51 protein-coding genes and 2 tRNA genes (1 of these 53 running past the window's edge) are annotated in these 57,671 nt (G+C 41.3%); 31 read left to right on the top strand and 22 right to left on the bottom strand.

The window, feature by feature from the left end; all coding sequences use genetic code 11:
* Nucleotides 1-177 precede the first annotated feature (177 nt).
* From JFU56_RS20170 to lolB, 7 genes are all read right to left on the bottom strand, one after another.
* Nucleotides 178-252: transfer RNA gene (locus JFU56_RS20170), tRNA-Gln, on the bottom strand.
* Between the two features lie 16 nt (nt 253-268).
* Nucleotides 269-345 (bottom strand) — tRNA-Met (locus JFU56_RS20175).
* A gap of 424 nt (nt 346-769) precedes the next feature.
* Nucleotides 770-1,861, bottom strand: a complete 1,092-nt coding sequence (ychF, locus tag JFU56_RS20180; RefSeq protein WP_198439048.1) for a redox-regulated ATPase YchF — start codon at nt 1,859-1,861, stop codon at nt 770-772.
* An 83-nt stretch (nt 1,862-1,944) separates the two neighbouring features.
* Nucleotides 1,945-2,535: an aminoacyl-tRNA hydrolase gene (pth, locus tag JFU56_RS20185; RefSeq protein ID WP_019442048.1), complete on the bottom strand. Its 591-nt coding sequence runs from the start codon at nt 2,533-2,535 to the stop codon at nt 1,945-1,947.
* A 243-nt stretch (nt 2,536-2,778) separates the two neighbouring features.
* Nucleotides 2,779-3,726, bottom strand: a complete 948-nt coding sequence (locus tag JFU56_RS20190) for a ribose-phosphate pyrophosphokinase (RefSeq protein WP_198439049.1) — start codon at nt 3,724-3,726, stop codon at nt 2,779-2,781.
* A gap of 149 nt (nt 3,727-3,875) precedes the next feature.
* On the bottom strand, nt 3,876-4,727 hold the full coding sequence (ispE, locus tag JFU56_RS20195) for a 4-(cytidine 5'-diphospho)-2-C-methyl-D-erythritol kinase (protein ID WP_198439050.1): 852 nt from the start codon (nt 4,725-4,727) through the stop codon (nt 3,876-3,878).
* Nucleotides 4,717-5,322: a lipoprotein insertase outer membrane protein LolB gene (gene lolB / locus JFU56_RS20200; RefSeq protein WP_198439051.1), complete on the bottom strand. Its 606-nt coding sequence runs from the start codon at nt 5,320-5,322 to the stop codon at nt 4,717-4,719. Before lolB ends, ispE begins: the two co-directional genes overlap by 11 nt.
* Nucleotides 5,323-5,472: 150 nt before the next feature.
* Here lolB and hemA point away from each other — a divergent pair, with 150 nt between their 5' ends.
* The 8 genes from hemA to rlmM all read left to right on the top strand — a co-directional run bounded on the left by hemA (nt 5,473) and on the right by rlmM (nt 13,668).
* A complete protein-coding gene (hemA, locus tag JFU56_RS20205) occupies nt 5,473-6,726 on the top strand; it encodes a glutamyl-tRNA reductase (RefSeq protein ID WP_198439052.1) in 1,254 nt (417 codons plus the stop codon).
* Nucleotides 6,727-6,967: 241 nt separating this feature from the next.
* The gene (prfA, locus tag JFU56_RS20210; protein WP_198439053.1) at nt 6,968-8,056 is read left to right on the top strand and encodes a peptide chain release factor 1; all 1,089 of its coding nucleotides are present in this window, start codon (nt 6,968-6,970) and stop codon (nt 8,054-8,056) included.
* Nucleotides 8,057-8,070: 14 nt separating this feature from the next.
* Nucleotides 8,071-8,910, top strand: a complete 840-nt coding sequence (gene prmC, locus JFU56_RS20215; protein WP_198439054.1) for a peptide chain release factor N(5)-glutamine methyltransferase — start codon at nt 8,071-8,073, stop codon at nt 8,908-8,910.
* 2 nt (nt 8,911-8,912) lie between these two features.
* A complete protein-coding gene (locus JFU56_RS20220; protein WP_198439055.1) occupies nt 8,913-9,287 on the top strand; it encodes a SirB2 family protein in 375 nt (124 codons plus the stop codon).
* Nucleotides 9,288-9,289: 2 nt separating this feature from the next.
* Complete coding sequence (locus JFU56_RS20225; protein WP_198439056.1) at nt 9,290-10,204, top strand: SirB1 family protein; 915 nt, start codon at nt 9,290-9,292, stop codon at nt 10,202-10,204.
* A 39-nt stretch (nt 10,205-10,243) separates the two neighbouring features.
* The gene (gene kdsA, locus JFU56_RS20230) at nt 10,244-11,098 is read left to right on the top strand and encodes a 3-deoxy-8-phosphooctulonate synthase (protein WP_198439057.1); all 855 of its coding nucleotides are present in this window, start codon (nt 10,244-10,246) and stop codon (nt 11,096-11,098) included.
* 326 nt (nt 11,099-11,424) lie between these two features.
* A complete protein-coding gene (locus tag JFU56_RS20235; protein ID WP_198439058.1) occupies nt 11,425-12,333 on the top strand; it encodes a transcriptional regulator GcvA in 909 nt (302 codons plus the stop codon).
* Between the two features lie 198 nt (nt 12,334-12,531).
* The gene (rlmM, locus tag JFU56_RS20240; RefSeq protein WP_198439059.1) at nt 12,532-13,668 is read left to right on the top strand and encodes a 23S rRNA (cytidine(2498)-2'-O)-methyltransferase RlmM; all 1,137 of its coding nucleotides are present in this window, start codon (nt 12,532-12,534) and stop codon (nt 13,666-13,668) included.
* Nucleotides 13,669-13,797: 129 nt separating this feature from the next.
* Here rlmM and JFU56_RS20245 read toward each other — a convergent pair whose 3' ends face one another.
* The 7 genes from JFU56_RS20245 to queF form a co-directional block, all read right to left on the bottom strand.
* Entirely contained in the window at nt 13,798-14,301 is a 504-nt protein-coding gene (locus JFU56_RS20245; RefSeq protein WP_198439060.1) for a hypothetical protein, read from the bottom strand.
* A gap of 240 nt (nt 14,302-14,541) precedes the next feature.
* Complete coding sequence (locus JFU56_RS20250; protein WP_198439061.1) at nt 14,542-15,549, bottom strand: isocitrate dehydrogenase; 1,008 nt, start codon at nt 15,547-15,549, stop codon at nt 14,542-14,544.
* Between the two features lie 264 nt (nt 15,550-15,813).
* Nucleotides 15,814-16,593: a flap endonuclease Xni gene (gene xni, locus JFU56_RS20255; RefSeq protein WP_198439062.1), complete on the bottom strand. Its 780-nt coding sequence runs from the start codon at nt 16,591-16,593 to the stop codon at nt 15,814-15,816.
* An 18-nt stretch (nt 16,594-16,611) separates the two neighbouring features.
* A complete protein-coding gene (gene ppnN, locus JFU56_RS20260) occupies nt 16,612-17,973 on the bottom strand; it encodes a nucleotide 5'-monophosphate nucleosidase PpnN (protein ID WP_198439063.1) in 1,362 nt (453 codons plus the stop codon).
* Between the two features lie 97 nt (nt 17,974-18,070).
* A complete protein-coding gene (locus tag JFU56_RS20265; RefSeq protein WP_198439064.1) occupies nt 18,071-19,600 on the bottom strand; it encodes a diguanylate cyclase in 1,530 nt (509 codons plus the stop codon).
* Between the two features lie 90 nt (nt 19,601-19,690).
* Nucleotides 19,691-21,910 (bottom strand): lipopolysaccharide assembly protein LapB, encoded by a 2,220-nt coding sequence (locus JFU56_RS20270; protein WP_242066039.1) that lies wholly within the window; start codon nt 21,908-21,910, stop codon nt 19,691-19,693.
* A gap of 228 nt (nt 21,911-22,138) precedes the next feature.
* Entirely contained in the window at nt 22,139-22,993 is an 855-nt protein-coding gene (gene queF, locus JFU56_RS20275) for an NADPH-dependent 7-cyano-7-deazaguanine reductase QueF (RefSeq protein WP_198439065.1), read from the bottom strand.
* 110 nt (nt 22,994-23,103) lie between these two features.
* Between queF and syd the strand changes: the two genes are divergently transcribed.
* A complete protein-coding gene (syd, locus tag JFU56_RS20280; RefSeq protein ID WP_198439066.1) occupies nt 23,104-23,673 on the top strand; it encodes a SecY-interacting protein in 570 nt (189 codons plus the stop codon).
* A 95-nt stretch (nt 23,674-23,768) separates the two neighbouring features.
* On the opposite strand, the gene JFU56_RS20285 is transcribed toward syd, so the two are convergent.
* The 5 genes from JFU56_RS20285 to JFU56_RS20305 all read right to left on the bottom strand — a co-directional run bounded on the left by JFU56_RS20285 (nt 23,769) and on the right by JFU56_RS20305 (nt 26,822).
* Complete coding sequence (locus JFU56_RS20285; protein WP_198439067.1) at nt 23,769-24,530, bottom strand: Zn-ribbon-containing protein; 762 nt, start codon at nt 24,528-24,530, stop codon at nt 23,769-23,771.
* Nucleotides 24,531-24,664: 134 nt separating this feature from the next.
* Nucleotides 24,665-24,994 (bottom strand): hypothetical protein, encoded by a 330-nt coding sequence (locus JFU56_RS20290; RefSeq protein ID WP_198439068.1) that lies wholly within the window; start codon nt 24,992-24,994, stop codon nt 24,665-24,667.
* A 67-nt stretch (nt 24,995-25,061) separates the two neighbouring features.
* On the bottom strand, nt 25,062-25,289 hold the full coding sequence (locus JFU56_RS20295) for a DUF2789 domain-containing protein (RefSeq protein WP_374221061.1): 228 nt from the start codon (nt 25,287-25,289) through the stop codon (nt 25,062-25,064).
* A gap of 64 nt (nt 25,290-25,353) precedes the next feature.
* Entirely contained in the window at nt 25,354-25,650 is a 297-nt protein-coding gene (locus JFU56_RS20300) for a DUF3301 domain-containing protein (RefSeq protein WP_198439070.1), read from the bottom strand.
* A gap of 116 nt (nt 25,651-25,766) precedes the next feature.
* Entirely contained in the window at nt 25,767-26,822 is a 1,056-nt protein-coding gene (locus JFU56_RS20305; RefSeq protein ID WP_198439071.1) for a DUF3549 family protein, read from the bottom strand.
* Nucleotides 26,823-27,016: 194 nt separating this feature from the next.
* Between JFU56_RS20305 and JFU56_RS20310 the strand changes: the two genes are divergently transcribed.
* From JFU56_RS20310 to JFU56_RS20325, 4 genes are all read left to right on the top strand, one after another.
* A complete protein-coding gene (locus tag JFU56_RS20310; protein ID WP_198439072.1) occupies nt 27,017-27,343 on the top strand; it encodes a YqcC family protein in 327 nt (108 codons plus the stop codon).
* A 36-nt stretch (nt 27,344-27,379) separates the two neighbouring features.
* Nucleotides 27,380-28,126: a tRNA pseudouridine(65) synthase TruC gene (gene truC, locus JFU56_RS20315; RefSeq protein WP_198439073.1), complete on the top strand. Its 747-nt coding sequence runs from the start codon at nt 27,380-27,382 to the stop codon at nt 28,124-28,126.
* Nucleotides 28,127-28,582: 456 nt separating this feature from the next.
* The gene (gene ptsG / locus JFU56_RS20320; protein WP_198439074.1) at nt 28,583-30,043 is read left to right on the top strand and encodes a PTS glucose transporter subunit IIBC; all 1,461 of its coding nucleotides are present in this window, start codon (nt 28,583-28,585) and stop codon (nt 30,041-30,043) included.
* Between the two features lie 176 nt (nt 30,044-30,219).
* Nucleotides 30,220-32,103 carry a methyl-accepting chemotaxis protein gene (locus tag JFU56_RS20325; protein ID WP_198439075.1) on the top strand — a complete coding sequence of 628 codons (1,884 nt, stop codon included), beginning with the start codon at nt 30,220-30,222 and terminating at the stop codon, nt 32,101-32,103.
* Nucleotides 32,104-32,256: 153 nt separating this feature from the next.
* Here JFU56_RS20325 and dapD read toward each other — a convergent pair whose 3' ends face one another.
* From dapD to map, 3 genes are all read right to left on the bottom strand, one after another.
* Complete coding sequence (gene dapD / locus JFU56_RS20330; protein WP_198439076.1) at nt 32,257-33,288, bottom strand: 2,3,4,5-tetrahydropyridine-2,6-dicarboxylate N-succinyltransferase; 1,032 nt, start codon at nt 33,286-33,288, stop codon at nt 32,257-32,259.
* Between the two features lie 165 nt (nt 33,289-33,453).
* A complete protein-coding gene (gene glnD, locus JFU56_RS20335) occupies nt 33,454-36,069 on the bottom strand; it encodes a bifunctional uridylyltransferase/uridylyl-removing protein GlnD (protein ID WP_198439077.1) in 2,616 nt (871 codons plus the stop codon).
* 130 nt (nt 36,070-36,199) lie between these two features.
* A complete protein-coding gene (map, locus tag JFU56_RS20340) occupies nt 36,200-37,039 on the bottom strand; it encodes a type I methionyl aminopeptidase (RefSeq protein WP_198439078.1) in 840 nt (279 codons plus the stop codon).
* A 491-nt stretch (nt 37,040-37,530) separates the two neighbouring features.
* Between map and rpsB the strand changes: the two genes are divergently transcribed.
* The 18 genes from rpsB to tilS form a co-directional block, all read left to right on the top strand.
* Entirely contained in the window at nt 37,531-38,259 is a 729-nt protein-coding gene (gene rpsB / locus JFU56_RS20345; RefSeq protein WP_019442080.1) for a 30S ribosomal protein S2, read from the top strand.
* 106 nt (nt 38,260-38,365) lie between these two features.
* Nucleotides 38,366-39,244, top strand: coding sequence for a translation elongation factor Ts (gene tsf / locus JFU56_RS20350; protein ID WP_198439079.1), 879 nt, complete (start codon nt 38,366-38,368; stop codon nt 39,242-39,244).
* A gap of 77 nt (nt 39,245-39,321) precedes the next feature.
* On the top strand, nt 39,322-40,059 hold the full coding sequence (gene pyrH, locus JFU56_RS20355) for a UMP kinase (RefSeq protein ID WP_198439113.1): 738 nt from the start codon (nt 39,322-39,324) through the stop codon (nt 40,057-40,059).
* Nucleotides 40,060-40,210: 151 nt separating this feature from the next.
* Entirely contained in the window at nt 40,211-40,768 is a 558-nt protein-coding gene (gene frr, locus JFU56_RS20360) for a ribosome recycling factor (protein ID WP_198439080.1), read from the top strand.
* Nucleotides 40,769-40,858: 90 nt separating this feature from the next.
* On the top strand, nt 40,859-41,629 hold the full coding sequence (gene uppS, locus JFU56_RS20365) for a polyprenyl diphosphate synthase (protein WP_198439081.1): 771 nt from the start codon (nt 40,859-40,861) through the stop codon (nt 41,627-41,629).
* A gap of 57 nt (nt 41,630-41,686) precedes the next feature.
* Complete coding sequence (locus JFU56_RS20370) at nt 41,687-42,583, top strand: CDP-archaeol synthase (RefSeq protein ID WP_198439082.1); 897 nt, start codon at nt 41,687-41,689, stop codon at nt 42,581-42,583.
* A gap of 12 nt (nt 42,584-42,595) precedes the next feature.
* Nucleotides 42,596-43,792, top strand: a complete 1,197-nt coding sequence (ispC, locus tag JFU56_RS20375) for a 1-deoxy-D-xylulose-5-phosphate reductoisomerase (RefSeq protein ID WP_198439083.1) — start codon at nt 42,596-42,598, stop codon at nt 43,790-43,792.
* A complete protein-coding gene (rseP, locus tag JFU56_RS20380) occupies nt 43,789-45,144 on the top strand; it encodes a sigma E protease regulator RseP (RefSeq protein ID WP_198439084.1) in 1,356 nt (451 codons plus the stop codon). The genes ispC and rseP overlap by 4 nt, the downstream gene beginning before the upstream one ends.
* Before the next feature lie 36 nt (nt 45,145-45,180).
* Nucleotides 45,181-47,628 carry an outer membrane protein assembly factor BamA gene (gene bamA, locus JFU56_RS20385; RefSeq protein WP_198439085.1) on the top strand — a complete coding sequence of 816 codons (2,448 nt, stop codon included), beginning with the start codon at nt 45,181-45,183 and terminating at the stop codon, nt 47,626-47,628.
* Between the two features lie 87 nt (nt 47,629-47,715).
* Nucleotides 47,716-48,213 carry an OmpH family outer membrane protein gene (locus JFU56_RS20390; RefSeq protein ID WP_019442089.1) on the top strand — a complete coding sequence of 166 codons (498 nt, stop codon included), beginning with the start codon at nt 47,716-47,718 and terminating at the stop codon, nt 48,211-48,213.
* Between the two features lie 136 nt (nt 48,214-48,349).
* Nucleotides 48,350-49,360 carry a UDP-3-O-(3-hydroxymyristoyl)glucosamine N-acyltransferase gene (gene lpxD / locus JFU56_RS20395; RefSeq protein WP_198439086.1) on the top strand — a complete coding sequence of 337 codons (1,011 nt, stop codon included), beginning with the start codon at nt 48,350-48,352 and terminating at the stop codon, nt 49,358-49,360.
* A gap of 43 nt (nt 49,361-49,403) precedes the next feature.
* The gene (gene fabZ, locus JFU56_RS20400) at nt 49,404-49,859 is read left to right on the top strand and encodes a 3-hydroxyacyl-ACP dehydratase FabZ (protein WP_198439087.1); all 456 of its coding nucleotides are present in this window, start codon (nt 49,404-49,406) and stop codon (nt 49,857-49,859) included.
* Nucleotides 49,859-50,629 carry an acyl-ACP--UDP-N-acetylglucosamine O-acyltransferase gene (gene lpxA, locus JFU56_RS20405; RefSeq protein WP_198439088.1) on the top strand — a complete coding sequence of 257 codons (771 nt, stop codon included), beginning with the start codon at nt 49,859-49,861 and terminating at the stop codon, nt 50,627-50,629. Before fabZ ends, lpxA begins: the two co-directional genes overlap by 1 nt.
* 25 nt (nt 50,630-50,654) lie before the next feature.
* Nucleotides 50,655-51,839 carry a lipid-A-disaccharide synthase gene (lpxB, locus tag JFU56_RS20410; RefSeq protein WP_198439089.1) on the top strand — a complete coding sequence of 395 codons (1,185 nt, stop codon included), beginning with the start codon at nt 50,655-50,657 and terminating at the stop codon, nt 51,837-51,839.
* Complete coding sequence (gene rnhB / locus JFU56_RS20415; RefSeq protein WP_198439090.1) at nt 51,832-52,431, top strand: ribonuclease HII; 600 nt, start codon at nt 51,832-51,834, stop codon at nt 52,429-52,431. Before lpxB ends, rnhB begins: the two co-directional genes overlap by 8 nt.
* An 80-nt stretch (nt 52,432-52,511) precedes the next feature.
* Entirely contained in the window at nt 52,512-55,991 is a 3,480-nt protein-coding gene (dnaE, locus tag JFU56_RS20420; RefSeq protein ID WP_198439091.1) for a DNA polymerase III subunit alpha, read from the top strand.
* 66 nt (nt 55,992-56,057) lie between these two features.
* Nucleotides 56,058-57,008 carry an acetyl-CoA carboxylase carboxyl transferase subunit alpha gene (accA, locus tag JFU56_RS20425; protein WP_198439092.1) on the top strand — a complete coding sequence of 317 codons (951 nt, stop codon included), beginning with the start codon at nt 56,058-56,060 and terminating at the stop codon, nt 57,006-57,008.
* 127 nt (nt 57,009-57,135) lie between these two features.
* Nucleotides 57,136-57,671 carry the beginning of a tRNA lysidine(34) synthetase TilS gene (tilS, locus tag JFU56_RS20430; RefSeq protein ID WP_242066040.1) on the top strand. Its footprint extends 844 nt past the window's final position, so the window shows 536 of its 1,380 coding nt (coding positions 1-536); the start codon lies at nt 57,136-57,138; its stop codon lies off the right edge, out of view.

Genomic DNA, 57,671 nt, shown 5'->3' on the forward strand with positions numbered 1-57,671 from the left:
AGAGACTTGAACTCTCACACCTTGCGATACTAGAACCTAAATCTAGCGCGTCTACCAATTCCGCCACTTCCGCACAATATTCTTTATATTTATAAACTTGGTAGTGTCAGACAAATTAATGAGTAACAGTGTTTATAAATTTAACAACTCGCTACAAGTAGCCAATCATTTATATAATGGCAGGGATATGAGGATTTGAACCTCAGAATCCCGAGATCAAAACCCGGTGCCTTACCGCTTGGCGATATCCCTACAATTAGAATTAAGATGGTGGCCATGACGGGACTTGAACCTGTGACCCCAGCATTATGAATGCTGTGCTCTAACCAGCTGAGCTACATGGCCATCTTAAATCTCATTCCGACTAGCAATTGCTTGTTTCGTTGGAACGGGGCGCATTATGCTAATTACAGCGAAGTTCGTCAACTATTTTTTAGTTAAAAAACATTTTTATCTGCGCCTGTTGAAATTCTGTACGAATCCTGTTGTCACTCTATGCTATTTGTATTAAAACTGCAATCGTTGATCATTTAAAGCTGCCGTGGCCTGCTTTTATTCATCGTACTGAAACAGGCTCGTTTCATGATTATTTGCTAGTTAAATTGATATCACGTGGTTTTATTTACATTGACTCAATTGAGGTCGCCTAGAAACAACAAACGCCGGCAATTGCCAGCGTTTTATTGTGCTTACTTTAGCGTAAAGCGACTACTTGAGCGTAAATAGCTTAATTCCAGTCTATTAATTTAGGCTATTAACTTAAACTCAATTATACGTTGAAACGGAAATGTACAACATCACCATCTTTAACGATGTAATCTTTACCTTCTAGACGCCATTGACCTGCAGTCTTAGCGCCTGCTTCACCTTTGTTCTCGATGAACGCAGCGTAAGGAACAACTTCTGCACGAATAAAGCCTTTTTCGAAGTCGGTGTGGATCTTACCTGCAGCTTGTGGCGCTGTTGCGTTTACAGGGATAGTCCATGCTCGCACTTCTTTAACACCAGCAGTGAAATAAGTTTGCAGTGTTAGTAGTTCGTAACCTGCACGAATTACACGGTTAAGACCAGGTTCTTCGATACCCATGTCTTCCATGAATTCTGCACGCTCTTCATCTTCAAGTTCAGCAATGTCTGCTTCCATTGACGCACAGATAGCTACTACAACAGCATTTTCTGTTGCTGCAAGTGCACGTACTGAATCTAAATGTGCGTTATCTTCAAAGCCATCTTCAGCAACGTTTGCAATATACATTGTTGGTTTTAGCGTTAAGAAGTTCATGTATTCAATCGCTGCAACTTCTTCTTTAGATAATTCTAAAGAACGGATCATTTCGCCTTCAGCAAGGTGAGCCATGATCTTTTCAACTACAGGCACTTCAAATTTAGCGTCTTTATCGCCGCCTTTGGCTTTTTTAGCTAAACGCAATAATGCGCGTTCACAGCTGTCTAGATCGGCTAGTGCAAGTTCAGTGTTGATGATTTCGATGTCATCTAGTGGTGAAATCTTGTTGTTCACGTGGATGATGTTGTCATCTTCAAAACAACGTACCACGTGGCCAATTGCGTCTGTTTCACGGATATTAGCTAGGAATTTGTTACCTAGGCCTTCACCTTTCGATGCGCCAGCTACTAAGCCTGCAATATCAACAAATTCCATTGTAGTTGGTAATACACGCTCAGGGTTTACAATTGCAGATAGTGCATCTAAACGCTTATCTGGCACTGGAACAACACCAGTATTCGGTTCGATTGTGCAGAACGGGAAGTTGGCAGCTTCGATACCAGCTTGTGTTAGTGCATTAAATAGTGTTGATTTACCTACGTTTGGTAAGCCTACGATACCGCATTTAAAACCCATGATTTTTACCTTATTTGCTATGTACTAAAATTGGTTCACACAGTTAATGATTTATCTGTATGTGTTTAATGATTTTTTATTAATTATTGCGCTTTAAACGTATGTAAACGACTCATCGCTTTGACCATACCGTCTTTAGCTAAAATATCAATACAGCGCACTGCTTCATCAACGGCTGCATCCATTTGTTCTTGTTCTATCTTTTGTGCTTTACCAAGTACATAACCGGTTACTTTTTCTTTGCTACCGGGATGACCTATGCCTATACGTAAACGGAAAAATTCTTTGCTATTTGCCATTCTACTAATAATGTCTTTCAGACCATTATGACCACCGTGGCTGCCGCCTTGTTTAAATTTAGCGACGCCGGGTGGTAAGTCTAATTCATCATGAACGACTAAAATCTCGGTCACATCAATCTGGTAAAACTTGGCGATCGCCGCAACAGATTTACCGCTTAAATTCATGAACGTCGTCGGTACTAGCAAGCGAACATCTTTGCCAGCTACATTGATACGGGCTGTATAACCAAAATACTTAGATTCTTCACGTAACTGCGTATTATGCCATTTTGCTAATTCGTTAATAAACCAGGCACCGGCATTGTGACGAGTGCGGCTGTATTCTTGTCCTGGATTAGCCAGGCCGACAATTAAACGAATGTCGTTGCTCATGGTATACCTATAATTGCTGTAATGATGGCTTAATGAGTGTTCGAGACTGTTGCTCACTTACTCATTGAATAAAAAACGCGCTATTTTACCCTGTGTCAGGGTAAACCTCAACTGGCGTATGGGCCAAAGGTCTGTTGTGAGGGGTTTTGCGGTTATTTTTGGACGTTATAAAATGAAAAAACCGAGCCAGGTTTATCCTGACTCGGTTATTCGTGCGTTGTTAAATCTTAATTATGGAATTAATTAAGATTTAAACATTGCAGAAATTGATTCTTCGTTGCTAACGCGACGAATTGATTCAGCAAGCATAGGGCTTAAGCTTAATACGCGTACGTTTGGTAGTGCTGCAACTTCAGGAGACAGTGGGATTGAATCCGTTACGATGATCTCATCAATGCAAGAATCACGTAGATTTTCTACTGCGTTACCTGAGAATACTGGGTGAGTCGCGTAAGCAAATACACGTTTCGCGCCATTCTTCTTCAGTGCTACAGCTGCTGCACATAAAGTACCGCCAGTATCGATCATGTCATCAACTAGGATACAATCACGGTCTTTAACGTCACCAATAATGTGCATTACTTGTGCTACGTTTGCTTTTGGACGACGTTTGTCGATAATCGCAAGGTCAGCTTCGTCAAGTAATTTAGCGTTAGCACGTGCACGTACTACACCACCGATATCTGGAGATACGATCACTGGGTTTTCAAGATTCTTTTCTTGCATGTCTTCTAATAATACTGGCGTACCAAATACATTATCAACAGGCACATCGAAGAAGCCCTGGATTTGTTCAGCGTGTAGATCAACCGTTAATACACGGTCAACACCAACACTTGAAAGGAAATCAGCTACAACTTTTGCTGTAATTGGCACACGAGAAGAGCGTACACGACGATCCTGACGAGCATAACCAAAGTAAGGGATTACAGCAGTAATACGACCTGCAGATGCACGACGCATTGCATCAACCATAACGATCAGTTCCATTAGGTTGTCGTTTGTTGGCGAACAAGTAGATTGGAGGATGAAGATATCTCCACCACGTACATTTTCTTCAATTTCAACGCTAATTTCGCCATCGCTAAAGCGGCCAACTTTGGCTTTACCAAGTTGAATAAATAAACGTTCAGCAACTTTTTGAGCTAGTTCTGGTGTAGCGTTACCAGCAAAGAGTTTCATGTCGGGCACGGTGTAACCTCAGGTAATCGATGTATTTGGCTGGGATATAATTATACTCCTAAACAGCGAACTGCTTAGTAGAGATCCCCAGCATTAATCTCTTAGAATTTGGTAACAACTTATTTAACATATGTTCGGTACTGAACTAAAATTTAAATCTAAATTTGTCTTTCTAAGTCATGCAATAGTGGCGATTTATTTAAGCCCTTCGCAAGATAAATTTGCATGTTTGTAGGCGCCTTAGCTAATACGGCTAATGCGTCAGACTTAGTTTTAAATTCAGAGAAAACACAGCAACCGGAACCTGTCAGTCGAGATGGCGCATATTTTAGCAACCACTCTAATGCTTTTGCAACCTCGGGATGACGTTTTTTTACAGTTGGTTCAAAGTCATTTTTCCATTCGTCTCGTAACAACTGATTCAGCGGGCGTTTTGGGGTGTCGCGGATTAACTCTGGATCGGAAAATAATTTTGCGGTGTTGACCTGCGTGTCAGGTATGGCAATAAGATAATAGTTTTCATCCACCTCTATCGGGGTAAGCTGTTCGCCAATACCTTCAGCAAAGGCAGCATGACCACGAACAAACACGGGTACATCAGCTCCTAATGTAACGCCAATCTCAGCAAGTTGCTCTTCACTGAGGTGTAATTGCCAAAGCTGATTGAGTGCGACGAGTGTTGTTGCAGCATCCGAAGAACCACCACCTAACCCGCCCCCCATAGGTAGGTTTTTGGTTAAGGTAATATCGGCTCCTAGCGGTAATGAGGAATGCGTTTTCAATGCCATTGCTGCTTGGTAAATAATATTGTCGGTCAGTGCGACACCTGGTATGGCGGGTGTAATGGTGATGTTGTTAGTGTGATTGGGGCTGATAGCTAAATCGTCACCTATATTAATAAACTGGAATAAAGTTTGTAGTTCATGGTAACCATCATCGCGACGACCATTGATGTATAGAAAAAGGTTGAGCTTTGCAGGCGCTGACCAATGGCTAATATTATTTTGCATTTAATTTCCAGTTTCGAGTGGTGATTTTGATACGCATGTCGTCTTGTTTAATGACGATATTTTTCGGTAACCAAATAGTATCGACTAATTGATAGCTAGTATAACTGATGTGCCATCCGAGTGGATGATTCGCCTGGGTCACACGGCCGTAATTGTCGAGTTGGACGTCGTCAGTTAACGGATCGCCGATGATCCAAGCGCGTAATTCATCGACTGGGATTGGGATCGGACTGAGCTGATTAATTAAAGTTTGGGTATTTCGACCTTGGTATTGGCGATCATCATCGAGAATAAGGGTTGAAATGTTATCGCTGCGCTTGATCGTGAGCACGTGAATACCAAAGGGACCTGTTAAATTAATATTAAAGTCTTGGGCTAATTGCTGCCAGTTTAAAGTCGCTGAATTACGGTCGTCTGGCGTGATAAAGGCTATTTGCCCCTGCAGTTGCCAACTGTTTATTGATTGCAATTGTGCTTGATGCTGTTGCCATAATTGCGGCGGACTACCAACGGGGGGAGGCAATTGTGTCTTGCTACTACAAGCAGATAACAACATGCTGATAATGATAACGTAAATTGAACGCTGAAATGTCATAAGATACTCAAAAAAATAAAGTAATGATGATAAAGAGCAAGCATGGACTTATAAAAACAGATATGCATGGTTTTGTCACTTTAAAAATTCATACTTTTTGCGTAGAATAGCCCTCCTATTCATTTTACAATTATTCACTGTAAGTAATACATGACTCTGTTAGCACTTGGTATAAATCATAATACGGCACCTGTATCACTGCGTGAAAAGGTTGCTTTTTCACCTGACAATATTGACGCAGCCTTTACCAGTATCATCGCTGATGGCGTAGCGTCTGAAGCGGTGATCGTTTCAACTTGTAATCGCACTGAAATTTATTGCAAAATTGAGCAAGGCTTACCTGAACGTGTTACGCAGTGGTTAGTTGATTTCCACCATGTCGCAGCTGATGAATTGGCGACTTGTACTTACCGTCATTATGATGCCGACGCTGTGCATCATTTGATGCGTGTTGCGGGTGGTTTAGATTCACTAGTATTAGGTGAACCCCAAATCTTAGGGCAGATAAAACAAGCCTTTGCCAAAGCTAAACAGCTGAACAGTGTTTCTCAAGTACTCGATAAGTTATTTCAGAAAACTTTCACTGCCGCTAAACGAGTGCGCACTGAAACAGAAATTGGTGCCAATGCCGTCTCTGTTGCTTTTGCAGCGGTAAGTCTTAGCAAGCATATCTTTGATGATTTATCGAAAACCCGTGTATTGTTGATTGGTGCCGGTGAGACGATTGATTTGGTTGCTACGCATCTCGCAGAACAAAATGTGAAAGAGATGATGGTTGCTAACCGAACGGTCTCACGTGCGCAAATATTAGGTGAAAAGTTTGGTGCAACCACCTTCACACTAGAAGAAATTCCACAGCATTTGCACAATGCTGATATTGTTATTAGCTCAACAGCCAGTCCTTTACCGATTATTGGTAAAGGAATGATTGAGAGTGCGCTAAAACAACGTAAGCAAAAACCGATTTTCTTGGTTGATATTGCCGTACCACGGGATATTGAAGAAGAGGTGGGTGAGTTAGGTAATGCTTATCTTTATACCGTCGATGATCTACAAGGTATCATTGAGCAGAATAAAGAAGCCCGCCAAGACGCGGCGCAACAAGCCGAACATATAATAACGGAAGAAACACAGCTGTTTTCAGAATGGATCGCGTCATTATCCAGTGTCGATTCGATTAAAGAATACCGCACCGCAGCAATGGCAGAAAAAGAAATATTACTCCAACGCGCAATCTTGGCAATGCAAAATGGGACTGACGGCGAGCGTGTACTGACTGAGCTGGCGAATAAGTTAACCAATAAGCTCATCCACGCACCGACCCAAGCGCTGGTGAGTGCTGGTAAGCGTAACCAAGATGACGAGCTATTATTAGTCCGTCGTGTTGTTGGTTTAGAGTTATAGTCACGTCTTCAAAATAAGCTGTTGTTGCTAATTTTTCTTATCGGTTAACAACAGCTCATGCTATTTCAATTTTTTGAGCATATATTCACTATATCCAAGGTAAATATTCGGAAAGCAATCGACTATTTCCTTACATATAGGTATCCTTGCCGATCACAACAAAGAAATAATTCATATTCAGTTGCTGAAGCAGCCTATGTCAGACTTCTGCAATCTATTTAACGGTAATACGAGAGTAAAGATGAAAGCATCGATCATTACAAAATTAGAAGCCTTAATCGAACGTCACGAAGAAGTTCAAGCACTACTAGGTGAACCAACGATCATCAGTGATCAGGACCGTTACCGTGCCTTAACTAAAGAATACGCGCAATTAGAAGAGTTAGTTTCTTGCTTTAAAGAATATCAAGAAGCAAAAGAAGATTTCGAATCTGCAGAAGAAATGCTCAAGGATGATGATCCTGATATGCGTGAAATGGCTGTTGAAGAATATAAAGAAAGCAAAGCGACTGTAGCCCGTATTAGTGACGAGTTAGAGGTTTTATTGTTACCACGTGATCCAAATGACAGTAATAACTGTTTCTTAGAGATCCGTGCTGGTGCTGGTGGTGATGAAGCGGCAATCTTTGCAGGTGATTTGTACCGTATGTATAGCCGTTATGCTGAGAAAAAAGGCTGGCGCTTATCTATCATGAACCTAAGTGATAGTGATCAAGGCGGTTACAAAGAAGTTATCGTTAAGATGGAAGGTGAAGCTGTATTCGGCACGATGAAGTTTGAATCAGGTGGTCACCGTGTACAACGTGTACCAGAAACGGAATCACAAGGTCGTATCCATACATCTGCTTGTACAGTTGTGGTTATGCCTGAAGTACCTGAGTCTGAAGCGATTAGCATTAATACAGCGGACCTTAAAGTTGATACTTTCCGTGCATCTGGCGCGGGTGGTCAGCACGTAAATAAAACTGATTCAGCGATCCGTATTACCCACATCCCAACGGGTACTGTGGTTGAGTGCCAAGATGAACGTTCGCAGCATAAAAACCGTGCGCGTGCGATGTCTATTCTACAAGCGCGAATTCAAGCTGCTGCAGATGAAGTTGTGCGTCTTGAAGAAGAAAGTACTCGTCGTAGTTTGGTAGCAAGTGGCGATCGTTCTGAACGTATTCGTACTTATAACTATCCGCAAGGCCGTGTGAGTGATCACCGCATCAACTTAACGCTTTACCGTCTAAATGAAGTGATGGAAGGTGAATTAGATGTATTGATCCAACCTATTATTCAAGAACATCAAGCTGATCTGTTAGCGGCACTTGCTGAAGCAGACTAGGTATATTGCGTACTGTGAAAACAATTGCACAAATACTGCAGTGGGCTGTCAAGCAGCTCACTGACAGTGAAAGCCCAAAACTTGATGCTGAAGTCATTCTTTGTTTCCTATTAGAAAAAGATCGCAGTTATCTTTTCGCTTGGGATGATAAAGTACTCGATGATGACATTATCAGCCGTTTCTCTGCACTTATTACTCGCCGTCAGGCTGGTGAGCCCGTCGCGCATATTCTTGGTTACCGTGAATTTTGGTCATTAGAACTAGAGGTCTCTGCTGATACCTTAATCCCCAGACCGGATACGGAAGTATTAGTCGAACAAGCGCTTGCTTGTATGCCGACGCAAACTTGCCAAGTACTAGATTTGGGCACAGGTACTGGTGCAATCGCATTGGCCCTTGCATCGGAATCTCCGCAGGCTACGGTTACCGCTATTGAGTATAATCCAGGTGCTGCAGCATTAGCACGACGCAATACCAAGCGCTGTGGTCTTGATGTCGAAGTGTTGCAAGGTAGCTGGTTTGAACCTTTGCAATCCGAGCAACGCTTTGATGTGATAGTCAGTAACCCGCCTTATATCGAAGAACATGATCCTCATCTGGCGATGGGTGATGTGCGCTTTGAGCCGTTAACGGCATTAGTCGCTGACGAAGATGGTTTTGCTGATCTCAAGCATATAATTAGCCACGGTTATGCATTCTTAAATGCGGGTGGTTGGTTACTCGTCGAACATGGCTTTGAACAAGGTACTGCGGTACGGGATTTATTTATCGCTGCGGATTACCACCAGGTTATTACTTATAAAGATTATGGTAATAACGATCGTATTACTGTCGGACAACGGAAAGAAATCTAATTATGGATATTGTTCTCCCGCTACACATCGCAACACTGTTATTAAGTATCGCGATGTATTTTATAAATTTTGCCTTCACAGTGAAGCAATCACCGTATCTTGAACATGCTGGTTTTCTTAAATCACGTAAAGTAATCGATATGATCACAGTGATGATGATTGCCTTAGTGTGTATGGTGTCGGGACGAGCGCCGTTTGCAGATACGGTGATGACCGAAAAATTAATATCAACACTGGCCATCACTTTTATGATGTTTATGTCATTACAGCAAGGTAAGAATTTATTTTTCCGCTGTTTTGCATTTGCAGGTAGTATTGGTTGGTTATTTTATGTCTATTCACTCGCCGTTAACGGCGAAGCATATTTGCTGAGGTAGTTATGGAATTTGATGCAAATGAAGCGCTGACAGAAACAGAATCGACAGAAACAGAACAACTAGAATCGCTAGATAATAACGATATCGATAGTGAAGAACTTGGCGAGTACGATGATGAGCTCGCGGAAGAAGTGTTAATGATTGATAACGTCATGCTTGCGACACTATCTGCCATCGAAATGATAACGGAAAAACCGTTACTCGAAGAAGCTATTATCGAATTAGATGGGCTCATTGAGCTTATCGAAGTGGATATGCAAGGCTTTACTTGTGAAATTGAAAAACGTGATCAGTTATTATATTTGTTTTATCAGCAATTGGGTTTTGCAGGTAATTGGCGTAAGTGGCTAGAGCTTGATAGCGTATTATTGCATAAAGTGATAAGCAGCCGTAATGGTGTGCCACTGTCACTTGGCACTGTATTTATATACTTTGCTGAACACTTTGAAGTTGATGTAAAAGGGATCCTGTTTCCGGGGCAATTTGTGTTGCGCTTTGGGAGTGAAAAAGAGGCAGTTTATGTCGACCCTGCAGATGGTAAAATATTAACGCAGCATAAATTACAAGTATTGTTACGTGGTATCGAAGGCAACCATGCCTTGTTAACCGATGATGATCTGTTAGAAGTTAACAATGAAATGCATTATCTGCGCTTATTGCAGGTATTAAAAGCAGCGTTAATTCGTGATGAACATTTTTCGTATGCATTACGTTGTATTGATTTAATTTTAGAACTTGAACCTGATGAACCGTATGAGATCCGTGATCGTGGCTTTTTATTGCAACAACTTGATTGTAAAAAATTAGCGAGCGAAGATTTTGCTTATTTTATTGAGCAGTGTCCAGATGATCCGATCACGCGAGTATTAAAAGCACAAGTTGAAGAACTTTCTGTCGCCAATGATACGATTCATTAATATTAATTGATTTGCAATAGACTCTTTAAGGTAACAATTATGAATGCAAAAATAGTAAAAATTGGTAATGATATTATTTGTGCCAACGATCTACCATTTGTGTTATTTGGTGGTATCAATGTATTAGAAGACGAACTGTCAACGTTACGCGCTGTAGAAGCGTATAAGACGGTAACTGATAAACTGGGTATCCCTTTTGTATTTAAAGCGTCTTTTGATAAAGCTAACCGTTCAAGTATCCACTCTTTTCGTGGTGTGGGCATGGAAAAAGGCTTAAACATCTTTAAACGTGTTAAAGAAGAATTCAATGTGCCAATCATCACTGATATTCATACTGAAGCACAGTGCCAACCGGTTGCAGATGTTGTTGATGTGATCCAATTACCGGCTTTCCTTGCTCGTCAAACTGATTTAGTACAAGCAATGGCGGCAACAGGTGCTGTGATTAATATTAAAAAACCACAGTTTATGTCGCCACATCAAGTGGGTAATATCGTCGATAAGTTCGCCGAATGTGGCAATGAGCATGTGATTATCTGTGAGCGTGGTCATTGCCATGGTTACGATAACCTGATTGTTGATCCATTAGCATTTGGTGTAATGAAAGAGCTTACTCAAGGTACGCCAATCATTTTAGACAGTACGCATGCAACGCAACAGCGTGATGCGGGTAGTGCTGCATCTGGTGGCCGTCGTAAGCAAGTGCCTGAGTTAAGCTATGCAGGTTTAGCGACTGGTATTGCGGGTCTATTCATTGAAGCACATGAAAACCCAGCACAAGCGCGTTGTGATGGACCATCGGCATTACCATTTGCTAAGTTAGAAGCCTTTTTAACACAGGCAAAAGCGATTGATGATGTAGTGAAGAGCTTTACTGCGATAGATATCGATTAATTTAGGCATAAAAAAAGCGCTGTAAGAATACAGCGCTAAACAACCTTTGACCGATAATACAAATGTATTAAGAATATTATCAAAGGTTTAAAAATAAGTAGTTTCTACTTAAAGGCCTAAACCAAAAAGTTTAAGCAAACAAACACAACATTACATAACAAAGACTAACTAATATAAATAATACTAATTAACGAAAATATCGGGAATAAGTAAAATAAGTATTAAGTCCTATATACATACGCGCACTATAGTTATGTTCTGGCAATCTGACAATTGACAAATTATAATGTTTCGCATTAGTTTTTCTCATCTAACTGGACACCGTTATGTCACGTAGACTTCCGCCTTTAAATTCGTTACGTGTTTTCGAAGCCGCCGCTAGACATTCTAGCTTTACACGCGCATCTGAAGAACTTTATGTGACGCAAGCCGCTGTTAGCCATCAAATTAAAGCACTTGAAGAGTATCTGGGCATTAAATTATTTCGTCGTCAAAACCGCGCGCTATTTTTAACGGAAGAAGGTCAGAGTTATTTTCTTGATATTAAAGATACGTTTTCTTCATTAGTGGATGCGACTGAGCGTTTATTAGCCAGAGGGGCAAAGGGATCGTTGACGGTGAGTTTACAACCGAGTTTTGCTATTCAATGGTTAGTGCCACGGTTATCTTTATTTTCTGAACTGTATCCTGATATTGATGTGCGCATTAAAGCTGTTGATATGGACGATGGTTCACTGACCGATGATGTCGATGTGGCGATTTATTATGGTCGCGGCAAATGGAAAGATATACACGCGCAGAAACTGCATACTGAGTATTTAGTACCAGTTTGTTCTCCACGATTATTGAATGGACCTAAACCATTAAAAACCCCTGGTGATTTAAAGTTACACACCTTATTACATGATACATCACGTCGTGATTGGACTGCTTGGTTTAAGCAAACCAAGATTACTGATATCAATGTTAACCAAGGTCCTATTTTTAGTCACACATCAATGGTATTACAAGCGGCTGTACACGGCCAAGGTGTTGCATTAGGGCACAGTGTACTTGCACAACCTGAAATCGATGCCGGTCGTTTGGTTCGTCCTTTTAACGAGGTATTAGTGAGCAAGAATGCTTATTACGTTGTTTGCCGAGAAGAGCAGGATGAACTTGGTAAAATAGTGGCATTTCGTGATTGGATGATGTCCTTGGTAGAGGTAGAGCAACAAGCGTTTGTGGAGAATTAATTCATCACGAACTCACTAAATCCTTGGTGTTATATCGTCAAGGGTTTAGACTGTGCGACTTTTGTATGCAAACCAATTCAAAATCCCAGTATGCTGCACTGGTTTGTGTATATGTTATGAATTTTTAATCTCGGTATTGTACCTATACTGAGTATATATCGTCAGCGATGTTGATGATGAAAATGAGGTTATTAGAAAATGAATGGTGTTTTATTATATTGCCGTCCTGGTTATGAAAAAGAATGTGCTGCTGAGATCCAAGCACGAGCGACAGCCATGGAGGCGTATGGTTTTGCTAAAGTAACGCCGAATTCGGGTTATGTTGTGTTTGAATGTCACTCTGCTGACGATGTCGATACACTAGCGAAAAAATTACCACTTTCATCATTGATCTTTGCTCGTCAAATGATTGCACTGCATGCACGTGTTGATGACATGCCACTTTACGACCGTGTTAACCCTGTGGTTGCTGCTTGTGAAGGCATTGAAGGCATGGGTGAGTTACGTGTAGAAATGCCTGATACCAATGAAGGTAAAGAGCTATCTAAATTCTGCCGTAAATACACAGTGCCACTACGTCAATCATTGCGTAAAAATGATCACTTATTAGCAAAAGAAAATAAAAACCGTCCAGTGCTGCACGTATTCTTCATTGATAACGTGAGTGTGTATATCGGTTACTCATATAGCTTTAACAATTCGTCACTACCTATGGGTATTATGCGTCTTAAATTCCCATCGAAAGCGCCAAGTCGTTCGACGCTAAAGCTGGAAGAGGCATTCCACACATTTATTCCAGCAGATCAGTGGGACCGACGTATCGGTGGTGCTATGCGTGCGGTTGATTTAGGCGCTTGTCCTGGTGGTTGGACGTATCAGTTAGTACAACGCAGTATGTTTGTTGTGGCAATTGATAACGGTGCAATGGCTGAAAGCTTGATGGAAACAGGTCAAGTTAAGCATTTTGAAGAAGATGGTTTTAAATATGAACCAGCTAAAACAACAATTGCTTGGACTAACCGTAAATTAAACGGTAACAAGGTTAAGGTTCCTGAGAATCCACCAGTAGACATGCTGGTATGTGACATGATTGAGAAACCTGAACGTGTTGCACGTCTAATGTGTAAGTGGTTATTGAATGCATGGTGTAAAGAAGCCATCTTTAACCTTAAATTACCATTGAAGCGTCGTTACCATACACTGGAAGATTGCTTAGAGATTTTAGATAAGCAATTAGATGACCGTTTTGTTATTCAAGCTAAACACCTTTATCATGATCGTGATGAAGTGACTGTACATGTTGCTTGGACACACTTCATCCCTGAAGATAAATAAGCAACTTGTTGATAAGGTAAGTTGATAAGGCATAGCGCCTGAATATTGCGTTAACGCTTCAATAAAGCCATTAAACATCACTGCGGTGAACTGTTTAATGGTTTTTTGCTTTATGAGCTATCCCTATTCTTATTTAAAGCGATATCTAAAGTAGAGTAGTGGATCTTCACCACGCACTCTAATCCCTATGATAGCCCCTTCAATGCCCATATTATAATAAGCCTCGTGTTGTATCATGCCGTTAGATTTAACTTTCGTCTTGATCGTCAAACGCTCGTAATCGAGTAACAGATATGGACTACGTTTGAGGCTGTAATGCAGATTTAAACTCAATCGGCCGATGTCTTTAAGTCTGGGGATAAATAGCCGGGTAATATCGGGATCAACCCACATATTTAGCAGTTGCAGTTGTGCAGTTCGTTTACGTTTGTTACTGCTTTTTTTTACCACAAGCAAAGGTTGTTTTAATTCGAATTGTGGTGTGGTATCTGCTGTAAAAGGTGGCTGATTTGGCGGTTGATAACTCGCATAATATGGCGTTGAAAAAGCTGTCCCTAGGTTATTCTCCGCACCCAAACTCGATCTACTTAATAGACCTATTAAGAGTAAAACAAAGAGGCAGTTAGTTACCATATATCACCAATACGGCTGATGAAAACTTAACTATAGCTCGGTATGGATAAATTACTAGGTGAGAATATGATTACAATTACAGGGGTCATGAGAGTGACTGCAGGATGAAGAAGTAGGGGGAATTAATTGGAGTAGCAGTTACTCAGCATATCGAATGCTAAGTAACTGAATCATAAAACGAGTAACGCTAATAATTAAGGATTCTTATTACAAGTCGAACTCATTTACACTCACAAGCTGTTACAGGCGTTCTAAGATAGCTTGGGTAAAGTCTGTTGTTCCGTGAGTACCACCTAAGTCATGTGTTGTTCTGTCGCCAGATTCAATCACATCACGTACCGCGTTACGAATGTTGTCCGCTTGCGTTTTCATCTCTAGGTATTCTAGCATTTGAATCGCCGCTAAAATCACAGATGTTGGGTTCGCTAGATTTTTACCAGCAATATCAGGTGCGCTACCGTGTACCGCTTCAAAGATAGCCGTGTCTTCACCGATATTTGCGCCCGGAGCCATCCCCAGACCGCCCACTAAACCTGCGCATAAGTCAGATAAGATATCACCGAATAAGTTAGTCGTCACAATCACGTCGAAACGTTCAGGGTACATAACTAAGTTCATGCATGCCGCATCAACGATCATTTCTTCTGATTCGATTTCAGGGTAACGTTTTGCCACTTCACGAGCGACTTCAAGGAACAGACCTGATGTTGTTTTAAGGATGTTCGCTTTATGGATCGCTGTTACTTTTTTACGGTTTTCTGATTTTGCTAATTCATACGCAGCAACACAAATACGCTCTGCGCCATCACGGGTAATAATGCTTTTTGCTTCAGCTTCGCTACCGTCATCAGATAGGATTTGACCTGCACCTGAGTACATACCTTGTGTATTTTCACGAACGGTAATGATATCAATATTTTCATAGCGGCTACGTGTGCCTTTAAACGATAATACTGGGCGTAAGTTCGCGTATAAATTGAAGTGCTTACGTAATGATACATTGATAGAAGTAAAGCCGGCACCAACGGGTGTTGTTAGTGGACCTTTTAATGCTACTTTATTTTTTTCGATTAAATCTAATGTCGCTTTTGGTAGTAGCTCACCTGAAGTTTGTAGAGCAGCAAGACCAGCATCAGCAAAGTCATATGCGAAGTTACAGCCAGCTTTATCTAAAATTTGAATTGCAGACTCAATAATATCCGGACCAATACCATCACCTGGGATCACTGTAATTCTTGTTTGCGTCATACATATTCCTTATTTAATTTGGCTTACTTTCAAATGAAAATATTTTGTTGCCGTATGGTAACAAAGTATTGCTCACTTGTTAATCCAGTTGCTGCTGTAATTTGGCGAAATAGAGGGTTTCACAGGGGGGATAATGCATTTGTTAGAGATAGATCTAGATATTCGCTTTTTCTATACTATTAAAGGTTGGTGCAAGGCTTAATCGCGCGTTCGATTTCTATCATTAAGCGTTACAATTTGTCATTTATAACGCTTAATTTTAGATTAAGGTTGATATCTCAAGTCTTTTAAATTAAATCCAAGCGGGATATCAATTTTGAGTTGCGCGAGTTGTTGAGTGATATAAGCCATCTCTTTATGTGTATCAAGTTTTTCACGCAGCTTGGGTTTTAACGTTTCGCTAGCATAAATAGCATCTAAATTAGGATACTGGGTGAGTAATTGTGTTGCTGTTTTAGGACCTATACCGGCGACGCCTGCTAAGTGGCTGCCACTGATCCCTACCAATGCCCAATAATCGGCAAGTTGCTGTGGTTGTACGCCAAATTTATCGTCGATAAACTCTTGGTCTAACCAACGCTTATTAAAATAATCACGGATTTGGATATAAGGTGTTAATAGCTGACAGTAGCCTTTATCTGTTGAGATAATGGTAACTGGTTGTTGTTGGGCTGACATCTTTATCGCCAGTGTTGCAATTAAGTCATCAGCTTCATCTTGCTCTGTTAGCAGCGAGTCGACGTTTAATTCCCACAGATCATCTTGGATGAACGTCAGCGCTTGTTGTAGCGATTCTGGCATCGGTTTACGATTAGCCTTGTATTCTGGATAGATCTGATGTCGCCAACCGGTTTGTTCTGCATCAAACACAGCGACAACATGCGTCGGCGCCGTGATCGAGAGCAGCTTTCTTACTGCATGTTTAATCGTTTCACGAGTTGCGTTAATTTGCGCAGCAGGATCATCACTTTGATTGAGTTGAACAGCATGTACTCGACGGATCAGATTTAATGCATCGATAATTAATAAGTGATTTTTGGACATATTTAAGTTTCATCAAAGTTAACTAGGTTTAATTATTTCATAACAAGGCTCATATTTACTACCTGGAAGCTTCATTCTGTTCTGTTTTATGAAACTTTTTAATAAATTGTCCATTAATTGCATCAATTTCGGGTCGCCTTGTAGTTTAAATGGACCATTTTTTTCAATTGCCTTGATCCCCGAGTCTTTAACGTTACCAGCGACAATGCCTGAAAAGGCTTTACGCAGGTTCATTGCGAGTACTTCTGGTGCTTGTTCAAGGTTCAGGTTTAACGCTGCCATATGCTGATGGTTGGGGATAAATGGCACCTGAAAATCGAGTTCAATTTTAAGACTCCAATTATAAGAATACGCATCACCAATTGCGCGGCGGTATTCGTAGGTTTTTTGCATCGCTTTTTTCATTATTTGTGCGGCACTGGGCGCATCATCAATAATGATTTGGTAATACTTTTGTGCTTCAAAGCCTAATGTAGCGCCAATAAAGTCATCAATAGTAGTGAAGTACTCCTCACTTTCTTTCGGCCCCGTTAATACGATCGGTAAAGGTTGACGTTTATTCTCGGGATGCATCATTATCCCCAATAGATATAGCAACTCTTCTGCTGTGCCAGCACCACCAGGGAAGATGATAATCCCGTGCGAAAGACGGACAAAGGCCTCTAGGCGCTTTTCGATATCCGGTAAGATCACCAACTCATTGACGATAGGGTTTGGCGGCTCTGCTGCGATGATGCTCGGTTCTGTTAGGCCAAGGTAACGACGCTGTGCTACCCGTTGTTTGGCATGGCCAACGGTAGCACCTTTCATTGGCCCTTCCATTGCACCAGGGCCACAGCCTGTGCATATATTCATCTCGCGTAAGCCTAATTCATGGCCTACCATTTTGGCATATTCATATTCCGGTGAGCGAATCGAGTGGCCACCCCAGCACACCACCATGTTGGGATCTGAGTCTGATTTGATCACACGGGCATTACGTAAAATAGAAAATACTTGGTTAGTTAAAAATGAGGATAGATCTTTTTTTGGTACAGGGACTTTTTCAATGTAGCTATCGACATAGAGAATATCGCGTAATACAGAAAATAGATGCTCTTGAATACCACGAATTATTTCGCCATCGACAAAGGCTTGCTCTGGCGCGTTGTGTAGTTCAAGTTTGACGCCGCGTTCTTGCTGTACAACGCTGATATCAAAATTACGAAAGGCTTTTAAAATCTCACTGCTTGAATCGGTACGAGAACCTGAATTTAATACCGCCAGCGAGCAATTTCGGAATAATAAATATAAATCGCTGGTGGCTTTTTGTTGTAAGCGGTCGACTTCAAGCTGTGATAGTAGATCCATACTACCGACGGGTTTGATGTGGGTGATCATAAACTAAACTCCTGTCTGAGACATTGACGACGAGCAGCTATAATCAGACGTTAAAAGGTGATTACAACTGGACTTATCGCCGCAGGTCTCATTAAGTTTAGATCCTAATGATGACTTTATCTCGTCCCGAACTTTTTGCTTCATATAATGCTTGGTCGGCACGTTCGAAAGGTTCCATTGTCTCGTTGTCGTCGGCAGTGAACTGGGTCGCCCCAATTGAAATTGTAATTGAGATCTGCTTCCCTTTAAATCTAAACGGTATACTTTTAATGGTATTACGCAGTTTATCTAGCACAGCCTGTATTTCATTTGGCGCTAAATCAGTCAGTAATAATACGAATTCTTCACCACCAAAACGAGCAATGAAATCAGCGCCTTTAATTGATTTTTGCAGTGCTCTTGCCACTATTTTAAGCGCTTTATCCCCGGCGATATGACCGAAGGTATCATTGATGTTTTTAAAGTGATCGATATCTATCATCGCGATGGTGGTATTAGTTTGATAGCGCTGCCAGCGCTTGAATTCAAGTTTAAAACGTTCATCTAATGCGGTGCGGTTATAGACTTGCGTTAATGAATCTAGATAGAGCTTATGTTGTTGTGCTTCTAAACGCTGAGTATGCAGCAACGTTTCTTTTTTTAGTTCTTCAAGTTGCTGTTGAACTGCTTTTATTTGTGCTTCAAGTCTAATTTTATCCTGCAGTAATTGTTCCTGCTGCTGAATACTACTCGAAATGATCTCTAATCCTTGCTGAACGTGTTGCTTGGTTTCAGCTAAGTTATCGCAGGTGCTGATATCGAGATCTAAGATATCGATACGTTCTTTCAAATTCTCTAATAAACTCATCTGTTTTTGGTTGATGTTATTACTATCAACTAATGAGTTATCAAACTTATAAGCAATGTTATTGAGTTCTTCAACGATGGCGTGCAAGAAGGTTTTTGAAGCTAGACGTTCTTCACGTGCACCTTCAATAACGTTGTTAATGATCTGTAGGCAGATATCAACGAGTTCATGGCTTTCAACACCTTGTAATAAGCGTTGGCGGATTTTTTTTAGATTTGAGCCAAAGCCCCCTGCAAAGTCCAATTCATTGATTAAGCGTTGTAAATCATCGCATATCTTTTTATGGGCTATTGCAGTTGCTGATAGATTATGGCCGTTATCACTGCTAGATGCTTGTAGATTTTTGATTGCATTATGATAAATGCAGAACAGTGATTGTACTTTAGCTTGTAATGCAACAACTGCGGTCGCTTTTGGTTCCGCTAATACTAATTGTAATTCTGCGGTCAGTGCTGGATCGTGTTGTAACAAGTTGATGAGTGACGTAGCTGCTTGAGATACGGCATTATCAGCAATTTTTAAGGTATCAGATAGTACGTTAGGTTGTAGCATGACCTGACGTTCTACTTGTTTGATGTGAGTGATGATTTCATCGTCAGACGCACTGCGTTCAAGAGTCGCTTTCAGTTTACTCACTTCAATGTTTAGCTCGTTATCGATCCCTCGCGTTGCACCGAGTAAACGATTGATGAAGGCCAATAGCATTGCAGTGTTAATTTTAGTGTAGCCGTTGGACTCACTTGGGGGTGCTGCTGAATGCGTATCTTGTGATATCTGCATGAAAACTCTTCATATTGGTTAAATCAAAGATGAAGATTAGCTTACCATTATATATACATCTATAAAATAGTTTGCGCTTAAAATGTAAGCTTACAGCCAATTAATATCATTCTTGTCGGTTGATGAGGTGACTTTAACTAAGCCTTTTTCAATTGCTTGTTTAGAGCGATTCCAAATATCACCATGGAAAAATGCTGGTTGTGTGTAGGTTAATGCACTTAATTGCACCCAGCTATTTTGTTTGTTTTTTTGGCTTAATTGAGTCGCGCCGGATAAGGCTAAGGTCGCTATATTTAACAGTTTTTTACTGTCTATCGCCGTTGGGTATTTAAATAAGAACGGGTGAGAAACCATGCCTATTGAGATGTCTTTATTAAAATTCAGTTGGCAGTCAAATTGCTCAAACAAATCTAAAATATAGTTAGCAATGACAGCTGGATCATAGTTTTTATTTACTTTTCGAATCAATAATAACTGTGAGTCGTTTAACTGGAATAAACGTTCAGAATCATTCAGTTGTAGTAGTAAATAAGCACCTAACTCGGTTTCGATCTTATTAACCAGGGAAAGGCTATATTTCTGACGTAAAGCTTGTAAAAAATCCAGGTTGATAATAGCACAGCTGTGGACACTATTCTGTTTATCAGTATATTCCCAATCCGAGTAAAATCGGGCCTCTTGTAATGGCGTAGGGATATACTGCTTGAGACTGTTGATGTTATTCAAGCCGGTATTCGGGTGGAGGTTGTAGTTATCTTCGAGCTGTTCAACTTCTTCGCGTTGTAGCTTCATTTTTTGACTATTAACGTAGTACAAATACAGAATAATCAACATAATCGAGGCCAATAAGAACACATTAATAATCAAGTTATGCTTGGCTTGTTTAAGTTTGGTTACTTGCGCTTGTAACTGGTCTATTTTTTGTGATTTTATTTCATTATTTTCTTTGTGTTGATTTGACACTGGCACTGCTTTTTTTGCGTCAAAGTTAGATAGTTTATTGTAACGCACGAACTGTTTGTAGCTATCAAGCGCTTTGGCGTATTGATCTGTTTCTTCATACGCTGTTGCAAGATACAAATAGACGGTTTCAAAGTTTTTACTGTTATTGAGTTGGCCCGCAATCGTTAACGCTTTATTTAATCGCGCTAATGCTTTGTCGTAGTGTTGTTGTTGGATCGCTAAATTAGCTAAATGTACGAGTGCTTCAAGTAACAAGCGGCTTTGACCGTTGCTAACAAAAAGTTGCTCGGCGTTGAGTAAATACTGCTCTGCTAAGCTAAAGTTACCCATTTGCAAATAGGTTTTACCCACTTCGAAATAAACGGTATTTAATCTATTTTTTTCATCGAATACTTTCAATAAATCTAAGGCGTTAAAGTAATACACTAAGGATAAATTATATTCTTTTATTTTTCGATGCATACTAGCAAGAGCTAATAAAGAATCAGAAAGTTGCAGTTTGTTACCGAGGTTTTGGTAATATTGTGCAGACTGGTTCGCAAAACTGATCGCCAGTTTAAAGTTATCTTCGGCGATATATGCCTGACTCATTTTTTTAGTGAGTAGGCCATTGAGCGTGTCTTTATTATCGAGTAATTTTTGCTGTGCTTTGCTGTAAAAATTAATCGCCAACGTGAGTTTATTTTGTTGTTGGTAATTATAGCCAATCGCATAAGCAGCCCAAGCGGCATTATTGGTGAGTGGTGTTTTGGCTGCGTACTTTTGAGCCTCGCGAAACAGTGTCATTGATTCTTGATAGTCGTTTAATTTGAGCGCGATCTCACCTGCGATAATTTTGAGGGCAAAATAGCCATTAGCTGTTGGATTATACGTATTGTCATCAATACTGCTGAGCACTTGATCAATTGTCTCTTGTGCAAGCTGGAAATTAGCCAAGGTTGTTGATTGAGCTAAGATGTGACTTTTAATTAACAGAGTTTGTTGGCGTAAATGCAGTGGCACATTATGGTTTTTTTTTGCCAGCATTTTATCAAGTGTCACAACGGCTTGACCGGTATTATTGGCGTAGAAATAACACAGGGATTTTTGCTGTTTAATGAGTACCAGATCGGAAGGGGTAACCGATTTTTCTCGGATCTGGCTAACACGTGAAACTTCGCTTACGACGTCTTTTTTTTGTGCCTGTAAGAACTCATCAATAATTTGAATGCATTGATAAGGTTGACTGTATTGCACTTGCTGGCTGCGTTTTAGACTATTAGGCAATGTCAGCTGGTCAAATAAGCTGGCTGCTACGGTGGTGCTAAATAGGAGTGTAGCAAGAACATAAAAAAAACGTAAAATCATGTGTTTAATATCGACTAGAAAGACCGCTATCACATTCTTATGATTACACGTCCTTATTTTAAAATTAGCGTTCCTTTGCTAATTAGGCCTCGTTTGGGGTGAGGTCGCTATTGCTATATGATCAATAAGGTATCTGGAAACCGAATTATCTGCAACTTTTAAATACTAAACTATTTTACTGCTTTTGTTAATGACTGGATATTTAAAAAAACACCCAGTCATGTCATGTTATTGGCGGATTAAGCGAATATTATCGATTTTGGCATCACAATTGGTTCTGAATGGATTGATATCCAATCCACCTCTGCGGGTATAGCGAGCATAAACAGTTAATTGCTCTGGCTTACAGAAGTGCATTATATCGGTAAAAATACGTTCAACGCATTGCTCATGAAACTCATTATGCTGACGGAATGAGATTAAATAGCGTAATAATGCTTCTTGGTCGATTTTGTTACCTTGGTAAGCAATATAAACGCTGCCCCAATCTGGCTGGTTAGTGACAAGGCAGTTTGATTTAAGTAAATGACTGTAGATGACTTCATCAACTTGGTCACAGCTATCTGCAGCTCCTTGTAATAGCTCAGCATTAAATTCATAACCATCGACGTCAATATCAAGGTGGTCAATGCAAGTGCCGCTAATTTTGGTGATTTGGCTTGGCGCAGTATCCAAGTCATCGAACATTTCGACTTCAACAGCGCCTTCAGCACAGCTCGCTAAATCGCGTTGTAGTGTTTCGGTCACCTCTTGTGTCGAGGTAAAACGAGTTTGGTTGAAGCTGTTTAAATACAGTTTGAATGACTTAGATTCAATTAAATTGACTGACGTCGCGCACACCTTTACTTCAGCAACGGCTACAATTGGTTTGCCTTTGCTATTTAACCAAGACAGCTCATATAAGTTCCATAGATCACAGCCTGTGAATGGTAATTGCTCTGATAGCGCCAGATCATCTCGATTCAATTGTCTTGGTACTGGTTGTAACAAGCTAGGTTGGTATTGAGAGATATACTCTGTTTTTTGCCCTAGATTGAGTTTATCGAGCGCAGTTGAATCTTGGTAACGGTTTGCTGGTGTCATGGTTAATTCTCGTCTGTTGCAGATAATTTACTTATCAATGGCGAGATTGTAATAAATTTTACTGCGTAGTGATATGCTATAGCTGATTTAATCATTTTTTGGGGAATATAATGACTGCAGCTGTAACCGATGCGTTAATTGCTTTTTATGCGCGCTGTGAACAACTTTGGCAAACACAAGATTATTTACCACAGCAAGCGTTTGATCCCGAGTGGGATTCACCTTGCTTTATTGCCGACGCTAATCAACCACAATTACTTGCTGGACATAAAGCCTGGTTGCCAGTTAAACGCGATGAAATCACCTCTTTTAGTAACATAGAGTCTGCATTAAGTATTGCACTAGACCCTCAAATATCTGCTTTTTTTGGTTCTTATTTTAGTGATCATATGCCTGCGAGTTTTAATGATGAGATCATTGAATTGGTACAAGTATGGAGTGAAGATGACTCAAAGCGTTTGCAAGAAAATATGATAGCCCACTTGATGATGAAAAAAACACTCAAACAATCGCCAACCTTATTTATTGCTAGCTGCGCTGATGATATGCAGATCGTTGCATTGGATAATGTCAGTGGTGAAGTGGTGCGTGAAGTCTTAGGTAAAGGTATTTCGGAAGTGTTGGCGCCAGACCTGGCTACGTTTATTAGTCAGTTAACACCGGTGTTACTCGAATACTAGATTACGATAAAGAGTCAGTATAAAACAGCGCAAGTGATAACTCAGTTGCGCTTTTTTATGTCTTATTTGACGTCACCTAGTTATAAGTCAACAGCCTACCAAGGTAAATTTGATAATAAACGACAAGGTTCGCATTTAAAATCAAAGATACCGTGTAGTGATTCGGCTAATTGCCAGTCACCGCCACAACTTGGACAAGGGCGTGCTTTCTGGTCTTTTTCTGCCGTTTCAGCTAAATGATACAAATAGTAATAAGTCGGTATCTGGCTTTTCTGCTCAATGTCTTTTGCTAACTGCCAGCCAGTATTATTCAGTGGGCTGGTGATGTCCGTTAATGCGTCACTACATGCTTGCTTTAGTGTGGTGCCATGCATTTGTAATTCATCTGTTGAACTCCAATCTACTTGCCAGCGTAATAAATCCTGGTGATCGCCAACTGCTGGCGTGGGTAGTTTATACAGTGGGATAGGGGCGAGATGTTCACCGCAGCGCAGTGGTGAGCAAGTGCTGAGATAATGAGTATATAACACCTGCCATTCTGGCTGCTGACAAGGATCGGTATTGTCTGAATGTAGATCCATGCCTGTGAGGCGGATCTTAGGGGCAAGTAATCCAGCGTCACTTAAGGCTTGTAAGCGTTTTTCAACAATGTTGGAATGATGTCTCGGGTGTAAGCTTTCTTCTTCAGGGCAAACTACACGGGTAATAAATACGCCGTCATCCATACTGGTTGGGAATTCACGACCTAATATTTGGCCATTGTAACGCAGGGCATCAATAAGTTGGGTAATCGCACCATCGACAGCATCGATAGTCGTGTCTTGGTAACATTCAAAAGTCAGTTCTGCAGTAAACAAGGTATTCTCTCAATGGTGGCAACTGACCTTGTCTATTTATCAAGATACGATTTTGGTTACTCGTTTGATTCGTATCTTGATGAAATGTCGGATAGTCAGTCGCATGTTGCTGATGTAATTATTATAAATAGCCGCTATTGTGTTAAAAGCGCTTTTTTTAAGGCGGTGACTTCAGCTTTTAGCTCGGCGACTTCTTGGTGTAATGGTGCAAACTCTTCACGTACGGCGGCGATGGCTGTCGCTATTAACGCTGCTGTAGGCTCTGTTTCAGTTGCAGCGTTTACCGTTGCTTGCAGTTTTTCTGCTACTTTCGCATGCGGATCGAACTGCCATGTTTTCAATGTTTCAATAATATCGCGTAGACCGGCTGGCTGTGTCAGGTGCGACTTTATCAGTGCGACACTCGGTTGCTTCCCTTCTAGAGCCACTCGGTTTGCGGCATCAATTATATGCTGTCGGCTCATGTATATCTTCCTTCGTAATTTAGTGGATTAGATTATTTATGTTATAGCTGACTACTGACTGGCCGAATTAACGCAGCATGGTATCAAAATGATCAATGACTTCTGCCCAGTCAGCATCTTCGTAAATCGATTCTTGGAGAAACCGCGCTTGGGATTTGTTCCAAAACGGGGCTTCAAATAATAATACGCTGGCCTCGAGTTTATGCTGATGGATAAAACGTTTTATGCTTAGTTCATCATTTTCTAACCCAAGTTGCGCAAATAACGTTGCTAAGGTTTGCGTGGCTAAAAGCATCATCTGACTCCAATGTTTTTTTTCAGTATAGCCAGAGATGAGCAACAACGTTAGTTTATCACGGTCAATCTATCGCATAAGGCGGAACGATAAACTCTAATACTGTTGGTCCAGCCATCACAAGGCAGGCTTGATAAGAATTTTCCCCGTTACTGCTAAATTCAAAGTTAAACTTATAGCGAAATAAACTGCCTTTGTGTGGCAACCAACTGATACCCGCTTGAGCCGTTGATAACCATTGTAGTTGCTGCTGTTGGCAATATTGCTTGATTAGCGCATTGGCTAATTCGGCTTGTTTACGCAGGTGTGAAAAGATCACAATCCCGATAAACCCAACGACGATGGCTAACAAACTTCCCATATTCTAATCACTCCGTGATAGCTCATTCAATTATACGTCACTGCAGTTGTCATGTATTTCACTGCGCGTTAACGCTATTTCAATTTTGTTTACTCTATTCATTCGATTTAGCTAGCTTAGCCACGTTGCTGGCGAAACAGCAGGCCAATCGCGCTACCCAGGGTATTGGTACGGTTTGGATTACGTAACATGGCTAATACTTTGTTACGCAGTGCAGGTATTGCCACTAGGTCTGAAAACAGGTAAATAAATAGTTCTTCACCTTGCTGTTGTTGCACAGCAGCTTCAAAGAAGGCTAGTAATAGCGTTTCATCATTTAGATCATGCCAGCAGCGACCTGCTAATGCCACAATCGTTTGGCTAATATCCTGGTGCTTAAAGAGTGCTGGGTACAGGTCTGTTCGCAATCCCTGTGCTGGTGCGCTTGAAAAGGCGCGGATCAACATCGACAGACGTACATCGTCGGGTTTTTCTTGGGCTATTTCTTGGCTTATTAATGCCGCTAATGCTTCACTTAATACTGTTGGTAGCGCTTCATGCTCAAGGGCGAGGCACAGAGAATATAATGGCTCCGTTGGTAGTTTTGGTAATGCTGTCGCGACAAGTTGCGCATTGTTATCACGGTTTAAGCGTGCGGCGATATCGCAAATTCCTTGAACACCGACTTCTTGCCATTGTTCAAATCCTAGCTTATTGGCAAAGTAATTATGTGCAGTTGGATAATATTTACTTTCTGGGCGAATAAAATCACGGTTGATAACGGCATTGAGCATGGCTACTTTATCTGTGCTTGGTTTAAACACATAGGGGTTTGTTGCCAGATGTTCTTGTTGCTCTTCACTTGGGGTTTTTTCTAACATCAGACCCAGTGACTCAACCACCATATTAAGGAAGGTATTACGAGTACCTTGGATCAGTAGACCTTGTTCATCTAGTGGGAATTTAAGAAACCAAAGGTAGTGTTGGTTATTCTCATTTTTGTTCCAAAAGGTGATCGCAAATTGAGCATGGCGCTGCAGTGGTGCTGGGTAAGGTCGCTGGGCTGATTCAAACTGCATAAAGTCGTCGGTTGAAATTTTGCTGATCTTACGACCCATGTCATACACACGAAATTGAGTCTTTGCTTGTAACAGAAATTCCGATAGCGTGTTGAGGGTATGCATATTTGCCATGATCTAATGTGTCCAAGTGATAAGTAGAGATGAATGGAGCTTAAGTATTAGCGTATTATACGCAAACATTATCAAGATGCGAATTGAGATCACAACGGACTTTTGTATCTTTGCTGTGCTGGCGTATAATGCCGTTAAATTTGTTTGGTCTCGTTGCTAAGTTAGTGTCGTGAGCCTTAAATCGAGATATAACTATGACTATCTATTTGCAAGCTCAACAGTTGCTGACAGCGATTGAAGCGGAATTGCAAAACATTGCACTGTGGAATAACGTGAAACCAAGTACAGATGCGTTAGCGAGTACAGCCCCATTTTGCATTGATACTATGCCCTTTACTGATTGGTTACAGTTTATCTTTTTAGATAAAATGACGCAGCTGGTGGTCATGCAAATGCCGCTACCTGCGAACATGGCAATACACCCAATGGCCGAAGAAGCTTTAAAACCCGTTATTGCGGATACACGTGAATTGTTAAGCCTGATTTTAACGTTTGATCAGCTATTAAATAAAAACAGTTAAAATAATTAAATACAGCGAGTTAGGTAATAAAACACAATGTTAGATATTTTATATCAAGATGAATACTTAGTGGCGATTGATAAACCAGCTGGTTTGTTGGTTCACCGCAGCTGGTTAGACAGTCATGAAACGCAGTTTGCGATGCAAATGGTACGTGATCAAATTGGCCAGCATGTTTATACCGTGCACCGTTTAGATAGACCAACATCAGGTGTATTGTTATTTGCCTTATCAAGTGATGTAGCGAGACAGATGAGTGAGATTTTTCAGGCTCACGCATTAACCAAGCGTTACCTTGCTGTGGTACGCGGTTGGATCAATGAAGCGGGTACCCTCGATTACGCGCTTAAGGTCGAGTTAGACAAGATAGCCGACAAGCAAGCAACGCAAGATAAAGAAGCACAAGAGGCTGTTACTCATTATCGTCCTCTGCATCAGGTTGAAATACCGTATGCGGTCAGTAAAAATCATCCGACGAGTCGCTATTGTTTAATGGAACTTGAACCGCAAACGGGCCGTAAGCACCAGTTACGTCGTCACATGAGACATCTTTTCCATCCTATCGTGGGCGATACGACCCATGGTGATGGTCGCCATAATGTGTTTTATCGCGAGCACTTTAACTTGCAGCGCTTGTTATTGATTTCAAAATCCTTGTCTTTCATTCACCCTGTGACAGAGCAGGAAGTTCATATTGAAGCCGCCGTTGGTGAAGAAGTGTTAGGCTTATTTGATAAATTTGGTTGGCCCGCACAAGAAAGTGACTACTTGCCAAACGCGTAATTGAAAGGCGTGAAAAACGGTGTTTTTCGCTTGTTAACGTACAGATAAACTTAAGTTACACTTTGTTACGTAAGTTTATCTGTAAAACTGTTATTATTATCGGTTATTTTTAATCTTACCTACCTCGCCTGCATGGGCTAAACCCGTTACTTTCACTGTGTAGCAGGTTAAATATCAGCTTTGTACCTACTTTCCTAAAGTAAAACCCTGCCATGTGATCACTTCAAGCGTGTCTATATTGATAGTGTTGTTAAAAAAGCGATCCAATTGTACCGTTTTGTACCATTGTGAGTGGCTATTCAAATCTAAACTGCCGATAGGGTAATTGTTATGACTATTGTTTTTAGCAGGCTATAGTTAACGCAACAAAGGAAGCTAATCATGCATCCTCAACAAATTCAGCTGTATCGGTTCGCCGTTATAGCACTATTTAGTTTGTTCACTTAGGAGTGAGAGATGAGTAACGCGTTTGCAAATCTACAGAAAGTAGGTAAGTCGTTAATGTTACCAGTATCGGTATTACCGGTTGCGGGTATTTTATTAGGTGTTGGTGCAGCCAAGTTTAGTTGGATGCCTGAAATCTTGTCTAGCATCATGGAACAAGCTGGTGGTTCTGTATTTGGCCAAATGGCGTTGCTATTCGCTATTGGTGTTGCACTTGGTTTTACTAAAAATGACGGTGTAGCTGGTTTAGCGGCTATTGTTGGCTACGGTATTATGACGGCAACGCTAGGTGTAATGGCTGGCGTAATGGGCGTTGAGAGCATCGATACTGGTGTACTTGGTGGTATCCTTGTCGGTGGTTTAGCTGGTTGGGTATTTAACCGCTTCTATACTATTCGTCTACCTGAATACTTAGGTTTCTTTGCGGGTAAACGTGCAGTACCAATTATTACTGGTTTTGCTGCAATCTTATTAGGTCTTGTCCTATCAGTTGTTTGGCCTCCTGTTGGCGGCGCTATCTCGGCATTCTCTGATTGGGCTGCTTATCAAAATCCTGCAATGGCATTTGGTATCTACGGCGTTGTCGAACGTGCATTGATCCCATTTGGTTTACACCATATCTGGAACGTACCTTTCTTCTTTGAAGCGGGCGCATATTGTAAAGCGGTTGATGGTTCGGCTATCACTGCAGCGACTCAAACAATCTGTACTGCTGCCAATGGCGAATGGTTTACGGGTGAAATCTCACGTTATGTAGCTGGTGACCCTACTGCCGGAAACATGGCTGGTGGTTACATGTTTAAAATGTTTGGTCTACCTGCTGCTGCTATCGCAATTGCTCACTCAGCTAAACCTGAAAACCGCGCTAAAGTAATGGGTATCATGGCATCAGCTGCGTTAACTTCATTCCTAACGGGTATTACTGAACCAATTGAATTTGCATTCCTATTCGTTGCTCCAGTACTTTATGTTATCCACGCTTTATTAGCGGGTTCTGCTTTCGTAGTGATGATTCTACTAGGCATTAAACACGGTACTACGTTCTCACACGGTTTCATTGATTTCACTGTATTGTTCAGCCAATCAACGAACGGTATTTGGTTACCAGTTGTTGGTCTTGTTTACGCTGCAATCTACTACACTGTATTCCGCGTAGTGATTAAGATGCTAGACCTTAAAACTCCGGGTCGTGAAGATGAATCTGAAGACGTTGCTGCAGCTCCTGTATCAACTGACGCAATGGCGGCTGAATTAGTTGCTGCATTCGGTGGTAAAGACAACATCACTAACTTAGACGCTTGTATCACTCGTCTACGTGTAAGTGTTAACTCTATTGATGACGTTGACCAAGAGAAATTGAAAGCTCTCGGCGCTCGTGCTGTCGTAGTTGTAGGCTCTGGTATCCAAGCAATTTTTGGTACTAAATCTGATAATCTACGTACTGATATGGAACAATATATCAATACGCTATAACTAAAAATGCAGTCTGTTTTAGGCTGCTGAGATAAAAATGGCATCAATAATGATGCCATTTTTTTTACACTATGATTCTGAACTTCTTCTGCTCTGTATTTACCATCCTTGAAAGACACAAAATATTCAACTCTAGATAGAGCTGGCCATAATGCACTCCCCATTAAAGGTGTTTCATGTTAAAAAATATGTCACTCAAAAATAAACTCGCGCTATCAGCTAGTCTGGCCATTATATTGGGCGGAATACTGGTTGCTTCAGTATCATTTTGGTCTTCGTTACAACGCTTGGATGTTGATATCGCAGAGCGATTAAAAGGTTCTTCGGCATCGTATAATAAGTATGTTGCCGATTGGATTGAATCTAAAGGCGTCATCCTAGGCTCGCTATCTAATGATATTGGTCCGGCAACACTGGAAAAACATTTACAACAAATGTCAGTATCGGGTGGGTTTGACAATGTATTCGCTGCTTTTTCTGACGGTAGTCAAAAGAATGCGAATGGGGTCATATTACCGGTAGGTAATGATGATCCAAGAAAATGGGGGTGGTACATTAATGCTAAAGCGGATCCTTCCAAAGTATTTATGGACAACCCTACTGTTGCCGCGGCTACCGGAGCAAATGTGGTTTCGTTAGGTCATTTACATCAGCTGCAAGGGCAGCCTGTGGTTATTGGTGCTGATGTTGAAATTAATGATATTTTACAGAGCATGGCAGCCGTGATACTACCTGGCGATGGCTATATGTTTATTGGTAATCAGCAAGGTACTATCTTTGCTCACCAGGATATAAATTTATTAAATAAACAGATCTCTTCGTTAGGGCTCGATTTTGGTGCTATTAAGTTGCATTTAGCTAACCCGAAAATTGAGAAGATAATGATAAATGGGGTCGAAAATATTGTTTATGCCGAATCGATTGTAGGCAGTGAACTATTTATTGTTATTGTCGTTAATTATGCTTCCGCAGTTGCGCCATTGTATTCGGCAATATGGAGTCAGGTTATCGCCACAACGCTTGTTGTTATTGTATGCACATTTTTATTCAACTTGTTGTGTAATATGCTGTTTCAACCTTTGTTAAGAGTATCGGATGCGTTAGCGTTAATCGCACAGGGTGGTGGAGACCTGACCCAGCGTATTGAACTTCATGCTAATGATGAAGTTGGAAAATTAGCCGATAGCTTTAATTTGTTTGTTAGCAGTCAGCAGCAGTTGATTCTGCATATTCGAACGCAATCGGAAACCTTGACGAGTGAATCCATTGAGGGCGAACGACAGGCTAACCAATCTGTTGGTGATCTGAATCATCAACAACAAGAAATTGAGATGGTTGCGACGGCCGTGACTGAAATGGCTTCTGCAACCCAAGAGATTGCCTCTCATGCGGAGCAAACCGCCAGCGCAGCGCAAGATTCAACAGGTAGCACTGAACAAGGCCGACAGTTGGTATTGAATTCCAAAAAATCGATCAATAATTTAGCCTATGAAGTGGCTGACGCCTCGAAAGTGATTGGCGATTTAAACCGCCACGCACAAGATATCACCACCATACTGGCGACCATTCAAGGTATTGCAGAGCAAACCAATTTATTGGCGTTGAATGCGGCGATTGAAGCAGCGCGAGCTGGAGAGCAAGGGCGTGGTTTTGCGGTAGTTGCTGATGAAGTTAGGGTGTTATCACAGCGTACTCAGTCATCGACAGAGGAAATTAAGGCTACAATCGATACTTTACAATTGACGACGAAAGAAGCGGTCAATCTCATGGACAGTAGCTCGACATTGGCGGTTCATTCAGTTGCTGATGCCGATCAAGCGGCGAATGCCTTAGAAGAAATTAATAAGTCGGTGGTATTAATCAGTGATATGGCCACTCAGATCGCCACCGCCGCGGAAGAGCAAACTCAAGTCACAGGGGAAATATCGCAGAATGTCATCGCCATTAAAGATGTGTCGGATACACTCGTTTTAGGTGCTAGCCAGAACTTGGTACAGTCACAGCAACTTAATCATCAGGCAAGTGAATTAAATGGCAAAGTAGCGACATTTATAGTGTAAATAGGCGTGATAGCGTTCGTTTAATGTGAGCTATTCGACTCATTTGATGAGTCGAATAGGAGTTTTTTAGACTTATATTATTCATTCAGTCTATTTTTAGTGCTAAAAAAGCCCAGCATTGCTGGGCATCATTATTTACTTAATACTCAAAGATTAGTTGTTTGAGTGTAGTTCTGCGTTTAGTTCAACCGCTGATTTATTCGTTAAGCATTCAATTGTGCCTGTGATTGAATTACGACGGAATAATAAATCATCTTTACCCGCTAAATCACGTGCTTTAACGACTTCAACCGCTTGGTTATTTGCATCTAGCATTTGAACTTTAGAACCCGCTGTAATGTATAAGCCTGATTCAATCGTGCAACGGTTACCCATTGGGATACCTAAACCAGCGTTTGCGCCCAGTAAGCAGTTTTCGCCCATTGAGATAACTAATTGGCCACCGCCACTTAATGTACCCATGATAGACGCGCCGCCACCGATATCAGAACCGTTGCCAACAATGACACCAGCAGAGATACGGCCTTCAACCATGCTCACGCCTTCAGTACCAGCGTTAAAGTTAACAAAACCTTCATGCATGATAGTCGTGCCTTCGCCAACGTGTGCGCCTAAACGTACACGTGCAGTGTGAGCAATACGTACACCAGACGGTACAACGTAGTCTGTCATTTTAGGGAATTTATCAACACAGCTTACCGTTAATACTTCACCTGCTAGACGCGCTTCAATTTGACGATCTGCAAGTTCAGGTAAGTCGATAGGACCTAGGTTAGTCCAAGCGATGTTATGCAGTAGACCAAAGATACCGTCTAATACTGTGCCGTGTGGCTTAACTAAGCGGTGAGAGATAAGTTGTAGTTTTAAATAACCTTCAGCAACCGATGCTGGTTTTTCATCCGTAGCAAGAATAACAAGTACTAATGGTTGCTTACTGTTTGCAGCTGCCGTTGCAAATTTAGCGTTGGCTGCATCATCGTTGGCTGTGAATGCTGCTGCAAGTTGCGCTGCTTGTGCAGACGTTACTTCAACAACTTCATTTTGACCTTGATAAGTAACGATCTCGCTAATATCAGCAACCAATTTATCACTTGGGTTTAGTAGCGGGTTAGGGAAAAAAGCTTCGATAATTTTACCTGCAGTGTTTTTAGTTGCACTACCGAAAGCGAGTGAAAAAGTTGCCATAGCTGAAAAATCTCCATTTAGAATAAAGGCGTGATATTCATACACCACGCCGGATCTGAGTATTGGGTTCTATTTATTTTTATAAATAATAAAATATTACTGTTAGTTCTATCACATTTCGCTTTGTCGTTTCAAAGAAAATGATGATTGTTATTTTTCGGTCAGCTAGCTATCGGCCAATTCTGTTATCAGATTATGGCGTAATTCTGCTTGTTGTTCTGGCGATAACGGTTGATTGTTATTGCCCGAAATAATAAAGAAATCCTCAGCGCGTTCACCGATGGTCGAAATCTTCGCGTTATGCAATACGATATTTTCTGAGCTTAATATTGCGCTAATTCGCGCAAGTAGCCCTGGCGTATCCAAGGTGATGATTTCGACAAAGGTACGTTTTTTCTTCGTGGCTAAGAACGTGACTTTGGTTTTCACCGAAAATTGCTTTATTTGTCGTGGAATACGCTGTTTTCTTAACACTGGCGCTTTAGCTGCTGTTAACACTGTTTCTAATGATTCTTGCAATGCGTACACACGATCAGGGGCGAGGGTATCACCGGTTTGATCTAAGATCACAAAGCTATCGAGTACATAGCCATTACGACTTGAAGTGATTTTAGCATCATGAATGTTTAAGCATTTATTACCTAATGCAGATACTGCAGAGGAAAATAGGTGTTTATTTTCTTTTGCATAAATGAATACTTCATTACCACCGCGGGTACTGTTTTGACTAATCAGCACCAAAGGTTTTGTTGGGTCTTGGTGATTCAAAATCCCCGTTGTGTGCCAACAGATCTGGCTCGGGTCGTTACGTAAAAAGTACTCGGAGCGGAATGTTGCCCACAAGGCTTGGATCTGCTCAAGACTAAAGCTACTATTTTCTAAAAAAGCCAAAGCCGTATCTTTGTTGTGACGGATCCTGAATTTAGCATCTAATGGGTTTTCTAAACCACGGCGAAGAGCTTGCTGCGTGAGGAAGTATAATTCACGTAGTAGTGAACCTTTCCAGTTATTCCATAAGGTGTCATTGGTCGCGCAGATATCTGCAACCGTGAGGCAATAGAGGTAATTCAAATGCTCTTGATCGCCAATGGTACGGGCAAACTCAGTAATGATGTCAGGATCATGAATATCACGACGTTGCGCTGTGACTGACATTAATAAATGGTATTTTACTAATCGCGCGACGAGTTTACGATCGGCTTTGTTAATACCGTGCTTTTTACAAAATGCACGGACATCAATGGCGCCAATTTCTGAATGATTCCCTTTCTGCCCCTTGCCTATATCATGGAAAATAGCCGCGATAAGTAACAATTCGGGTTTTTCTAAACGCGGGTATATCTCACAACATAAAGGATGTGTTTCTTTGGTTTCATCACGCTTGTAAGAATCAATGATCTTCACTAAACGGTGAGTATGTTCGTCAACAGTGTAGTTATGAAATAGATCAAACTGCATTTGCCCAAGAATACGACTCCACTGTGGAATGTAAGCGGCAATGACACCGTGTTTATGCATGAGCGTCAGTGCTAAACCGCTGGCGTTAGGATGCTTAAGCAATAGCATGAATTGTTCACGACATTCGGGGATGTCTTCTAACCACATCGTCAGTTTACGTCTCGCGTCACGCAATTCGCGTATCGTGCCTGCATAAATACCGGTAATGTGTTCGTTATCTGCAATGTGACAAAACAATTCAATGATTGCGCTGGGACGACGGGTAAACAGATCGGTGCTGGTGGTATCAATAAGGCTACCACGAAGACGAAAATCGGCAGTGATGTTGCGCACATCCATGCCGACATGTCCGAGTATCGCTTGATTGAATAGCTGTAATAGCATTTCATTGAGCTCGGTAACTCGACGAATGGTTTGGTAAAATTGCTTCATCATGGTTTCAACAGCATGATTACCATCGCCGCTATAACCTAACGCGTCTGCAACCGTTGTTTGGCGGTCGAAGAGCAGGCGGTTATCACAACGCTTTAGCCCAAGGTGCAGGGCAAATCTAACGCGCCATAAAAAGTTCTGACAATCTTCCAGTTCGCGGTATTCACCTTTGGTTAAAAAACCATGGTTAGTTAACTCTAAGAAACTGTTAGAGCCAAAATGACGGCGGGTGATCCACAGAATCGTTTGTAAATCGCGTAATCCACCTGGGCTACTTTTTAAATCGGGTTCTAAATTGTATGAAGAACCTTTGAATTGATGATGTCGAGCAAGTTGCTCTTCATGCTTAGCTTGGAAAAAGTCTTGGCTTGGCCAAAATGTTTCTGGGTCAATAATGTCTTGTAACTGTGCGTAAGTGTCTTCCGAACCCGTGATCAAGCGCGACTCTAATAGATTGGTCGCAATCGTGATGTCACCCAAGCCTTTCTCTAAACATTCTTCGATAGTACGAACACTGTGACCCACTTCTAAACGTAGATCCCATAACATGGTGATAAAGAGTGATATTGACAGCTCTTGTTCTGTGGTTAGGGTGGATGTAGTCGTGATGAGCAGATCTATGTCTGATTTAGGGTGTAACTCGCCACGGCCATAACCGCCGACGGCAACCAGTGCTAATTCGGGATGAGTGGCTAAGGTAAATTTTTGCCAAAGACGATTTAGCAATTGATCCATGTATTCTGCGCGGCAAGATACTAACGCAATGATATCATCGCCATCAAAGAAGCGCTGTTCAAGCCAAGACTGAAACTCTTGCATGTGTGTTTTACAATGACTAAGGGTTAACTCTTCATCCGAGAGTAATGCGGGAACATATTGAGTTGTATCCATACGACGCCTTCCTGGAGTTCGATAGAAAAATGGGAACAGCAGGCGCTGTTCCCATGGTAACTAATTATAAAACTAGCATTTATCTATGATTAATTTCAAGGTATCTATTACTAATCTCAAACGGTGAAAATTAGTTCTTTAAGATACGCGGGATAGTTTCTTCATCACGTAATGTCAGAATTTCACAGCCATCTTTAGTAACGACAAGCGTGTGTTCCCATTGTGCTGAATTTTTATTATCTTTGGTTAGTACAGTCCAATGATCATCGGCAACTACATTGTGTTTTTTACCCGCGTTAATCATAGGTTCAATCGTGAAGCACATACCTTCTTTAAGCACGAGGTTCTGATTGCTCTCGTTGAAGCGAGATTTGTAATGTAATACTTGTGGTTCTTCATGGAATTTGTCACCAATGCCATGACCACAGTATTCTTCTACGATTGAGTATTTACGTGTTGGGTTCGCTTTATTATGCGCTTTGATTTTTTTCTCAATGATTTCACCAATGCGGCTTAATCGAGCACCCGGTTTTACTTGGCGTAGGCCTTCATAGAGTGCTTCTTGTGAGATGCGGCATAATTGTTTATCACGCGGAGATACTTCACCGATGAAAAACATTTTCGATGTATCGCCGTGGAAACCATCTTTGATCACCGTGATATCCATATTCAGAATATCGCCATCTTCTAGCGGGCGTTCATCAGGCACACCATGGCAAACAACGGTGTTGATTGATGTGCAGATTGATTTTGGAAATGCAGTATCATCGTTTTCATCGTAGCTTGGGTAATACAAAGGCGCTGATAATGCGTCGTTTGCTAAAGTGAATTCATGACAACGATCATTTAATTCCTGAGTGGTCACCCCGGCAACTACAAACGGTTCTATCATTTCTAGTACTTGTGCTGCTAGGCGACCAGCAACACGCATTTTTTCGATTTGCTCTTCAGTTTTAATGACTACGCTCATTTTTCACTCTTCAATATATAGATGTTTTGTTTATGGCTATATTGTAACGCTAATGCGAGTGATAAGCATAAATTTTTTTGTAATTCAAAGTCTCATTATCAAGTGCTGACTATTTATAGCTGTTTTGTTGGTATTTTCCAGCGGAATTAATTTATTTATAGGCAGAATAAATCCCCATAAAATACGATAATTAAAGCGGTGATTAGCGTTATTTAATCGTGTTAATGAGAAAAAATCGCGTGACAAAAATTTGTGCTATTTATCTGTATATGGTATAAAGCGCGCAATGAATTAACAAATTTCTGTTACAGGTTGTTTATTAACTTCATACACACATATTTTATATAAATCACACACACATCGGCACATTTATCGGGGTGCTTTTGCTTTGTTTGGTAACTGTTTGATTATCTTACTATTACTTAGAAGTTAAAGTCGAAAAAATGGGATGTGTGGAGGCCTAACCCCATACAAAACAAAGGAAATTTATAATGGCTACTGTATCAATGCGCGATATGCTACAAGCTGGTGTTCACTTCGGTCACCAAACTCGTTACTGGAACCCAAAAATGAAGCAATTCATTTTCGGTGCTCGTAGTAAAGTACATATCATCAACTTAGAACAAACTGTACCTATGTTCAACGAAGCTCTTGGTTTCATCAAAAGCGTTGCAGACAAAAAAGGTAAAGTTCTTTTTGTTGGTACTAAAAAAGCTGCTGGCGAAACAATCAAAGAAGCTGCACTTTCATGTGACCAGTTCTACGTTGATCACCGCTGGTTAGGCGGTATGTTGACTAACTGGAAAACAGTTCGTCAATCAATCAAACGTCTAACTACTCTAGAAGCACAATCACAAGACGGTACATTCGAGCAACTTACTAAGAAAGAAGCTCTAATGAACACTCGTGAAATGGAAAAACTAGAGAAAAGCCTTGGTGGTATCAAAACTATGGGCGGTTTACCAGACGTTATCTTCATTATCGATGCTGACCACGAGCACATCGCTATTAAAGAAGCTAACAACCTAGGTATCCCAGTAGTAGCTATTGTTGATACAAACTCAAACCCAGACAACATCGATTTCGTTGTACCTGGTAACGATGATGCGATCCGTGCTATCAAACTTTATGCAGGTGCTGTAGCAGCAACTGTAAATGAAGGCCGTAATCAAGACATCGCTGCACAAGCTGAAAGCGACTTCATCGAAGAAGCTAAATAATAGCTTTTCGATTTGATCGATGCTCTTATTAACTAAGTGCACTATTTAGTTAGCAGGAGCCATATGGCTCCTGTTTTTTTTTGTATAAGAATTGAGGAAATTACCCATGGCAATTACTGCTGCAATGGTTAAAGAACTGCGCGAACGTACAGCTGCAGGTATGATGGATTGTAAGAAAGCTCTTGTTGCTGCTGAAGGCGATATGGAACTAGCAATCGAAAACATGCGTAAATCAGGCGCTGTTAAAGCGGCTAAAAAAGCAGGTCGTATTGCTGCTGAAGGCGTTGTTAAAACTAAAGTTGCTAACGGCGTTGCTGTTCTAGTTGAAATTAACTCAGAAACAGATTTCGTAGCAAAAGATGCAAGCTTCCTAGCATTTGCTAACCAAGTTGTTGAAGTTGCTCACGCTGGTGAATTCGATTCAGCTGAAGCGTTACTAGCTGCTAAATACGATGCTGAACTAACAGTTGAAGAAGCACGTGCTAACCTAATCGCTAAAATCGGCGAAAACATCAACGTACGTCGTTCTGTTGTAGTTAAAGGTGATAACCTTGCTGCATACGTACACGGTGGCACTATCGGTGTTGTTACTGTACTTAAAGGCGGTGACGAAGAACTAGCTAAGAAACTTGCTATGCACGTAGCAGCAGCTAAGCCAGAATTCGTTAAACCTGAAGATGTACCAGCTTCAGTTGTTGAAAAAGAAAAAGCGATCCAAATCGAAATCGCAGTGAACAGTGGCAAACCACAAGAAATCGCTGAGAAAATGGTTATCGGTCGTATGAAGAAATTCACTGGTGAAGTGAGCCTTACAGGTCAAGCTTTCATCATGGAACCTTCAAAAACTGTTGGTCAACTTCTTAAAGAAGAAGGCGCAGACGTTGTAAACTTCATCCGTATCGAAGTTGGTGAAGGCATCGAGAAAGCTGAAGATGATTTCGCAGCTGAAGTTGCAGCTACAGTAGCAGCAGCAAAAAAAGCATAATTTAATTATTGCTTAAGATTTAATATAGACCGCGGCTTAGGCTGCGGTTTTTCCACAATTAGGATAAAGAGATCATGATGACTACCAACCCGAAACCTGCATATCGTCGTATTTTATTAAAGCTTAGTGGTGAAGCTCTAATGGGAGAAGAGAGCTTTGGTATTGACCCTAAAGTTCTAGATCGCATGGCGCAAGAGATTAAAGAAATTGTTGAGTTAGGTGTTCAAGTTGGTTTGGTTATTGGTGGCGGTAACTTATTCCGTGGTGCAGGCCTTGCTGAAGCGGGTATGAACCGTGTAGTGGGCGATCACATGGGCATGTTAGCAACTGTGATGAATGGCTTAGCAATGCGTGATGCACTACACCGTGCTTATGTGAATGCTCGTTTAATGTCTGCAATTGAATTACGTGGCGTATGTGACAGCTACAACTGGGCTGAAGCAATTAGTTTATTAAAAACAGGCCGAGTAGTAATCTTCTCTGCTGGTACAGGTAACCCATTCTGTACAACTGACTCTGCAGCATGTTTACGTGGTATTGAAATTGAAGCTGACATTGTATTGAAAGCGACAAAAGTTGACGGCGTATATTCTGAAGATCCAGTTAAAAATCCAAATGCTGAATTTTACGAGACGCTTGAATATCGTGAAGTTGTTGAAAAAGAACTTAAAATTATGGATCTATCTGCATTCACTATGGCGCGCGATCATAATTTACCGATGCGTGTATTTAACATGACTAAGCCTGGTGCTTTACGCCGTGTTATTATGGGTGAAGCTGAAGGCACATTGATTTCAAATGCAGCAAAGAAATAAAACTGAGTCTCAATTTCAGTAAATAAATACAATAGTTTAAAGTTTAGAGGGATTATAACAAGACCTCTAAATTGAATTGATTTACACTATGTCAGTTAATTCTCATAGTTAAAGCAGTGTTTGTACTGCCAATAAATTTAAGGAAGACGTTGTGATCAACGAAATTAAAGATGACGCTCAGACCCGTATGGGCAAAACTATCGAAGCACTGAAAGGTCAATTATCTAAAGTACGTACTGGCCGTGCACACCCGAGTATCCTAAACGGTATTACAGTATCTTACTATGGTGCTAATACACCACTTAACCAAATTGGTAACGTAGGTACTGAAGATTCTCGTACATTAAGCATTACAGTATTTGATGCAACTATGGTTCAAGCTGTAGAAAAAGCAATCATGATGTCTGATTTGGGTCTTAACCCACAGTCTGCAGGTACGAATATCCGTATTCCATTACCAGCATTAACTGAAGAACGTCGTAAGAGCTTAATCAAAGTTGTTCGTCATGATGCTGAGCAAGCGCGTGTTGCTATTCGTAACATTCGTCGCGACGCAAACGGCGACATTAAAGGTTTATTAAAAGAAAAAGAAATCGGTGAAGATGACGATCGCCGCGCACAAGATGAAGTTCAAAAACTGACTGATGTTTATATCAAGCAAGTTGATACAGTATTAGCAGATAAAGAAAAAGACTTAATGGAAGTGTAGTTTCGATTCCACTTTTAAGACGCCGTGTTTCGATGCGGCGCTTTAGATTTTAATGGATAAAGAAAGTATTTTTAATGGATAAAGATAGTAATGGTAAACTCAAGCGAACTCGAAGCGTTAGTTAATGACTCGAAACCTAAGCATGTTGCAATCATTATGGATGGCAATGGCCGTTGGGCTGAGCAGCGTGGAAAAATACGTGTTAAAGGCCACCATGAAGGTGTTAAGTCTGTTCGTCAAGTTGTAAGTAGTGCATTAGCTATGGGGATTGAGTCGTTAACACTATTTGCATTTAGTAGTGAAAATTGGCGTCGTCCGGAAGCTGAAGTTAGTGTGTTGATGAAATTATTCATGACAGTACTAACGCGAGAAGTTAAGAAATTACACAAAAACCAAATTCGCCTAAAAATTATCGGCGATGTCTCTGCATTTAGTCCTGCCATTCAAGCAAAGATCACTGAAGCTGAAACGTTAACGCGTCATAACACCAAGCTTACACTCAATATCGCAGCCAACTACGGCGGGCAATCGGATATTACTCACGCGGCGAAGCAGATTGCTATCGCGGTTAAAACCGGTGCAATGAGTGTTGATGAAATTGATGATAAAATGCTAGGGCAGCATATTGCCATGGCCGATCAATCAGCCGTTGATTTGATGATTCGTACAGGTGGAGACCATCGCATTAGTAACTTTTTGTTGTGGCAACTCGCGTATGCCGAATTATTGTTTACTGATACTTTGTGGCCTGATTTTGATAGTGCTGCTTTTGAAGATGCCATCTTTAACTTTGTAAACAGAGAACGTCGTTTTGGCGGTACTGGTGCTCAGATCCGAGCGATCTTAACGAAACAGCAATAAACACATATACATAAACGTTTAGATATTATCTGGGCGTTTTCAATAGGAGAACAACTCTTGCTTAAGCAACGAATTACGACCGCATTAATTTTAGCGCCTTTAGCGCTTGCCGCTATTTTCTTGTTACCGCTGCAATGGTATGCACTAGCTATCGCAGGTGTTTTTATATTAGCAACAAAAGAGTGGGCTGTATTGGTTGATAAAAACAATACAAAATTACCGAATGCCCTCATTGTGGGTTATTCACTGATTTTGGGTGCCTCATTATTAGTTATACCGCCAGATGTACGTAATATCTGGCATGTAAGTGGTGGTGAAATTGTTTTAGTACCATTAGTTAGTGCTATTTTAAGCATTGGTGCTATTTGGTGGGTGATTTGTGCTGGGTTAGTATTAACTTATCCTAATAGTGCTAAAGCATGGACCAAGAATACGTTAGTTAAAGTTGTCTTTGGTATTGTGACATTAGTACCCTTTTTCTGGGCTATGTTAGCACTGCGTTCTTTTGATTATGCCCATGACCAACAGTCTGGCGCATGGTTAGTAATGCTAGTGATGTTCTTAGTTTGGGGCGCAGATTCAGGTGCTTATTTTACCGGCAAAAAATTTGGTAAAAATAAATTAGCACCTAAAGTAAGCCCAGGTAAAACACGAGAAGGTTTTCTTGGTGGTGTTGCTGTTTCGATGATTATCGCGTTAATTGCTGCCGTTGTGATGGCTGTTTCACCTTCAGGGGAACTTGATAGCACCAAGCTTGTCATAGTTTTGTTCACGTGTTTCGTTACTTCAATTTCATCAACATTAGGCGATCTTAACGAGAGCATGTTCAAACGTGAAGCGGGTGTAAAAGACAGTGGAACGTTATTGCCTGGTCACGGCGGTATTTTAGATCGCATCGATAGCTTAACGGCTGCATTACCGGTATTTGCTGTTATTTATTTAGTTTGTTTTTAAGGGAGCGTTATTGTGATTGGATTAACGATACTGGGTGCAACCGGCTCGATCGGTAAGAGTACCCTTGCAGTTATTCGTCAAAATCCTGAGCGCTTTCGGGTACTGGCTTTAACCGCGAATAGTAATGTCACTGAGATGCTGGCGCAATGTTTAGAATTTAAACCTTGCTATGCAGTGATGCTTAATGACATTGCTGCTGGTCAGTTAGCGCAACAACTAAAATCACTTAACTGTTCTACCGAAGTGTTATCGGGGATCGATGCTTTATGTCAGGTTGCTGCACTTGATGAGAGTGATATGGTGATGGCTGCGATTGTAGGTGCCGCAGGACTGATGCCAACCTTGGCCGCTGTACGTGCTGGAAAACGTATTTTACTGGCAAATAAAGAAGCGTTAGTGATGTCTGGTGCTTTGTTTATGGAAGAAGTCAAAGCCAGTGGCGCCGAGCTATTACCGATTGATAGTGAACATAATGCCATATTCCAGGCTATGCCGTTAGCTGTGCAAAGTAACCTCGGTTTTTGTGACCTAGTTGCGGAGGGGATCAGTAAAATCCTGTTAACTGGTTCTGGCGGACCATTTCGCTATAGCAATATTGCTGACTTGGCTGCTGTGACGCCTGCGCAAGCTTGTGCGCATCCTAATTGGTCTATGGGTCAGAAAATTTCTGTTGATTCTGCGACTATGATGAACAAAGGCCTAGAGTATATCGAGGCTAAGTGGTTATTCAATGCGGATGAATCTCAGATCCAAGTGGTTATCCATCCTCAGTCAGTGATTCATTCTATGGTGCAATACACTGATGGTTCAGTATTAGCCCAGATGGGTGAACCAGATATGTGTACCCCGATTGCCCATGCAATGGCTTATCCAAAACGTATTCCTTCAGGTGTTAAACCACTCGATTTTTTCGAGATGGGTGAACTGACTTTCTTGAAACCTGACTATGCGCGTTATCCTTGTTTGAAATTAGCGATTGATGCTTGTTACCAAGGCCAAGCGGCAACAACAACATTAAACGCTGCCAATGAAATAGCGGTCGGTGCTTTCTTAACTGGGCAAATTGGCTTCACGGATATCGCACGTGTAAATGCCACGGTTTTGGAAGGTTTAACTATTTCTGAAACAAAAAATATTGATGCATTGATTGATATTGATGCAATGGCGCGAATTGACGCCCAACAAACAATAAGCAGAGTAACAAAATGATATCGTCTTTATGGAATCTAGGTGCATTTATTGTTGCTCTAGGCATTTTAGTTGCTATACACGAATTTGGTCATTTTTGGGTCGCACGTCGTTGCGGGGTTAAAGTATTACGTTTTTCAATTGGTTTCGGTAAAACAATCTGGATGCGTACCGGCAAAGACGGCACTGAATATGCGATAGCAATGATCCCGTTAGGCGGTTTCGTCAAAATGCTTGATGAGCGTGTTGATGACGTACCTGCAGAATTAAAATCACAAGCGTTTAACCGTAAACCGGTATTAGCACGGATCGCCATTGTAGCTGCAGGGCCTTTAGCTAACTTTGCATTAGCTATTGTGGCTTTCTGGTTCATGTTCATGATTGGTGTACCGAGCGTAAAACCGGTGATTGGCGAAGTTGCACCGCATTCAGTGATGGCTGAGGCGGGTGTCACAAACAAAGCGATTATTACCGCGATCGATGGCCAAGATGTTCAAGATTGGAATGACGTTAGCCTTAAACTGATTGAGCATATGGGCGAGCCTTCAATGGTGATGCAATTATACCTCGAGGACACGAACTATACTGTTTCTCGACAAGTAGATCTCCGTGAGTGGCAGTTTGATCCGGAGCGTGAATCACCGATCACGAGCATGGGCTTAACGCCTTATCGACCAGCTGTGAGTCAAGTGCTAGCTGAAGTCATCAAAGGCGGAGCGGGCGAACAGGCGGGTCTGCTTGCGGGTGACAAAATCATAGCCATTGCAGAGCAGCCAATTGATAGCTGGATGATGCTGGTAGAAAAAGTACAAAATAGTCCAGATCAAACATTAGCTGTAAGTATACTGCGTAATGGCCAAGAATTAGCATTAACGATGACACCAAAAGGAAAAACGGGTGCTGATGGTTCATTTAAAGGTTATTTAGGCGTTGCGCCTGTTGTAGCCAGTTATCCTGAAGATTATCTTGTTGATATTCAATATGGTATTCTAGATTCAGTGCAACAATCGGTTGAGCGTACTTGGCAGTTAACCGCGCTTACCTTTAAGATGATTGGTCGTTTAGTGACAGGTGATATTTCACTAAATAACTTAAGTGGGCCGATTTCAATTGCCAAAAGTGCTGGTGCCAGTGCTGATTATGGTTTGGTTTATTTCTTAGGTTTCCTGGCCCTAATTAGTGTTAATTTAGGCTTAATGAATTTAATGCCACTGCCAGTACTAGATGGTGGTCATCTAGTGTATTACACATTTGAACTTATTACCGGTCGACCTGTATCTGAAAAGATCCAAGAGTTCGGTTTTAAAATCGGTTCAGTCATTATTATGCTACTAACGGGACTTGCCTTATTTAATGACTTTGCTCGTTTATAAGTCATTGAATTGCGTTTTAGGGATTATTTACTCAGAATGATAATTAATAAATATTTAGCTGGTGCACTTCTTTCAAGTGCTTGCCTGCTTACAAGTACAGCAGCAGTTGCGAATAGCTTCATTGTTGACGATATTCAAGTTGAAGGCTTACAACGTGTAACGCTCGGTGCGGCGTTGTTGAATATTCCGCTGCGAGAAGGTGATCGCGTCAGTCGCAGTGATACTGCTTTAGCGGTGAAGAAGCTGTACGAATCAGGTAACTTTGATGATATCGAATTATACCGTGATGGCTCGACACTGGTCTTTAAAGTAACGGAGTTACCGACGATTAGTAGCATTGAGTTTGTTGGTAATGAAGCTATTCCTGAAGAGCAATTACAAGAAAGTCTTAATTCATCGGGGATTCGTGTTGGTGAGCCTATCGATCGTACTATTATTCGTTCGGTAGAGCAGGGCTTACAGGAATTCTATTATGGCGCTGGTCGTTATAGTGCCAAAATCAATACTATTATCACCCCATTACCACGTAATCGTATTGATATTAAATTTAGTTTCGTTGAAGGTAAATCAGCGGAAATTAAACAGTTAAATATCTTAGGTAACACCGTTTACTCAACGGCAGAATTAAAGAATATATTTGATCTGAGTGATCATACGCCGTGGTGGAACTTCATGGCTGATCAGCAGTACCAAAAACAAATGCTGGCTGGTGATTTAGAGAAATTGCGTAGCTATTATGTTGATAAAGGTTATATCCGTTTTAAAACCGAATCGACACAAGTTTCGATGACACCAGATAAACAAGGTATTTATATTACCCTTAAAGTCAATGAAGGTGAGCAATATAAACTGGGTAATATTGTGTTAACCGGTGATTTGTTAGATAAAGAACAAGAGTTACGTGGTTTATTATCGCTGAACTCAGGTGAGCTCTACAGTGGTGCAAGCGTGACTGCAACGGAAGAGAGTCTTAGCCGTTATTTAAGTCGCTTTGGTTATGCGTATCCAAAAGTATCAACTTACCCTGAAATTAATGACGAAGACCATACTGTTAATCTGACGATTGCGGTTGAACCGGGCCCACGTATTTATGTGCGCCGTATTAACTTTGCTGGTAATGATGTCACTAAAGATGAAGTGTTACGTCGTGAAATGCGTCAAATGGAAGGTACTTGGTTATCGAATCGTTTAATTGACCGTTCTAAAACCCGCCTTAATCAACTTGGCTTTTTTGAAACTGTAAACACGACTACAGTGCGAGTGCCGGGTGAACCAGACGTCGTTGAAGTCAATGTACAAGTGAAAGAGCAACCCGCTGGTTCATTTAATGCCGGTATTGGTTATGGTTCTGAATCGGGCTTGAGTCTAAATGCAGGTATTCAGCAGGATAATTTCTTTGGTACGGGTAACAAAGCCGGTATCAGTGTAAGTACCAATGATTATTCAAAAAATGCTAGTTTAAATTATACAGACCCGTATTTTACAGTTGATGGTGTGAGCTTTGGTGGTAAGATCTATTTCACTGATTTTGAAGCCTCAGAAGCGGATATTGTCGATTATAACAACCGTACTTACGGTGTATCGGGTACGTTAGGTTTTCCGGTTAACGAAAATAATACCCTGAGCTTTAGTTTAGGTTATGAGTGGAATAAGATCTCGCAAACGACGACTTATGCGCAAACTGATATTTTTTGGGACATTTATAAAGATGATGTTGATCAGGATGGTAGCTTTGTCGTATTCCAAGGTTTTGATGTTTCTGCATCTTGGCGTCGCCGTACGTTAAACCGTGGTGTATTTGCCACATCAGGCTCAGAACAAAAAGCTAACTTTACTATGACTGTCCCCGGTTCTGATGTGCAGTATTTTAAAATGAGTTTTGATAATAAGTATTATGTGCCGCTCTCAAGTAACCACCGCTGGTCGTTCTTGATGCGAGGTCGTGTAGCTTATGGTAATGGTTACGGTACAACGTCAAATGGCGATGATCATATCTTACCATTTTATGAAAATTACTATGCCGGCGGCTTCTATTCGGTACGTGGTTTTAACAGTAATACCATTAGTCCAAAAGGTATACAGACAAGTATAAACCCTGGTAGTCCTGGTGATACAGGCTATGTTGCTACCGATTCATCAGTCGGTGGTAATGCGCTTGCTACGGGTAGTGTTGAATTGATTTTCCCAACGCCATTTTTGAGCGAAGAGTATGCCAACCTTGTACGTACAACAGTATTTGTTGATGCGGGTTCGGTATGGGACACTGAATTTAATTCAAGTGACTATCAAAGTGGGAGTTGTTTAAGTAACTGCGAATATTTTGGTGACTATTCAGACCCTGCGCGTATACGTGCATCTCTCGGTGTTAGCTTACAGTGGCTATCACCAATGGGCCCGCTAGTATTCTCGCTAGCAACACCATTAAAAGAATACGAAGGCGACAAAACAGAAGTATTTACCTTCAATATTGGTAGTACCTTCTAAGCACTTTCTAAGCAAATATGATGCAATAAATGCGTACGTTCTGAATAAGGACGTACGCCTTAAGTTAAAATCTAATTAGGGATTAAAATGAAAAAAATTATTAAAGCAACCGCATTAGCATTGGCGCTTGGCGCATCGTTTACAGCAAGTGCAGCGGGTTATGCTGTTGTTGACGCAGGTAAGATATTACAACAGTTACCGCAACGTGAAGCAATTGGTAAACGTTTGAATGAAGAATTCCAAATACGTGCTGTTGAACTAAATAAATTGCAAAAAGAGTTAGTTGCATTAAACGAAAAACGTCAACGTGATGCAGCGTTAATGACACCACAAGAGCAAACTAAACTGGTGCGTAAATTAGAAGAATTAGATGCACAGCTAAAATTAAAGGGCAAAGCATTTAAAGAAGATCAACAGCGCCGTGGCCAAGAAGAAAATAACAAATTGCTAGTGTTATTACAGCAAGCAATCGAAACTGTGTCTAAGCGTGATGGCTATGAGTTAGTATTGACTAAGCAAGCGGCTTTATTTGTTGATCCAAAATTAGATATTTCAGACAAAGTTATTCAAGAATTAAGCAAGTAACAGCATTAACAACTTTAAGTAACTATATTTACAGCTTTAACTAGCTATATTTTGTGATTTTAAGTCAGTAACTATATTTTACATCATAAGAACTGTAGTAAAATAGTATAAAATTTTATAAGTGGAAAGGTTTAACATGGCAATGACGTTACAACAAATAGCAACGGCAATTCAAGCTGAGCTACACGGCGATGGTAGTATCGAAATCAGTACGATTAATTCGATGCAGAATGCACAGCCGGGTAGCATCACTTTTTTAAGCGATAGCAAATACAGCGATCAACTCGCTACTGTTGCAGCCTCTGCTGTCATTGTTAAATCCGATGATCTTGCCGCGTGTAATACCAATGCGTTAGTGATGAAAAATCCGTATGTCGGTTTTGCGTTAGTCGCACAGCTACTTGATACCACTCCCGCACCAGCTACTGATATCGCGCCAAGTGCTGTGATTGCAGACGATGTAGTATTAGGTGACAATGTCGCTATTGGTGCCAATGCCGTTATTGAAACCGGTGTGACGTTAGCTGATAATGTTGTTATTGGTGCCGGTTGTTTTGTTGGTAAAGATACCATCATTGGTCAGAGCACTAAGCTGTGGGCAAATGTTACTATCTACCACAATATTGCAATTGGCAGTGATTGTCTGATCCAAAGTGGCGCTGTAATCGGTGCTGATGGCTTTGGTTATGCAAATGATGGCGGCAAATGGATCAAGATCCCACAACTTGGTCGCGTGATTATTGGCGACCGTGTTGAGATCGGCGCATGCACAACGATTGATCGTGGTGCATTAGATAACACCATTATTAGCGACGGCGTGATTTTAGATAATCAGTGTCAAGTTGGTCATAATGTAGAAATAGGTGAAGACACCGCTATCTCTGGCGGAACTCTGTTAGCAGGAAGCTTAAAACTAGGTAAGCAATGCATGATTGGTGGTGGTAGTGTTATCAATGGTCATATGGAAATAACCGATAACGTTAATATCACAGGTATGTCGATGGTAATGCGCCCGATTGATAAAGCGGGTTTGTATTCATCTGGTATCCCAGCACAAACTAATCGTGAATGGCGTCGTCAAACGGCCCGTGTAATGAAAATTGATGATATGCATAAACGCTTATCTAAACTAGAAAAATTAAGCTAAACCTAAGCGCTATAACGCTTTCGTTGCGACAGGAATTAAAATTTTGAACGAACAAAAAAACACCATTGAAATACAAGAAATCATGAGTCTTTTACCACATCGCTACCCGTTTTTACTGGTTGATCGTGTATTGGATTATGTACCGGGACAATCGATTCATGCAATTAAAAATGTATCGGTAAATGAGCCACAATTTACTGGCCATTTCCCAACCAACCCTATTTTTCCTGGTGTATTGATCTTAGAAGCATTAGCACAAGCATCGGGTTTGTTAGGTTATAAGTCTGATGGCGGTCCAGCAGACAATGAATTGTATTATTTTGCAGGTATTGATAAGGCGCGTTTCCGCAAACCTGTTGTACCTGGTGATGTTTTACATCTACACATCGAATTAATCAAAGAACGCCGTGGTATCGGCCGCTTTACTGCAATTGCAAAAGTTGATGGTAAAGTAGTCTGCGATGCTGAGATCATGTGCGCGAAACGAGAGGCTAACTAGTGATCCATGAAACAGCTATTGTGCATGAAAGCGCAAAAATTGGTAATAATGTAAAAATTGGTCCTTGGACTATCGTTGGTGAAAACGTAGAGATTGGCGATGATTGTGTTATTGCCTCTCATGTTGTTATTAATGGTCCATGCAAGATTGGCAAAGGTAATCGCTTTTTCCAATACGGTTCGATTGGTGAAGAATGCCAAGATCTAAAATATGCGGGTGAACATACGCGTCTTGAGATTGGTGATAATAATGTATTTCGCGAAGGCGTCACCATTCACCGTGGAACAGTACAAGACCAAGGTTTAACCAAAATTGGTAGCAATAGTTTATTCATGGTTAATGCACACGTTGCACACGATGTTATTATCGGTGACAACTGTATTTTTGCTAATAATGCGACCTTAGCGGGTCACGTACACATTGGTGATTACGTTATTTTTGGTGGCCACGCGGCCATTCACCAGTTTGGTAAAGTTGGTTCTCATGCCTTCGTTGCCGGTGGTTCGGTTATCATTAAAGATATCCCGCCTTATGTAATGGCATCTGGCCATCACGCTAAACCTTTTGGTATCAACTCTGAAGGCCTTAAGCGCCGCGGATTTGACGCTGAAGCGATTAAAGCTGTTAAGCGTGCTTATCGTGTATTATTCCGTCAAGGTAATACAGTTGCTGAAGCATTAGCGGCATTAGAAGAAAGTGCAAACGAACAACCAAGCGTTGCTTTGTTTACAGAATTTTTAAAAACCAATGAACGTGGTATTATTCGTTAATCGTATTCTTTATAGATAGCTTACAATGACAACGAAACCATTACGTATTGGTATTATCGCCGGGGAAGTCTCCGGCGATATTTTAGCTGCCGCCCTGATCAAAGAAATTCAATCCCGTCACCCTGATGCCATTTTCGAAGGTATTGCTGGACCACGCATGCAAGCGCTTGGTTTTAATACGCTGTTTGAAATGGAAGAGCTATCTGTTTTTGGTCTCGTCGAAGTACTCGGCCGGTTACCAAGACTGTTTAAAGTCAAACGCGAAGTTCTTGCCCATTTTAAGCAAAATCCACCGGATATCTTTATTGGTGTCGATGCGCCAGATTTTAATATTCCGATTGAATTAAAGCTCAAAGCAGACGGTATAAAAACCGTACATTATGTAAGCCCTTCAGTTTGGGCATGGCGTCAAAAGCGTGTTTTCAAAATTAAAAAAGCAGTGGATATGGTGTTAGCCTTTCTGCCGTTTGAAAAAGCTTTTTATGATGAATACGATGTGCCGTGTCGCTTTGTCGGTCATACTATGGCTGACGCTATTCCATTGGCCGGTGCGGATAAACAAGCGGCAATTAACGAGCTTAAACTGGATCCTAAGCAGCGTTATGTAGCCATTTTACCGGGCAGTCGTGCTGGTGAAGTTGGATTGCTGTCTGCAAGTTTTTTAGAAACGGCTATTTTATTAAAACAGCGCTTTAGTGACTTACAGTTTGTGATCCCGATGGTGAATGAAGAGCGTAAAGCACAATTTCTCGCTATTAAGCAAGAAGTCGCGCCTGACCTCGATGTCATCATTTTAGATGGTCATGCGCGTGAAGCGATGGCTGTTGCTGATGCTGTATTGTTAGCGTCTGGCACCGCGGCATTGGAAACCATGTTGATGAAACGTGCTATGGTGGTAGGTTATCGGGTTAAACCGCTAACCTATAAGATCATGCTACGCTTGATGAAAGCACCATTTGTATCATTACCTAACTTATTAGCGAAAAAAGAAATTGTCGCAGAACGGTTACAAGATGATTGCCAGCCAGAAATCTTAGCGGATGAGATGGCTAAGTTGCTAACAACGGATAACGCTGCGTTAATCGAACATTTTACTGAATTACATGAGCAAATTCGTTGTCATGCCGACAAACAAGCAGCAGATGCCGTACTTGAATTAATTAATGAAAATAATATCCCAGCAGTAGAGCAGGTAACTAAAAATGTATGATGAAATAATTTACCCTGAAGGGAAACTTGTTGCTGGTGTTGACGAAGTCGGACGTGGACCATTGGTCGGTGATGTGGTCACGGCTGCAGTGATATTAGACCCGAATAATCCTATTATCGGCTTAACGGATTCAAAAAAATTAAGTGAGAAAAAACGCCAGCTATTGTTTCCTGAAATTAAAGAGAAAGCATTAGCTTGGAGTATTGGCCGTTGTAGTCCTGCTGAGATAGATGAACTGAACATCTTACAAGCGACGATGGTTGCTATGCAACGCGCTGTGGCGGGCTTAGCGATTCAACCTGAGCATGTATTTATTGATGGTAATCGTTGCCCTGCATTGCCTATGTTTGCTGAGGCGATTGTTAAAGGTGATTTACGCGTAGCCGAGATAAGTGCTGCGTCAATCTTAGCAAAAGTCGTGCGTGATACCGAGATGGAAGCACTGGATAAGCGTTTTCCTGAATACGGTTTTGCTCAGCATAAAGGTTATCCAACCAAGGCGCATATGGAAAAATTAGCCGAGCTTGGGCCGACTGAAGAATACCGTAAAAGTTTTAAACCGGTGCAACGCGCGTTAGGTTTGTTAAAATAAGGTGAGGTGGCGGCACGCTACTTGATCGTTATAGTTTCTCGTTTATTTTATCTACTCTCAATTAGCAGAAAGTTTTATTTATGGCAGAACCACGTTTTATTCACCTGCATTTACACTCTGAATTCTCAATGGTGGACAGCTTAGTACGTATTAAACGTCTTGCTCCCCGCTTACAAGAACTCAATATGCCCGCAGTCGCGTTAACCGATCAAACTAATATGTGTGCGTTGGTTAAGTTTTATGGTGCGATGGAACGCACTGGTGTTAAACCTATTATTGGCGCTGACTTTTGGGTACAAAGTGAAGAGTACCCTGAAGAGCAATTTAAGATCACGGCACTGGCTAAAGATAATAAAGGCTATAACAACATCACCGTGCTGATCTCGAAAGCGTATGGCCGTGGTCATGTTGATGGTCGTGCCATTATTGATAAAGCGTGGTTAGCAGAACATGCTGAAGGTATTATCTTATTATCTGGTGCTCGTAATGGTGATGTCGGTAAAGCGTTATTAAAAGGTAATGCGGCACTTGCTCAGCAATGCCTAGCCTTCTATCAAACCAATTTTCCTGATAGTTATTATCTTGAGTTAATTCGTACAGGCCGTCCAGACGAAGAAGCGTATCTGCATATGGCTGTTGATTTGGCGACTCAGTATCAACTCCCTGTTGTGGCAACCAATGATGTTGTGTTCTTACATGAAGATGAATTTGATGCCCATGAAATTCGTGTATCTATTCATGATGGTTATACACTAGAAGATAAGCGTCGTCCTCGGTTATACAGCAAAGAACAATACTTACGCAGCGAAGATGAAATGTGTGAGTTATTTGCTGATATACCTGAAGCATTGGCTAACTCGGTTGAAATTGCCAAACGCTGTAATGCGACAGTGCGCTTAGGTGAGTATTTCTTACCTAACTTCCCAACAGGTGAGCTTTCCACCGAAGACTTTTTAGTTAAAGTATCTGAAGATGGCTTGGTTGAACGTTTAGATTTCCTTTTTCCTGATCCGGCTGAGCGTGAACGACAGCGCCCCGCTTATGAAGAACGTTTAGACATCGAACTTAAAGTAATTAATAACATGGGATTCCCTGGTTACTTCTTGATCGTAATGGAGTTCATTCAGTGGAGTAAAGATAACAATATTCCTGTTGGCCCTGGTCGAGGGTCCGGCGCGGGTTCATTAGTGGCTTATGCCCTGAAAATTACCGACCTTGATCCAATTGAATATGAATTACTGTTCGAACGTTTCTTGAATCCAGAACGTGTCTCTATGCCCGATTTCGATGTCGATTTCTGTATGGATCGTCGTGATGAAGTAATCGATCACGTTGCCGAAATGTATGGTCGTGATGCAGTAAGTCAGATTATCACCTTTGGTACCATGGCGGCAAAAGCGGTAATTCGCGATGTAGGACGTGTGCTTGGTCACCCGTTTGGTTTTGTTGATCGTATTTCCAAACTGATCCCTGGTGATCCGGGGATGACTTTAACCAAAGCATGGGATGTAGAACCCCGATTAGATGAATTATATCAAGGTGATGAAGAAGTTCGTGCGCTGGTTGATATGGCACGTATTCTGGAAGGTGTTATCCGTAACGCGGGTAAACACGCCGGTGGTGTTGTTATTTCACCGACATTGATTACCGACTTCTCACCACTATATTGTGATGATCTAGGTAGTAACCCGGTTACCCAATTTGATAAAAATGATGTGGAAGAAGCCGGACTGGTTAAGTTCGATTTCTTGGGCCTACGAACCTTAACCATTATTCAGTGGGCACTGGATATGGCGAACCCACATCTTGTCAAACAAGGTAAAGAAGCGATCCGTATCGAGTCGATCGATATTACTGACCAGAAATGTTTTGACTTATTACAGCGTTCAGAAACAACCGCGGTGTTCCAGCTTGAATCCCGTGGTATGAAAGATCTGATCCGACGCCTTAAACCCGATAGCTTTGAAGATATGATTGCACTGGTGGCCTTGTTCCGTCCTGGTCCATTGCAGTCAGGCATGGTAGATAACTTTATTGACCGTAAGCATGGTCGAGAAGAAGTGTCTTACCCTGATGCGCAGTATCAACATGAATCGTTGAAAGAAATTCTTGATCCGACTTACGGCATTATTTTGTATCAAGAACAAGTAATGCAGATTGCCCAAGTCTTATCTGGTTATACCCTAGGTGGCGCCGACATGTTACGTCGTGCTATGGGTAAGAAAAAACCAGAAGAGATGGAGAAACAGCGCGGTACCTTTAAAGAAGGTGCTGTAAATAATGGCGTCGACGGCGATCTGTCTATGAAAATCTTCGATCTGGTAGAGAAGTTCGCCGGTTACGGTTTCAACAAATCACATTCTGCTGCTTATGCTCTCGTGTCGTATCAAACGCTGTGGATGAAAACGCATTATCCGTCTTATTTCATCGCTGCAGTAATGTCTGCAGATATGGACAATACTGAAAAAGTCGTTACCTTAGTTGATGAAGTTGAACGCATGGGGCTCAAGATTTTACCGCCTGATGTGAACAAAGGTCTGTTTAAATTTAACGTCGATGAAGACCAAACTATTATTTATGGTATTGGTGCTATTAAAGGCGTGGGTGAAGGCCCTATTGATGCGATTATTGCTGCCCGTGAAAGTGGTGGTGAGTTCACTGATTTATTTGATTTTTGTAATCGTGTTGATTTGAAAAAGATCAATAAGCGTATCATGGAAAAGCTAATTTACGCTGGAGCATTAGATAAATTAGGTCCTCATCGCGCTGCTTTACATGCTACCTTACCTGAGGCAATGAAAGCTGCAGCACAACATGCAATGGCCGAGGCTCATGGCCAAAGCGATCTGTTTGGTATTTTAACCACAGAACCTGAAGAGGTTGAAAGCAAGTTTGCTGATGTACCTGAATGGCCTGATAAAGTCTGGTTAGAGGGGGAGCGTGAAACGCTAGGCCTTTACCTCACTGGTCATCCTATTAATCAGTATATTAAAGAAGTTAAGCGTTATTCGAGTAACCGCTTGAAAGACGTGAAACCGACTGAACGTGGTAAAGTTGTGACTGCGGTTGGCTTGGTTATTTCTGCGCAAGTGAAAGTGACGAAAAAAGGTACCCGCATGGGTATTTTGGAAATAGATGATAAGAGTGGCCGCCTAAGTGTGATGTTCTTCTCAGAAGCGTTTGAACGTTATGAAGAATATATAGCTAAAGATCGCATTTTAGTGATTACTGGAGAGGTCAGCTTTGACGATTTCAATGGCGGGTATAAGATGACTGCCAGAGAAGTTATGGATATTGAAGCCGCGCGTGAACGTTATGCGCGAGGCCTCACTCTGCAATTAAATGCAGATAAAATAAATGATGCGTTTATGGGTAAGTTTATGGAAACACTTGAACCTTATCGAGCAGGTACTTGTCCCATAAACATATGTTATCAACGCGCCGACGCGAAGGCAAAAATGACCTTAGGCGTTGAATGGCGAGTATCACCCACCGATGAGCTCCTCTACGGATTAGAGCTGATGTTAGGGTCGGGAAATGTTGATCTTGAATTTGATTAGTACTGACGTGAATAAACTGTCGTCATTAGCTATTAGCAATAATATTAGATAAGGAAACAGCGCCTCATGGCCTTAAATTTTTTAGATTTTGAACAGCCTATTGCAGAATTACAGGCTCAAATCGACGAATTAAAACTTGTGTCTGAAAACTCTGACGATGTTGATTTACAAGATGAAATATCACGCTTAGAAAAAAAGAATGCAGAATTAACTAAGAAAATATTCAGTGATATGAAACCTTGGGATGTAGCTAAGATGGCTCGTCATCCACAGCGTCCTTATACACTTGATTATATTGAACATATATGTACTGATTTTGACGAACTTGCGGGTGACCGTGCTTATGCTGATGATAAAGCCATTGTTGGTGGTACTGCGCGTTTAGACGGTATGCCTGTGATGATCATTGGTCAGCAAAAAGGCCGTGATACCAAGGAAAAACTAATACGTAACTTTGGTATGCCACGTCCAGAAGGCTACCGTAAAGCATTACGTTTAATGAAGATGGCTGAAAAATTCAACATGCCTATCATTACCTTCATCGATACGCCGGGAGCATATCCTGGTGTTGGCGCTGAAGAGCGTGGTCAAAGTGAAGCGATTGCACGTAATTTAAAAGAAATGGCTGAGCTAACAGTGCCGGTTATTTGTACTGTGATTGGCGAAGGTGGTTCTGGTGGTGCACTGGCTATTGGTGTTGGTGATCGCGTAAACATGCTGCAATACAGCACTTATTCGGTGATATCTCCAGAAGGTTGTGCGTCAATCTTGTGGAAGTCAGCAGATAAAGCGCCTTTAGCTGCTGAAGCGATGGGCATTACTGCTCAGCGATTGAAGAGTTTAGATTTAATAAATACTGTTATTTCAGAACCTCTAGGTGGTGCACATCGTGATGTACCGTTAATGGCTGCTAATCTGAAAGAACGTATTAAAGCAGATCTTGCAGAGCTTGCGCCACTTGAGTCTGAAACGTTATTAGAGCAACGTTATGAGCGCTTAATGTCATTCGGCATGTAAGACATATATCGTGACGCTTTAGGTCACAAATACAGTTTAAACCGCTGGTAGCGATATCCGCGGTTTTTTTGTATCTCATGTTTTTGTGGGTATACTATTCAGGTCTATTTTAACTGTGATTATACTTGTGGCTACGAACATCGATATCTTTTCTACATTTCAGAATTCGTTATTCCCGCTAACGGCTAGACCGTTGCAAATCGTACTTGCCTATAGCGGTGGCTTAGATTCACATGTGTTATTACACTTACTTAGCCGCTATAAAGAATTATATCCGCAGCATGACTATCTTGCCGTCCATGTCCATCACGGTTTAAGTGATAATGCCGATGCTTGGTTGGCGCATTGCCAATTAACCGCTACAGCCTTAGGCATCAACTTTGCGGCAGAAAAGGTAGTACTTAATGTTGGCAGTCGTGAAAGTTTAGAAGCGAAAGCGCGTAGTGCCCGCTACCAAGCAATTGCTAAGCACCTTAAAGGTGAGTCACTCTTATTATTAGGCCAACATCTTGATGATCAGCTGGAAACTTTTTTGTTACAGCTCAAACGTGGTGCGGGTGTAAAGGGCTTATCAGCAATGGCTGCCAATATGCCCTTTGCATTACAAACAAGCTGCCATATAGCCCGGCCTTTACTGACTCTGCCGCAACAAGCGTTGGTAGA

Source organism: Moritella sp. F3 (assembly GCF_015082335.1).
GTDB lineage: Bacteria > Pseudomonadota > Gammaproteobacteria > Enterobacterales > Moritellaceae > Moritella.

Bases quoted from the DNA above. Each gene is read 5' to 3' on its own strand.
- ychF (WP_198439048.1), bottom strand. From the start codon at position 1,861: ATGGGTTTTAAATGCGGTATCGTAGGCTTACCAAACGTAGGTAAATCA.
- pth (WP_019442048.1), bottom strand. From the start codon at position 2,535: ATGAGCAACGACATTCGTTTAATTGTCGGCCTGGCTAATCCAGGACAA.
- ispE (WP_198439050.1), bottom strand. From the start codon at position 4,727: ATGCAAAATAATATTAGCCATTGGTCAGCGCCTGCAAAGCTCAACCTT.
- lolB (WP_198439051.1), bottom strand. From the start codon at position 5,322: ATGACATTTCAGCGTTCAATTTACGTTATCATTATCAGCATGTTGTTA.
- hemA (WP_198439052.1), top strand. From the start codon at position 5,473: ATGACTCTGTTAGCACTTGGTATAAATCATAATACGGCACCTGTATCA.
- prfA (WP_198439053.1), top strand. From the start codon at position 6,968: ATGAAAGCATCGATCATTACAAAATTAGAAGCCTTAATCGAACGTCAC.
- JFU56_RS20220 (WP_198439055.1), top strand. From the start codon at position 8,913: ATGGATATTGTTCTCCCGCTACACATCGCAACACTGTTATTAAGTATC.
- JFU56_RS20225 (WP_198439056.1), top strand. From the start codon at position 9,290: ATGGAATTTGATGCAAATGAAGCGCTGACAGAAACAGAATCGACAGAA.
- kdsA (WP_198439057.1), top strand. From the start codon at position 10,244: ATGAATGCAAAAATAGTAAAAATTGGTAATGATATTATTTGTGCCAAC.
- JFU56_RS20235 (WP_198439058.1), top strand. From the start codon at position 11,425: ATGTCACGTAGACTTCCGCCTTTAAATTCGTTACGTGTTTTCGAAGCC.
- rlmM (WP_198439059.1), top strand. From the start codon at position 12,532: ATGAATGGTGTTTTATTATATTGCCGTCCTGGTTATGAAAAAGAATGT.
- JFU56_RS20245 (WP_198439060.1), bottom strand. From the start codon at position 14,301: ATGGTAACTAACTGCCTCTTTGTTTTACTCTTAATAGGTCTATTAAGT.
- JFU56_RS20250 (WP_198439061.1), bottom strand. From the start codon at position 15,549: ATGACGCAAACAAGAATTACAGTGATCCCAGGTGATGGTATTGGTCCG.
- xni (WP_198439062.1), bottom strand. From the start codon at position 16,593: ATGTCCAAAAATCACTTATTAATTATCGATGCATTAAATCTGATCCGT.
- ppnN (WP_198439063.1), bottom strand. From the start codon at position 17,973: ATGATCACCCACATCAAACCCGTCGGTAGTATGGATCTACTATCACAG.
- JFU56_RS20265 (WP_198439064.1), bottom strand. From the start codon at position 19,600: ATGCAGATATCACAAGATACGCATTCAGCAGCACCCCCAAGTGAGTCC.
- JFU56_RS20270 (WP_242066039.1), bottom strand. From the start codon at position 21,910: ATGATTTTACGTTTTTTTTATGTTCTTGCTACACTCCTATTTAGCACC.
- queF (WP_198439065.1), bottom strand. From the start codon at position 22,993: ATGACACCAGCAAACCGTTACCAAGATTCAACTGCGCTCGATAAACTC.
- syd (WP_198439066.1), top strand. From the start codon at position 23,104: ATGACTGCAGCTGTAACCGATGCGTTAATTGCTTTTTATGCGCGCTGT.
- JFU56_RS20290 (WP_198439068.1), bottom strand. From the start codon at position 24,994: ATGAGCCGACAGCATATAATTGATGCCGCAAACCGAGTGGCTCTAGAA.
- JFU56_RS20295 (WP_374221061.1), bottom strand. From the start codon at position 25,289: ATGCTTTTAGCCACGCAAACCTTAGCAACGTTATTTGCGCAACTTGGG.
- JFU56_RS20300 (WP_198439070.1), bottom strand. From the start codon at position 25,650: ATGGGAAGTTTGTTAGCCATCGTCGTTGGGTTTATCGGGATTGTGATC.
- JFU56_RS20305 (WP_198439071.1), bottom strand. From the start codon at position 26,822: ATGGCAAATATGCATACCCTCAACACGCTATCGGAATTTCTGTTACAA.
- JFU56_RS20310 (WP_198439072.1), top strand. From the start codon at position 27,017: ATGACTATCTATTTGCAAGCTCAACAGTTGCTGACAGCGATTGAAGCG.
- truC (WP_198439073.1), top strand. From the start codon at position 27,380: ATGTTAGATATTTTATATCAAGATGAATACTTAGTGGCGATTGATAAA.
- ptsG (WP_198439074.1), top strand. From the start codon at position 28,583: ATGAGTAACGCGTTTGCAAATCTACAGAAAGTAGGTAAGTCGTTAATG.
- JFU56_RS20325 (WP_198439075.1), top strand. From the start codon at position 30,220: ATGTTAAAAAATATGTCACTCAAAAATAAACTCGCGCTATCAGCTAGT.
- dapD (WP_198439076.1), bottom strand. From the start codon at position 33,288: ATGGCAACTTTTTCACTCGCTTTCGGTAGTGCAACTAAAAACACTGCA.
- glnD (WP_198439077.1), bottom strand. From the start codon at position 36,069: ATGGATACAACTCAATATGTTCCCGCATTACTCTCGGATGAAGAGTTA.
- map (WP_198439078.1), bottom strand. From the start codon at position 37,039: ATGAGCGTAGTCATTAAAACTGAAGAGCAAATCGAAAAAATGCGTGTT.
- rpsB (WP_019442080.1), top strand. From the start codon at position 37,531: ATGGCTACTGTATCAATGCGCGATATGCTACAAGCTGGTGTTCACTTC.
- tsf (WP_198439079.1), top strand. From the start codon at position 38,366: ATGGCAATTACTGCTGCAATGGTTAAAGAACTGCGCGAACGTACAGCT.
- pyrH (WP_198439113.1), top strand. From the start codon at position 39,322: ATGACTACCAACCCGAAACCTGCATATCGTCGTATTTTATTAAAGCTT.
- uppS (WP_198439081.1), top strand. From the start codon at position 40,859: ATGGTAAACTCAAGCGAACTCGAAGCGTTAGTTAATGACTCGAAACCT.
- rseP (WP_198439084.1), top strand. From the start codon at position 43,789: ATGATATCGTCTTTATGGAATCTAGGTGCATTTATTGTTGCTCTAGGC.
- bamA (WP_198439085.1), top strand. From the start codon at position 45,181: ATGATAATTAATAAATATTTAGCTGGTGCACTTCTTTCAAGTGCTTGC.
- JFU56_RS20390 (WP_019442089.1), top strand. From the start codon at position 47,716: ATGAAAAAAATTATTAAAGCAACCGCATTAGCATTGGCGCTTGGCGCA.
- lpxD (WP_198439086.1), top strand. From the start codon at position 48,350: ATGGCAATGACGTTACAACAAATAGCAACGGCAATTCAAGCTGAGCTA.
- lpxB (WP_198439089.1), top strand. From the start codon at position 50,655: ATGACAACGAAACCATTACGTATTGGTATTATCGCCGGGGAAGTCTCC.
- rnhB (WP_198439090.1), top strand. From the start codon at position 51,832: ATGTATGATGAAATAATTTACCCTGAAGGGAAACTTGTTGCTGGTGTT.
- dnaE (WP_198439091.1), top strand. From the start codon at position 52,512: ATGGCAGAACCACGTTTTATTCACCTGCATTTACACTCTGAATTCTCA.
- accA (WP_198439092.1), top strand. From the start codon at position 56,058: ATGGCCTTAAATTTTTTAGATTTTGAACAGCCTATTGCAGAATTACAG.